Source organism: Halobacillus sp. A5 (assembly GCF_024189315.1).
In the GTDB taxonomy this organism is placed as follows: Bacteria; Bacillota; Bacilli; order Bacillales; family Halobacillaceae; genus Halobacillus_A.
The window spans coordinates 173,015-230,685 of sequence record NZ_JAIZEO010000004.1 but is presented as its reverse complement, the minus strand read 5'-3'; the positions used below and the strand labels follow the sequence as shown (position 1 = coordinate 230,685).

Here is a 57,671-nt window from a genome sequence, read left to right as displayed (position 1 = left end):
TGTACGTCCTCAGGCTGTAACACATGCTGCTTCTCTCCCAGGTGCCCAACGAGAAGCTCCATGTCTCTATGGTTTAAGTAATCTAGTATCTCTTTAATCGATTCATCCATTTCTCTGCAGTGGATCGTAACACTTGTGGCTTCATAGTCTCGATCAACATCCAATAACACCTTCATTCTCCCACCCCTTTTCAACGCTTCATTGATTATAAAATTAGTATAGTCCTGCGGTTGCTTATTGTCATCATGATCCAGGTGAAACGTCGTTCGTAGATTATGAGCTACGATTTCAATCGTCCAACCTGCAGGTGCACAAGTTACTCTTTTTGTAGAAAAGTGTTAGGATTGAAGAAACAAAAGGAAAGAGGTGCTTATGTTGAAGAAAATCAAGTTAGGCCGCAGTGATTTAGAAGCAGGTGAAATCTCTTTGGGCTGCATGCGCATGAGTGAGCTCAGTCAGAAGGATGCGGCTGAAGTTATTGAGAATGCGATGGAGCTTGGTGTTGATCTGTTCGACCATGCAGATATTTATGGCAAAGGAAAATCGGAAGAAGTTTTTGCCAAGGCCATCAAAATGAATGACGACGTCCGTGAACAAATCAAGCTGCAGACCAAGTGCGGAATCCACGATGGATATTTTGATTTTTCCAAGGAACATATCCTCGAATCGGTTGAAGGCAGTCTGAGCCGGTTGAAAACCGACTACATTGACAGCTACCTGCTTCACCGCCCGGATGTGCTGATGGAGCCTGAAGAAGTTGCCGAAGCTTTTGCAACACTGAAAGAAAGCGGGAAAGTACGTTACTTCGGGGTCAGTAACCAGAATCCGATGCAGATGGAACTTTTGAAAAAGTACTTAAAGGATGACTTAATCGTCAATCAGCTCCAATTAAGTGTCGTACATACACCGGTAATCGATGCCGGCTTTAACGTTAACATGATGAATGACCCGGCCATCGTCCGTGACAGCAGCGTTCTTGAGTACTGCCGCTTAAATGACATTACGATTCAAGCTTGGTCTCCTTACCAGCACGGGATGATTGAAGGACCATTTATCGGAAATGACGCCTTCCCTGAAGTAAATGCCAAGCTGCAGGAGCTCGCTGAGAAAAAAGGAGTCACAGATACAGCAATTGCAACTGCCTGGATTCTGCGCCACCCGGCAGATATTCAACCAGTGGTCGGTACTATGAATCCAAAGCGCTTACAAGCCATTGCCGAGGCTTCCCACATTGAACTGACCCGGCAGGAATGGTATGAATTGTATCGAGCTGCTGGCAATGAGCTGCCTTAAAAACGAAGGTTTCTTTTTATATTTTGAAAGAGGATTCGTGTGTCAACGTATCGAAATAGTGAAGGAGAGAAGGAGGAGATCATCTATGAAATACATTCGTTTTCGAAAAGGTGAAGAAATCTATTATGGAGTGGTCAAAGGAAATTCCATCACCCAGCTTGATGGTGACTACATAACCGGTGATACGCGCCCGCTGGCCAATGAATTCGCACTGGAGGAAGTAGAGGTGCTTACACCCGTGGACCCGGGACAGGTGCTCTGCATCGGTTTAAACTACGAGGCGCACGCTGAAGAGACAGGCAAGCCGATCCCGGAAGAGCCGATGATGTTCATGGCTTCTCCAAGCGCTGTCACAGCCCCTGCTGCGGATATCGTACTGCCAAACCTTGAGCATCGTATCGATTATGAAGCCGAGCTCGTGATCGTGATTGGAAAAGAAGCAAAGGATGTGAAAAAGGAAGAAGCGTTATCCTGCATCTTCGGGTATACCGTCGGAAATGACGTCTCAAACCGCAACCTGCAGAAAAAAGACGGCCAATTTACGAGAGCTAAATCGTTCGGCACCTTTAAGCCGCTCGGTCCGGTTATCGAAACGGAGCTTGATCCGAATAATGTACCGATAAAGCTGAAGCTAAACGGTGAAGTAAAGCAGGAGTCAAATACAAATGACTTGATTCATACGATTGAAGATCTGGTCGTAAAAATCACAGAAGTCATGACCCTGAGCCCGGGAGACGTCATTTACACAGGTACGCCATCCGGAGTAGGCCCGCTGTCGCCCGGCGATGTGGTTGAAGCGGAAGTGAGCGGCATTGGTGTGCTGCGTAATCAAGTGATCTCTAAATAAACTTAAGGTTCCCGATAAGGGAGCCTTTTTTTTGTCAGTCCTCTTTCCTTTTGCTGAAATCATCCGATGTTATAGGTAAAGAAGACAATGGGGGATAAAATGAATATTATACAAAAGCTGTTTCGCAAAAAAGAAGAAACAATTCGGTCCGCAGCTAAAACACCTAAAAAAGATAAGCCTAAAACAAAAGTTGCTGCTGAAAGAATAGGAGAACTGGGAGAATATAAGGTTAATATTCAACTAGATCAGTTTCCAGCTAACTATAAGCACTTAAGTGATCTTATGCTGGAAAATAAGAAAACCCGGTCCGGTTATTCCCAGATTGATCACGTGCTGCTGACCCCATATGGACTATTTGTCATAGAAACGAAGAATTATGCGGGAGAAATTAAAGGAGATAAGCAGGATAAGCAGTGGACTGTTAATAAGCGATATAAAATGAGGAATCCATTTCATCAGAACTATGCTCATGTTGAAGCAATTAAATCAAATATAAACAGCGACAGTCCCCATTCATTTATATCCGTGATTTCTTTTACCAGGAGAGCTATATTCAGTATAAATCCGGAACTTAGAAAAATGCAGTCTAATAACTTATGTGTATATGATACAGAACTTACGGAATTTATTACTCGAAAAATTCAAGTTACTAAGATTCAGAATGAGCGCCCTGCTTATAAGGATGAGGAAATTGAAGAAATATACGCTTCTCTTAAAAAGGCAAATGTTACAGATGACTCAATTAGAGAGAAGCATAAGCAGGCGCTCAAGTCATATTCTTCTACGGAAGCAAAGTGTGAGGTATGTCAAACAAAGGTATCTCAAAAAGTGAAGCAATTTTGTCTTACTAACAAAAAATTTAAAGGGAAAGTCTATTGCTTTGAACATCAGAAAACCTTGTAAAATTTCAATATCTCTAACGATTGGATATTTATGTTAAAATTAAGGAGCATTTAACTTTAAAGAAGGGGGAGGACCTTTGAACAAATACGTAAAATCTTCAATTCTTATTGGGCTGATAACGTTGGTTTCAGCGTTACTCATATTCTTGGTCATTGATTTTCCTTCTCCTTACATTGCTGCTCTAATTATTGCCTTTGTTGTATTTGAAATTAGTTTTTATCATTTGTTTGTTAAAGAGAGACAAAAGAGAAGACCGTTATAAGGGTACAAGCCGTTATTGTATTAAGATATTGCCATTTATGTGAACCAGGTATTGGAGGTCGATATACTTTGCTTCTCTATTTGGGGTCATTTCCATCTAAGATGTCATTAATTATGCAAACCTTAATGGGGTGTTCCGGCCTTGGGCGATTTTTCAGGGTTAATCTCAGAACGTTTATTTGAAAGACGAGGGACAGTTGGACGTATGAAAAAATAAGGGGAAATTAATTATTGCAGGAGTCGTTTCTCTTTGTATTTTGGGAGGAATAACGCTTTGGTTACTGGAACACTCGAAAACTTGGCCAATTCAATATCTTGATTACCGCCCTCCTCTAAATGAAGAGCAGGCTGTTCAAACGGCAACTAAGTCGGCTGAAGGATACTTACCTCAATACCTTCCAGGTAACAACGCTGCCCCATGGGATGTGACACAGGGTATTCGTTCAGCAGACGGTGAGATTGTTGAAGAAATAGAGATAGTTATTGATCAAGGTGATTCTTATCAAGTTGAATTCCGCCATCAAGGAGATTTTTGCCGCCAGCTTTTTATAGAAGTGGATAAGACAAGCGGGCACATTCTAAATAAAGCTCGAGGTACAAGCCAGCAGTGATCATTGTAAATGGAAGGAGTAGGATTTTTCTATGAAGCTTAGAATCATACATACTAACGATGTACATAGTCAGTTTGAGAATTTATCCAAAGCGGTATCGGTAATCGAACCTTTAATCAACGAGAACACGATATTGCTTGAAGCTGGTGATTTTGCAGATTTTAAAAGCATTGAATTACAAGGAACAAAAGGGAAAGCTGCTGTAGAGCTTCTTGAGGCGGTAGGGTATGAAGCGCTCACGATAGGCAATAATGAAATGTTTAACGGAATGGATACACTCGAGTATATGGCTGATGTAAGCTCTGTTCCATTTATCAGTAATAATTTGTTAAAGGCTGATGGAGCCCATATCAACGGGCTGTTTTCAAGTACTATTATACATAAAGAGAGACTTCGAATCCTTGTTACAGGGTCTTCCCCAGATCTTAGGGACTTTAACGAGGGATTGGGGATTCGTGTGAAAGATTACAAAACAGCGCTTAAGCAGGAAATAAGAAGAAATGCTGGTGCCTATGATATTTGTATCGTTTTAAATCACATAGGAACCGAGGCGGATGAAACACTCGCTGAAGAACTACCTGAAATTGATATTATTATTTCTGCCCACGATCACAATTTGTATAAAGAAGCGAAGGTCGTAAATGGAGTCATTATGAACAGCGCTGGTCATTTTGCCGAGCATGTCGGAGTAGTCGACGTTGAAATAAACAACAATGAGGTTCAACTTGTTGATTCTCATAACCTTTCTACGGACAGTGCAAAGAGAAATGAAGAAATTCTTTCTATTTTAAAAGCCAATAAAGAAATAGCCATGGAAAATTTAAGTCATCCGCTTTATTACCTTCATCGGCCATTATGGCATGATGTAATCGAAGAAAATCCACTGACCAATCTTATCGCCGATGGGTTGAAAGAGATCTTGGATTGTGATTTGAGTCTTATGAACAGCGGCATTGTAAATGCGGGGTTGTTTGAGTATGTATCAGAGCAAAAGCTTATTGAAATTTGTCCGTCTCCTCTGAATCCTACGGTGTTCGAAGTAAAAGGAAAGGATCTTTTACAAGCCCTGGAACATTCTCTGGATTCACAAGTATGCCTTTCAGATGGGAAAGGACCGGGATTTCGCGGGAAATATGCTGGACGCCTGCACGTTTCCGGGGCAGTGGTGATCCACAACAATCAGAAAATCTTAGACGTTCAAATAGGGCGAGAGCGGTTAATAGAAGACAGGTGGTATACGGTAGCCAGCTCAGATTATTTGCAGAGGGGTTCGGGTTATTCACCACTTGCATGTAATAGAAATGAGTCTTATACGCCTGGATACATTAGAGATGTGATTAGAACCTATGCTGAGAATGAAGTTTTTCTAGAAAAAGCATTTGAAAACAGATGGGTGAAGAACATTTAATCTAGTGGATCATAATTTTTTAAACAAATAAAAAGGAGGACAAGGCTTTGTTATCAACAGCGGGTATGATGCATTTTGGAGACATAATCTTTCAATTACTTTTCTTTATAGTACTAATAGGCATTATAAGCGGCGTCGTTTCCATTAGGAGAAGAAAAAATAAATAAATAGAATAGAAGATAAATTAAATCGAAAAATTTAATGGTGGGAGCTGAAGAAATGTCACGAGCGATCATCTTTGATATGGATGGGACTTTATTTCAGACTGACACAATACTGGAGTTGTCCTTAGAGGAAACATTTACTCACCTTAGAGAAAGAGGCATATGGAAGGGGGATACCCCGACGGATACGTACCGCGAAATAATGGGAGTGCCGCTTCCGATCGTTTGGAAAACTTTATTACCTAATTATTCAATGGAAATTAGAGAAGAAGTTGATGAATATTTTCTAGAAAAACTTATCGGGAATATTAAAAGTGGAAAAGGAATGTTATATCCTAATGTGGAAAGGGCCTTTAAGTATCTAAAAGAAATGGGATATTCGATTTACATAGCAAGTAACGGTTTAACAGAGTACTTAAATGCAATTGTAGGCTATTATAATTTAGATGTCTGGGTGACTGAAACATACAGCATTCAACAGATCGAATCTTTAAATAAGTCTGATTTAGTCAAAGCTATTATAGAAAAATATAACTTAGAACAGGGCGCCGTCGTAGGTGACCGTCTTTCAGATATCGAGGCGGCCAGGAAGAACGGATTAACCGCAATTGGCTGCCGTTTTGATTTTGCTAAAGAAGATGAACTCAAACAGGCGGATCGGGTAATTGAAGACTTATTGGAGTTAGAAACAATTTTACCTGGCTTAATAAAGCCTCGGGTAAGTTAGACGCTGATCAAAAGAGTCATTTTGAACTTGTCTCCGTTGTTACTTTTTTCTTCACTATTTGTCTTTGTTCCGGAGTGGACTTCTTCTATTTGGGACGTAGATTAGTTTCCGCCACCCATTAAAGGGGGAGATGGTTTGCAGAGAAAAATGAAGCTGTTCATTTTGTTATTTGGGTTTCTCACGGCTTGTTCTCAGGATCGTACCGTCGATTGGTATGAAAGCTTTAGATTTACCGGTACTGTAGAAGATAAAATGACAGAAGAAAGATTGCTCGTTATGAAAGAGTACAAGGAACCGGATGGAAGAAGAAAAGGAAATATTTACAAAATTCCAGTTGAAAACATTAATGAGTATGAAGCAGGCGACAAACTTCAAATCATTGTGGAAAAAAATACGTCAAGTGATGAATGGGACTTAGATCACATGAGGTTTGAGATTGAACATGTGAAGAATTAATATTTATTAACAGCTTAAGGTTTGAAGGAGGAGTTAGAAATAATATGGAGATCTTATTAACTCTCATAATCATTCCAATAATCTGGTTAGTGGTTGTAGGGTGGTTTACAGGTAAGAAAGATTACATATTTAAACGAAACGATGATAAGAACAAGCAGAGAATTAAACAAAAAGCAGTAGTGCAGAGCTGGGCTGTGCTCCTTCTTTTCTTACTGACAAACTTTCTTTTTGATGTATTTAACCTGGGTGACCCTCGTTTGAATGGGGAAGCACTATATCCGGAGCTCTTTTACTTGGTTGTTGTAGTCTTAAGCTATTTCTTTTTCTATTTTCTTAATCTGAAGCGAGCAGGAGCTGTGGAAGGTTGAGAATCTTTGTTCATTGTAAAGTCACGAACTGAAAATGAAGAAGCGTTTGGCCGTCCGGCAGCGTCTCTAGCGAAATAAGAAATGAACTACATAGCAGATGCAGTGAAGGATAAAGGGGGAGTTAATATGAAAAGAGTAGTGATCATTGGCTCAGGCGGTGCAGGAAAATCAACACTGGCCAGAAAGCTTTCCAAATTAATTGATGTCGAAGTCTTCCATCTGGATTCGTATATGTGGAGGCCGGGTTGGGAGCTGGTTTCAAGAGAAGAACAAGCGTCTATACAATCAGAACTGGTGCAGCAAAAAGAATGGATTTGTGACGGTAACTACGGCGCTACGATGGACATTAGGCTTCGGGAAGCCGATACGATAATTTTTCTGGATATGCCCCGTATCTTGTGTTTGTACCGTGCTGTTAAAAGGGTAGTGACATACTGGAAGCAGACGAGGCCGGATATGGCGCCGGGATGTGAAGAAAGATTCTCTTGGGAGTTTCTAAAATGGATATGGAATTACCCTGAAAAGAAGCGTCCCGGTCTCCTCCAACGCTTAAACGAGCATGCTTTGGAAAAAGAGATCGTTCTTCTGTGTTCCTCTCAAGAAGTGGATGATTTCCTGCTCAGCATTAATAGAAAGCGGGAAACGGCATTATGAAGGAAAAGACAGAAACAACGATCTTCATAATTGCCCATAATTTTGTCTATTTGCCCATAAGTTGAAATTATCGCCCGTAAAATCGTGAAATGGCCCATAAACGGCGATAAGCGCCCATAAATCGAGACCAGCTTACCCCACTTGATAATTTCTTCTTCTGAAAGGTTTCTCAACAAAAAAAGTCTTCCCATAATAGGAAGACTTAAATGACTTCTTCTTGTACCTGTTTACCTTGCGGGTGAAATCTGTAGTAAAGAGGATAGGCTCTTAAATAACAGAATTGAATGACCGGTCCAAGGAATAACATCGGTGCTATAGTACCTAATCCGACAGGTCCTCCGATGAGCAAGGCAAGAGATGTCATAATCACTGCCACCACGGTCTGTCCGACCATGATGCTTAAGTTGAAACGGGCACTCACTGCCAGGAATAATTGGTCCACCGGTGCCCGCGGGAATTGCGGCAGAATATAAATCGCTACGCCAAGACCAATAAAAGCGACCCCTGCTAATAAAGTCATTACTTGCAGTACATACGGAGCGGAGGCTAAATCTACATGGCTAAAAACAATTTCCAGCCAAAAGTCCAAAATGATACTTTCCAAAAGTATCGGAACCACAGCCCGGGTCTCGGGCTTCTGCTTCATTAAAGAAGCGTTGACGAAAACAATCAACAGCTGGAAGGCACCATACCAGAATCCAACCGTATAGCCAAGGTGATCAGAAACACCGATAAAGAAAGCCGTCCAAAACCCGGCCCCTAAAGTTGCATTAATTAATAAGGCCACTCCAAAAAAGTTAACCAGCATCCCCGTCAGATAAATCACTGAACGATACAGCATGACATCCTCCTCCTTTCTAAAAAAGTGATCACATCAGAGGGTTTCCTCAGAAATGTGACCACATTTTATTAGCGATTATTTTATGCGTCAATCGAAAATCATTAATGAAACTAAATTGTCAATTTTTAAATACCATCTCACTGGATCCACTGCTGGGATAGGGACACTATATTTTCCAGCTGCAATCCTGGAACCGTTTTACTAAAGGCATTACAGAAATCCAGCAAAAAGGTATTATGGAAATAACGAGAATTAGGGACCCGGGAATTGTCCTGTACAAGGAGCGAAGAAGAATGAAATATAGGTTTATTGATGGCAACGGGCAAGAATACCTGCCAGATGTGGAGCAGTGGAGGCCGGAAGAAGGTATCTTTAATATCAAATCATATGATGTCAGCTTTCCGAAAGAAAAATTGATAAAACGCCAATCAACCATGTGGAGGTACAAGGAAGCTTTACCTTTTGATAATTCAGAAGCCTATTCTCAAGTTACGCTTGGAGAGGGAATGACGCCTCTGGTTCTTCTGGAGCGAGAGCAACCCAATTTTTATGTAAAACTGGATTACCTTATGCCGACCGGTTCTTTTAAGGATCGCGGAGCCGCTGTTCTGATTGCCAAAGCAGTGGAACTAGGAGCAGCTTCAGTGATAGCCGACAGCAGCGGCAATGCAGGGACTGCGGTCGCTGCCTACTGTGCACGTGCAAACTTAGACTGCCGCATTTATGTGCCTTCTTCAACGTCGGAGAAAAAGTTAGCCCAAATCGAGGCTCATGGAGCGAAGATCTTTAAGGTCCAAGGTTCACGGGAAGACACAGCGGAGGCTGCTAAGAAAGCAGTGGAGGAGGAAAAAGCTTTTTACGCCAGTCACGTCTATAATCCTTTTTTCTATGAAGGGACGAAGACATTTGCTTTTGAGATTTGGGAGCAGCTGGATTACGAAGTCCCTGATAAGGTAATTCTTCCTGTAGGCAATGGAACACTTGTATTAGGAGCATATATCGGTTTTCAAAATTTAAAGAGTGCCGGCGTTACAGACAAACTTCCAGAAATTATTGCTGTCCAGTCGGAAGGGTGTGCGCCAATTGCGGATGCCTTTCACAGCAACGAAAAGGTATCACTGGTGGAGACCTCGCATACTCAAGCGGAAGGAATCGCCATCGCTGATCCCCAAAGGGGCGATCAGATTATTGAGGCTGTAAGGGAAACGAAAGGAACAATCATAGTGGCTCCGGAACAGGATATTGTTCTTGCAAGGAAAGAGCTGGCGGGTAAAGGGTTTTATGTAGAACCTACTACAGCTGCGACGTATGCAGCATATCGAACTTATCAACCACAGCTGGTCGATTCAAATGAGCTCGTTGTCCTTTCTTTATGTGGCTCTGGGTTGAAGAAATAGAACTCTTTTTAAGATTCATCCGCTTTGGTTAATCTTGAGGTTTTATGTAAAATATCATGGACAGCAAGCAGGCTTGATAACTTAGGGGGACATTATATTAAACAGTTACTTACCAGCTTATTGACAGTAATGACCTTCGCGGTTTTAGGGAATGCTTTTGTAGGAAATTCCATAATAGAGTGGTATATGGAACTCGAAAAACCGTGGTACCTTGTTCCTCTGTGGGCATTTATAGTGGTAGGAATTCTCTATTACATTATGGCTGGAACCATAGTATACAGGCAGCTTGTAAATTTTACGGAGTCTAAGCGGCGAAAGACAGCCTTTCTATTAACGATAGGGATGCTGGCGGGAAACGAAGTGTGGAATTACTTGTTTTTCGGATTGAAAAGTACGTTTTTAGGTTTTATCAGTTTAATCCCTTTTCTTATGCTCGTCGCAGGATTAGCTTATACGCTGAAAAAAGTGGATCTATTTTCTTTTGTAATCCTGATTCCCTACCTTTTCTGGCTGGGGTATGACTTGATTTGGACATACGGCTTACATATGGAAAACATATAAATAACTAAAGCAGCTTCCTGAAAAGCTGCTTTAGTTATGGTCTATGAAATTATAAATTCCCAGACTGTGGATCTCTTTTTTAAAAGAGTGGCATCCACCTTCAGCCCCTAGAAACTCGCGCTTTGATATTTATATTATTTCAAGTCAGGGTTTTCCTTTTTTGCTTCGTTTACATTTGGTTTGCGGTATCCACCTGCTTTATCCGCCTGTTTAAATTCTTTCGAGTAGCGGACTTCCTGAGCGTCCGATACGTCGATCCCATTTCCTCTTACAGGTTGATACTGTGTGTTTTTTGACATAGTGTTCATCCTTTCTTCTGGAATTGGGTTATATTGAATTTTTCCCGCGTGTAGGAAGTAATAAACATAAGCTGCAGGACAATTATTAATAGTTAAAAGAGGCACGAAGCTCGGGTTCCTTAGCGATATAATTGTGGAAGAAAAATTCTCCAGCTCCTAGAACAATTCCGGCTAAAACGCCTGCTGAAACCGAAAAGGATTGATCTGGATTTCCCAGACTTGAACCTACAATGGCTATAATGATGATGGCTATCCCTGCATCTGCAGTGGATGCGACCCTATTCGTGGTCTTCGGATAGATAAATAAATCATCTAATACGTAAGAAACTGCTCCAAGCACGAAATAATCGCTAAAATAGTGGTAAACGAAACTCCGGCTCTTCTAGACCCACCTTAATCTATTTATTACATAATTCCCACGCACGAACAGACTAAACATTAATCGACTCTGTATTTTATGGAGGGGCATCCTTATATTACTTTTGAGTGCCTATGATACTTTAAAGTGCGTTCTTCTCTAAACAGCCTATAGGTTTCATAATTAATATAGAAGGATAAATAAGTAATGGCTATCCATTAAATAGAAAATGAACTGGAGGTTTATAAAATGAAACATTTAATAGAGGGAAGACTCGGATTTGGTACGGCACCTTTAGGCAATATGTATCGTAATATTCCGGAAGAAGAAGCTATGGCAACCGTGGAGGCTGCCTGGAATCATGGTATCCGTTACTTCGACACCGCTCCGTTTTACGGTGCAGGATTGGCAGAGCTCCGACTTGGAAAAGCCTTATCAAAGCATAATCGTGATGAGTATGTGTTGAGCACGAAAGTAGGCCGGTATATGCTCGATGAGGAGGAGAAGCCGTCGGACGGAGGTTTGTTTGCACACGGGCGAAATAATAAAGTTGTCACTGATTACAGTGGTGATGCTGCTCTTCGTTCCATTGAGCAGAGTCTCGAACGATTGAAAACAGACCGCCTGGATTTCGTTTATGTTCATGATATTGCTCAGGATTTCCATGGGGATGATTGGCTGTCCAAATTTGAAGAAGCGCGTAAAGGGGCTTTTCGTGAGCTGACCCGCCTTCGTGAAGAGGGGGTCATTCAGTCTTGGGGGCTCGGTGTGAACCGCGTCGAACCGATCGAAATTGCAATGGAGCTCGAGGAAGCTAATCCAGATGTAAGCTTAATGGCTGGCCGTTACACGCTGCTTGATCATGACAAAGCCCTGCAGCGAGTACTGCCGAATGCCGTAGAGAAAAATGTAAGTATCGTAGCCGGCGGTCCGTATAACTCGGGTGTGCTCGCAGGAGGTAGTCACTTCGAGTATCAGGAGGCACCTGAAGAGATGATTTCAAGAGTTGAGAAAATCAAAAGTATAGCGGAGCGCAATAACATCAGCGTGAAGGCAGCCGCACTGCAGTTTACGCTGGCTCATCCAGCTATTGCGGCTGCTATCCCCGGTGCCAGCCGTCCTGAGCGGATTGAAGAGGATCAGGCTGCTCTTGAGACTATCATTCCGGCTGAATTCTGGCAGGACATGCGTGAACAAAACTTGATTTCACCAGAGGCACCGGTTCCCGGGAATAAATAAAAAGCAGTATATGAATTGACGCCATTCCGGATAGGGGATGGCGTTTTATTTGTCTGCATATTTTAATTAACCAAACGGTTGAATATAAATGGGTAATCTTATATATTTAACTATATGGTTAACTATAATAACGACGAAGAATTAAATGCGATCTTCCATGCCCTTGCTGATTCAACGAGAAGAGAAATGATTCACATGCTGTCTCAGAAAGAGAGCACGGTATCGGAGCTGGCTGTCCCCTTTGATATGTCGCTCGCTGCAGTGTCCAAGCATATTAAAGTGCTGGAACGAGCGAACCTTGTAGAGAGGAGTGTAAAGGGCAGAGTCCATAGTTGCCGGCTGAATGCCGGCTCTTTAGAGAAAATCACTGCATGGCTGAACATGTACGAAAGGTTTTGGTCGAAGAGGTTTGACGTACTGGAAGAAGAATTACTCAAAGCGAAAAAGAAAGAACATTAACAAAGGAGTGGTACTATGGAGGAATATTCAACAACTTATTTAGTAATGACAAGGACGTTTGAAGCGGCTGCTGAAAGAGTATTTGACGCATGGCTGAATCCTGAAATCATGAGGAAGTGGCTGTTCACCCTGGAAGCAACGAATAAAGTGGCTGAGAACAACCCTGTTGTAGGTGGAACATGGGAAATCGTGGACCACCGCAACGGTGTGGATTACAGAGCTGTAGGAGAGTATATGGAAATCGAACCGCCTCATAAATTAGTGTTTACGTTTAAAATGCCGCAAATGAGTGAGTATGAAGATACGATCACTGTAGAATTAAAAGAAGTTGAGAAAGGCTGTGAAATGAAGTTCACCCACGAAATCAAAGTACCCCATGAAGAAAACTGGACGACCGAAGATATTGAAAAAGCGATTGGCGAGAACCATGATGGCCTGGAGCACGGCTGGAACTTAATGTTTATGGGGCTTAAGGAATTGCTTGAAAAAGGTGAAATTAGTTATAAAGGATGAAAAAAGTCATTTGACACTTTTTCACATATCGTATAAAGTAACGGTAACTAATGAGTGGAAGGGTGACCCAACTAGATGAAGTACTAATCCTATTTTACGAAAGCCATGAATTGAAGAGCATGTAGATTACAGAAGAATGTTTCTGTCTGTTTTATGCTGCCTTCAATCGTAGTTTTCAGAATAGGATTGGGATTTCTATAGTTGAACGAATAAGGGAGCGGTGTCTCCTTTTGATGTCCACCTATATCTATGCCACCTATTCTGAACGCGGATAGGGGGCTTTTTTTGTGCCCCGGATTACGAAAATGGGGGAAGATCGTATGCATTTATTAGAAGCGCTGAACGTAAAACATTATGTGAAAGACCGTTTAATTCTCGATTTCGACCACATCCACATTTACAAAAATGACCGTATCGGACTCGTTGGCCAAAACGGAAGTGGAAAGACGACATTGTTGAACGTGCTTGCAGGAGAAATTACAACTGAAGAAGGACACGTGATCAGGCACGTGGAATTGGGGGTGCTGCCGCAGTTAAAGAGGACGGATGCTGTCAAAAGCGGCGGAGAGGTCACACAGGAGTATATTAATCAAGCACTTATTAAGGCACCTGGAGTTTTACTGGCAGACGAACCGACGACGCATCTTGATACAGAACACATGGAGTGGCTTGAGAAAAAATTGCTTCACTGGAAAGGAGCTTTTGTTATTGTTTCCCATGACCGGGCGTTTCTCGATGCCGTCTGTACAAAGGTATGGGAAATCGAGGAAGGGAAAATCAATGAGTATTCCGGAAACTACAGCGATTATGCAGAACAGAAGGACCTTGAACAACGTCACCAGCAGGCGGCCTATGAAAAATATGAGGCGAAGAAAAAACAGTTAGAAGAAGCATTGAAGCTTAAAGAAGAAAAAGCCGATAGAGCGACGAAAACACCACAAAATGTGAGTCGGTCAGAAGCGAAAATAACCGGAGCGAAGCCTTATTTTGCGAAGAAACAGAAGAAACTTCAGAAGACAGGAAAAGCCATTGAGAAACGTCTGGAGAAGCTGGAGAAGGTTGAAAAAGTAAGAGAAACCCCGCCCGTAAAAATGAATCTGCCGAATAAAAAGACGTTCAAAGGGAAAATAATTCTCCGCGCAGAAGATGTTTCGGGATTTGTCGGGGAACGGCTGCTGTGGGGCCGTACAAGGTTTAATGTGCGCGGTGGCGATAAAATCGCAGTTATCGGCTCAAACGGGTGCGGAAAGACAACGCTTGTGAAGAAGATTATCAATGGAGACGACGGAATCACCAAAACTCCATCCATGAAAATAGGTTATTTTAGTCAAGATTTACACATTTTAAACGTAGATCAGTCCATCCTGGAAAACGTAAGTTCCACCTCCAATCAGGATGAAACTGTGATCAGAACAGTGCTGGCCAGACTTTATTTCTACGGGGATGACGTATATAAGCCAGTCCGCGTATTAAGTGGAGGAGAAAGGGTGAAAGCCGCACTGGCGAAGCTGTTTTTAAGCAATATCAACACGTTGATTTTAGATGAGCCCACGAACTTTCTTGATATCGAAGCTGCCAGTGCTCTCGAATCTCTTTTGCAGGGTTATGAGGGCACGGTGATCTTCGTCTCCCACGACCGTCGGTTTATTGAAAATATTGCTACACGGATCCTGTCCATCCGCCATCAGGCAATCGAAGTTTTTGAAGGAACCTATCATCAATTTAAAAATAAAAAGCAGGAAAAGGAACGGGACCCCGCGGAAGATGAGAAGCTTGTCCTCCAAACGAAAATATCGGAAGTCCTGGGCCGGTTAAGCATTGAACCCTCAGAGGAATTGGAAGAAGAATTTCAGGAGCTTTTAGCAGAGAAGCGCAGGCTGGAGCAGCATCAAAAGTAGTACAGGGGTCGTTGGCTCTGCCTGGAAAAATGAAACCTTTTCATTGTCTCTCACGTAGAAAAGGGAGAAAGCAGGTGACGAATTTGAAGAAAACAATTGTATTGTTCTTTTTCCTCTTTATCTTAATGCCGGCTTCTGTCTTCGCTGTGGATTATGAAATCAATGACACAGAAATCACAGCTGTTTTAAAGACAGACGGCGGGGTTGAAGTTAAAGAAACTCATGAATACAGTTTTGACGGGGAGTTTAATGGCATTACCCGGACCCTTATTCCAAAGGAAAACACTTCCATTTCTAATGTGCGTGCTTCTGAAAATGGAACAAATTTAGATATCGAACAAGAAGATGAGCTGTACAAGGTACACCGCAGCGGCTCCGATGAAACAGTGAGCATCGATTTGTTCTACACGATTGAAAATGGGTTGAATGTCTATGAAGATGTGGCAGATTTTTATTGGCCGTTTTTTGATGACAGCAATGAATCGACGTATGAAAATATGTCCATAACGATTGAACCGCCTGAAGCAGCGGAGGTTAAAGCTGCATATGGTGAGCATGAAGCCTATAATACTGAACGAATACAAGAAGACGGTCGAGTAACGTTTGAGCTTGGAGAGGTTCCAAGTGGAGAGAAAGGAAATGTCCGGGTCGTCTATGATGCTGGTCTTTTCCAGGGTGTTCCTTTAACGAGTGAGACCCAAATGCTGAATGAGATTCAAGCAGAGGAACAAGCTTTAAGAGATCAGGTGATGGCGAGAGAAGCGCAGCAGGACCGCTGGGGAGGGTTAGCTCCATTTATTACAGGCAGTTTAGCGGCAGCGGCGCTGCTACTGATAGTTCATGGTTATAGAAAAAGACAGGAAGTCCTGCGTGAAGCGGAACGGCAGAGCAGCGGAGGCGGCCGGTTCCCGAAAGAATCAATGAGTCTGCCGGCTATGATTGCGTTTATGAAACACGGGCAATTGTCGACTTCAGCGTTGACTGCTGCTTTACTTGATCTGGTACGAAAAGGAAATATAGAGGAAGTGTCAGAGAAAGAATTCAAACTGATTCACCGAAATACGGAATATGAGCATGAAAGTATATTGATCCATTGGCTGTTCGATGAAATTGGTCATGATGGGGAATTCCATGTCGAGGAGATGGAGGCTTATGTAAAAGATGAGGATAACCACGAAAGTTATCAGAGCCAATATAATACCTGGTGCGCTGCAGTAAAAAAAGAGTATAAGCAGTATGATTTATATGTAACCTCCGGAAAACCACGATGGATTTCTGGAATCGCCGCATTGATGACGCTGCCGTTCGTTATTCTGTTTCCTTATTACGGATTCTTTATGTGGATGGCTGCTGCCATTGGTTTGCTCATATTTTTCCTCTTCTTTGCCATTGCTTATCAGCCGTTGACGGTGGAAGGACATAGAATTAAGAAGGACCTTCAGCCGCTTACACAAGGTGAGGAATGGAAAGCGTGGGACAAAGAAGATCAGGTTCCCGCGCTGCTCTACCAAATCGGCTCAGGTAACTGGGACTTATTAACAAAGAACACGCCGGCTTTATCCTCTGCCAGTAACGATTGGATGATCTTCATAATACTTGGAGCCGCATTGCATAACAGCTTCGATTCGGCTGAACAGCATACGGCTGTCACAGCTTCAACGGGGGTTGGAGCTGGCGGTGGCGGAACTGGTGTCGGAGGCGGCGGAGGAGGTTCCGGAGCTTTTTAGAAGGGAGCACTGACCTCAGCGTATCTATTGATTTTGTGATAATGGATACACAGACTGAAAGCGTGAAGGGGTGAAACTATGGATATATCCATAATCGCAGCGATAATTGTAATTTTTTTAGGTGTCTTAGGCGGCCGTCACTATATTAAAAATAATAAATAAAATTATTATTATCCTGGTAAATGGTTTCATTTGTTCTGCGTTCAATTAACTCTATTATCCAAGTCATAAAGAAACAGCCGGCAGTCTGCCGGCTGTTTCTTTATTATGATGCAGTTGGTTGATTTATTGACTGCTGTGGTTTTTTGTCCTGCTCTTTATTTACGGATCCACTGACCTCTTGAAACGATTCAGCTTCATGCAGTAAATTCTCCATGGTGGCGAGTTCATCATCACTAATGTCCGTCAGTTCCTCAAACATTTCTACTGACTCCTGAGAGATGAACGTCACTTGCTCTACAGAAGAAACAATCTGCTGAACACTGGCGGACATTTCAGATGTAGAAACTGATGTATTTTCGTTGTTTTTGGCAATGTGCTGATTTGAAGTTAAAATCTCTTCAAACAGCTGACCCACTTCTTCAATAGAGCGGTTTGTTTCTTCAGATTCGTTTAATCCTTTTTCCATAGATGTTACCGCTGCTTCGGTTTCCTGCTGGGTACCGTCGACGATACTCGTCACCTGATCGGATGAATTCTTCGTTTGTTCAGCAAGCTTTCTTACTTCGTCGGCGACGACTGCGAATCCTTTTCCATGTTCTCCTGCACGGGCAGCTTCAATGGCTGCATTGAGAGCAAGGAGATTGATTTGTCCAGAAATGTCTGTAATGACTTTGGCAATGGAGCCGATCTCCTGGGATTTCACGCCAAGGTTTTTTACAACGTCATACGTAGTAGTGACGGTTTGATTCAAGCTCTCCATTTTTACTACAGAGTCCTGAATTTGCTTATGACCTTTTTGCGTAAGCTCGAGGGCCATTGTGGATTGGTCTGAGATGTCAGATGAGTGATTGGACAACTCGATTATGGCAGAACTCATTTGTTCCAATGCAGCAGAGCTTTCCTCTGTGGCCGTCAGCTGACTCACAAGCCCCTTGCCGACTTCATCCATGGCGGCACGTACGATATCCGCTTTTTCAGAAGCGTCATTCCCTTTTTCTATAAGAGAAGCACCTCTTGCTTCAATCAGCTGCTTCAATTCCTGGAGGTCGTCTTTAACGGTAGTATCGGCAGGATTCTCGTGGAACGGAATCGTGTCTTCTTGTGTTTTATATTCGTCTCTCTGCTTCAGCCTGGTGTAACGGACAGCAAAAAAGGCGGTCGTCAGAAGCAGAATGACGTTTACAGCTAAACTGATATAGAGCATCATTGGCTATTCTCTCCTCCGTGTTAATTACAATTCTTTAATAATAAGTGTCGTTCCTTCTGAAAGGGATGGCGGTATGTCCTTCAGACGTTCATTCCTGCTGTAGTGATGGGTGATGACTTTGTTATCGATCGTTACATATTTTTTGAAACTGTGATACTTTTCCATCACACGAATGGATTTATTATTTGTAGCTTCTCCATAAACGGCTTTGATGCCTTCGCTTTCTGCCTTCTCAAGCAGTGTGTGGACGAGATCTTGAATGATGTCGTGGCGCTCTTCCTCGGCTGTTACACCCAGCATGAACAAATGCAGAAGCTCACGATCTCCTATATCTCGGTTATTACGTTTCTTAAAGTCTTCAATAAACTGCAGATCCACGTCCTCAAGTACACTCAGAATTACATTCATATCCTTGAAGCTTCCCTCAAATACATCCTCGCCAATAATTTCTGGTGCATTTGTATCTCCGGCCAGTACACCGCCGACCTGCCCGTCGTGATCAACTGCGGCGATGCAGTAACCCTGTTCTACGACTGCTTCTATATATTCTTTAGTAAAGGCATAAAAGTCTTCATACTGGATATCTAACAGTCCGACCATTGGCTCCTGCACCCATTTACCTGCGGTCTCCAGACCGATAAATGAACGTGTCAGGCAATCCGCAGCCTGATGAATCAGGTTGTGATCTTCGACTTTTATAATTTGATTGGTATATAGTCTCTGCTTTTGAAGCATGTGTTTTCCCTCCATATGGGTTATTGGCTGACCACGTCACCATGAAACTGAACACGTTCCAGCGCGTTTCGCAATTGGACTTGAGCAATTTTAGACGATGGATAAATCATTTTAATATCTTTAAATCCCAAATTCATATAAAATTGCAGCGTTTGATCAAGCTGGGGTACGACTTTTGATGGGACAGTTGTCTGGTGGGTGCCATCAATAACTAAGGTGTAAGAATTTTTAGGCACTTGACTGACTGTTTCCTGTAAGTCGGCGAGATACTCTTCTGCATCATCCGCACGAATTAAGCCAAATACTTGGACACACAATTCTTTTTCCTGTTCTTGAATCGCCATCTTGTATTTTCTTTTATCGACCACAATACCTCTCATTATTTGCCTGCTCCTCACATTAGTTAATACAAAAGCATTCAAACGATTTATCGACATAATTCGCCTATTGTTAAGGTGGCCTGTGTAAAATTACTTAAAATTTTGGATCTAATGGTAAATTAAACTAAATTTTAGTATAGTAAACGTGAACTACATACATCGACCTACAATCAAATAGGAGGACCACAAATGAAAGGTATTCAAGCCTACTATCCAAGTGAAGATGGGTGCTCTGCAGAAAGAGAAAAGCTGATGAAGCAGATCAATCAGATGTTAATAAACATCGATAATTTGAAGGAGCCAGCAAAATTAACTTTAGGTGAGGCACCTGAATCTATGGATTCATTTTATAATCATCTGAGTCAACAAGCAGTTATTCCAGATGAATCAATGTCCATTGAAAAGGTGATTACGCAGCTTACGGAATTGGCGGAAGGACACCGCTATGTGAACAGCCGTTATGTGGCGAACGCCGCTCCTCTTTCTAACATACCTGGGATTCTTGGGAATCTAATCATGGTCCTGTTAAATGGGAATAACCTTTGGGATGTAGAAGGCTCAGGGGCTGCCATGGCTGAAGTGAAAATAACGAGCATGCTTTCAAAGCTGGCAGGTTATGACGCTGACAATAGCGGAGGCTACACAACGTGGGGAGGGCAGGGAGCTGTCTTCAATTCACTGCGTCTTGCTGTAGCGAAACAGTTCCCAGATTCAAATGAAGAAGGTGTGCCGCGGAACCTGTACTGTTTCTGTTCGGAACTTGCACATTACAGCTTGTATAAATCTATGGAAGCCGTCGGTATTGGGACGAAATACCTTATTCGTGTGAAAGTGAAAGAGGATCATTCGATGGACACCGATGATTTACAGGAGAAGATGGAACAAGTTGTGTTAAAAGGAGGGCATCCTCTTTATATTTTAGCCAGCACAGGAACTACGGACACCTTTGGCATAGATGATGTAAAAGCTATAAAAAAAGCAGCTGAGGACCTGGAGGCTGCGTATGCTCTTGCCCCTGTGTTTATTCACGCAGATGCGGCGATGGGGGGCATGTACACTTTTTTTAATGATTACGATTTTGAGAAGAATCCGCTCGGTTTTAATAGAGAGGTTCTTTATGTGCTGGAAAGCTATCAATCTAAATTAAAAAACATCTGCCTGGCCGATAGTCTTGTGTTTGATTTTCACAAGCTCGGGCAGACTCCTTATACGTCCAGTCTGTTCTTAGTAAAGAATAAAGCAGACTTTTCACACGTTGACCTTGATCATGAAGAGACCCCGTATGTCGGCAATCGGAGCTACGGCAGCTACCATACAAGTTACACTTTGGAATGCTCACGGGCCGGCAGCTCGATCCCGATTTACGCTTAGTTGCTGGCGATGGGAATGGAAGGATATCAAACTCTACTCGCGAACTATATTGAAGTAAACCTTGCCTTTAGAAGACAGCTTCAAGAAAGATTGCCGAATGCATCTGTAACCAATTCGCCTTCTCCCATTACTACATTTCGTTTCTATCCTAAAACCGTATGCTGGCTGGAGGAAAGGGAAGGGCTGCTGACCAAGGATGAGATTGTCGAAATCAATGAATTTAACAGCAGGTTTGCTGAAGTAATTGGTGAGAAACGTGAGACTGTCTATTTCGGTAATACGTCGAAACAGAGGCTGGTGGAAGCAAAAGGTTCTGATGAAAGAATGCCAGTCTATGCTCATAAATTTTTCTCCATTTCCCCTTATACAACCATCGATCAAGTCGAGGGGTATGTGGACTTTCTGGTCGAGAACATGGGAGCTTTTAAACAAGAACTCGCAGGGGTTTAATATGATATAAAGCAGGCCTCATTCCTAATCGTGGAATGTGGCCTGTAAGGATTATTCTGCTGTTACCTGAAAAGCTTTCGAAACGGCACCTTGAAACTCACCGTTGTCGTCGTTCCAATTTACTGTTAAAAAGAACTTCTCATCCCGTGCACCGTGTACCGGGATTTCACCGCCTTCTAATGTATGATCCTCCGAAGTAGTGGAGCCGCCATGTTCGTATTGGACAGAATAACCAACTTGGCTCGGCTCTTCTCCTTCAACTTCGACATTAATTTGACCTTCCTCTTCTACTTGAAAGGGTTCCACGCCATCTGAAAATTCTTCGTGATTGATTTCATCCACATAAGCCGATTCTTCGCTACAATCATTTATAAAACAGCTTTTGATATCTTTTGTGTTAATTTCTTCCCCGTCATAAGTAAGGGATACAGACGGCTCCTCACTGAGAGGCTCCACCTCCTTATTTTCCGGGGTAACGGGTTCGGCTTCGTCCGCCTGACACGCGGCTGATAAAGTTAAAGTGAATATGATTAATAGCTTCCTCAATGATGAAATCTCCTTTTGTAAAATTGTTTATACTGCTTTTTGCTGGGTGTTCGAAATAGCTGCTGTTCTGCGGTGGTTCGTGTACACACTTAATGAGGCAAACGCTAGAATGATAATAATTCCTGCAAGAGAGTGCAGAGAAACTGTAATCCTCGGATCAAGGAATTGAAAAGCAAAAGTAAAAACAGGAATAAAAGAAAGTGACATCATAACAAAAAATGTAGCGGACCGCTTAATTCCCAGCTGCAGGAAATATAACGGGAGGATAACTCCAGTGAAAGTGACTGTAAGCAGCCCTCTCCAATGAGTGAGAACCTGTTCAAATAAACTCGCCTGCTGAAGCGAAAGCATAAGAGAAAGTATGATGATCACATAAAAGCGGTGAGCTAATATTTGAGTGGAACTCCACCGGGCATCGCTTAGTTTCTTTGAATATATAGCTGCCAATGCTGCGAAAAAACCACACATAATCGAAGCGAGAAGACCCGCCGCCGTAAAAGGCATAGGAACAGACCCAAATCCAGACTTTCCTTGTAATGCTGCCATAATTAGAAAAAGACTACCAATAAGTGCACCAGTCCCCGTACTAAGGTCAATCCACTTTACCTGCTGCCGCTGCAGAACTTTCATTAACAGCAGAGAAGAAACCGGAGCCGCACCGATTTCTATAGCGCCTGCGACTGCTGGTTCTATGTACTTCAAAGCAAAGTAGAAGCTCATAAAGGCACCAGCCGTACTAATGTTAATGCCTATTAAGGTTTTCCAGTTTATAAAAGAGCCGCTATGTCTCCTGATTGGTGAATACCATTGCAGAGCGTGAAATAGTATGGCGGTCAATAAAAAACTGATAAACGTGAACGTGAAAGGGCTGATGTTCTGCACCATATTGGAATAATAGACATTACTTCCTGCGGTACAAAGAGCAGAGCTTATCAAGAAAAAAGTTCCCCAGAACGTTTGTTGTTTTGTGTAATCACTCATTTATCTCCCCTCCATAGTTCAACCATTACTAAATATGTAATATTATGCCATTCTATAGAGGAGCTCAAGTAATGTCAACATTTTCTGAAAAAAGGTTGAGACGTATGATGAGATTTGAAATAATTGGTATTACCAACTATCAAAGGGGAGCTGGAGTATGGATATCATCATTTGGCTGGTATTGTTTTTCATCGTTATGCTCTTATCTATCGTCTATCTTTCCCGGGGGATGGCGGCAAGAATGGGAAAGCCAAATAAAGAGCTGGAGGAGAAAGTGGAAAGTTTAGAAAAACAGGTGAAGCAGTTAAAGGGGAAGGATTAAAATTCACTCTATATTGAAATTCATTAAGGTTAAGAGGTGAGTGTATGAAGTGGTTTACCGTTATCCTGTGGCTGTTGCCCGTTCCATTCTTTTTCCATTTGTACGAATATCAAAGCTACATACATAGAGAAGAAGCCATCTTTTTAATGGAAGGGTTTCTGTTAATTACAATCATCGCAGGGGTGTGGCTGATTAAATGGCCTCCTCTCATTGTTTTGATCCTCGGAATTGGAATGACTCTACTTTCCCTGGGGCTGGGCGCAGTTTATATCCCTAATGACACCAGCTGGTTTAAGCCTGTAGGCAGAAATGGAGCGATTATATTTACTGCGGTAATCTATATAGCGGGGATGATGATCATAAAAGGGGTGTGCCAGGGTATTCTGAACTTAAGGTTTCGGCTCTTGAAAAGTTAATCAGGAGAATCTAGTAAAACAAAGAAACAGGAAATTCCGGGGAATCTCCTGTTCGTTTACTATATCCGTTTTTCTACAAATCGTTTAATACGTTCCATGGCTTCGTCCAGCTGTTTCAAAGAGGTTGCGTAGGAGCAGCGGATATATCCTTCGCCGCTTTCTCCGAAGACTTCTCCCGGGACAACCGCTACTTGTTCCTCCTGAAGAAGCTGTTCGGCGAATTCTGCTGAAGATAGGCCGGTTGCTTGTATCGACGGAAAAGCATAGAACGCTCCGCCTGGATTTGGGCAGTCCAGTCCGATTTCGTTTAAGCTGCTTACAATAAAGTTTCTTCTTTGTTTGTAGCTTTCGATCATTTCCTGGACGCTCGGCTTACCATTTTTCATAGCTTCGAGTGCAGCGTGCTGAGCCATGGTTGGAGCACACATCATTGTGTATTGATGAATCTTGACCATACTTGAAATGATTTCCTCCGGCCCTGCGGCATAGCCAAGACGCCAGCCTGTCATGGCAAAAGCCTTGGAGAAACCGCTGATTAAAATGGTTCGTTCTTTCATATCAGGCAGCGAAGCAAAGCTCGTGTAATCTTCATCATATGTCAACTCGGCGTAGATTTCATCTGATAAGACGAGCAGGTCATGCTTTTCAATGACGGCTGAGAGTTGTTCAAGTTCCGGTTTTGATAAAAACGTTCCTGTAGGATTGTTCGGGTTACACAGCATAATAGCCTTTGTTCTTGGAGTGATCACTTCTTCAATTTGTTCAGGCTGGAGCTTGAAATCATTTTCAGGCTTCGTCTGTATCGTTACAGGTGTACCTCCAGCTAAGCTGACGGTCGGTACATAAGCGACAAAGCCTGGTTCGACTACGATCACTTCATCTCCAGGCTCAACAACAGTCCGAAGCGCAAGATCAATCGCCTGACTTGCGCCCACTGTTACAATGACCTGTTGCTCAGGGTTATATGATAATTGAAAATTACTGTTAAGATAACCGCTGATTTCCTGACGCAGTTCAAGCATGCCTGCATTCTCTGTATAGGAGGTGTAGCCTTGCTCTAATGCATGAAAGCTCTGTTCAATAAAATTCCAAGGTGTGACGAAATCAGGTTCACCGACCCCCAGAGAAATGACATCCTCCATCTGAGCGGCTAAATCAAAAAAACGTCGTATGCCGGACGGTTTTAAATCGGCGACTTGTTTTGAGATGTAAGAAGTTTTATTCATGGTGATACCACGATTCTTTTATCATCGTCATCATCGTCGTGCAAAATGATGCCGTCATGCTTGTAACGTTTTAAGACGAAATGCGTGGTCGTTGATAAGACGGAATCAAGCGTAGACAGTTTTTCAGAAATGAAATTCCCGATTTCTGTCATCGTTTTTCCTTTAACGGACACGGACAAGTCGTATGCTCCTGACATTAAATACACAGCTTTCACCTCTGGAAAGCGGTAAATACGCTCGGCCACTTTATCAAAGCCGACGCCGCGGGCAGGAGTTACTTTAACATCAACCATCGCGGTGACTTCTTCAACATCGAGCACCTTAGCCCAATCAATCAGTGTAGAATAACCCAGGATAGCTTTCTTTTCCTCCAGTTCACGCAGAAGTGCGCGAATTTCATCTATACTTTTGCCCATCAGCTTTGCAATTTTCTCAGCTTCTAAATTAGCATCTTTTTCAATTAATTTAAGCAGTTCTACTTCAGTTTCTTTCACTTTGAAAACACCTACTTTTTAAGTTGTACTATGCTCCATTCTACAGGCTTTCGGGGAGAACTAAAACCCTATTTTAGAGTCATTCGGGCGTTAAATATTTTTCTGACGATATCATTACCACTATTTAGAAAAATATAAGTGGATGAAACGAAAACTCTGAGGATTCGTTTAAGAAGCAGAGGAATAATAGAATAGGAGGTGCTTGCTATCTACTTGGAGGGGTCTTTCACTTTGGAGAGACCAATTTTAATTACTTTATTGGCTGCATTAACCATTATATTCATTATCACGTTGTTTCAAAAAAAGCAAAACCTCATAGTAAATGGATTTACAGTTATTGTCTTTTCGTTGACTGCCTCTATCGTGGCAGCTCAATTATTAATATTAAGTGGAATCGTCGCAGATGAAACGAATAGTTCAGGGGATCCTCAATCCTTCTACATTACCTTGATCATAGGTGCCGTTAGTTTGATCAACCCAGCGATTTATTTCTTAAAGACATAATAGACCCTGGATTTCGTATCACTGTTTCACTGAAACACTTATGATGGGAATGAATCAGGTAAAATAATAAGTACAAGCACGGTGGGCTGAATCTCTTAGGTCACGACAGTTCGCTTTTCGTAAATGCCCATAAATTTGTCTATTTGCCCATAAGTTGAAATTATCGCCCGTAAAATATAATTATCGCCCTTAAAATCGTGAAATGACCCATAAACGGCGATAACCGCCCATAAATTGAGAACGTTCACTCCCTCTATGATTTCTTCTCCTGAAAGGTTTCTCAATAAAATAAAAAGTACGCGGCCCGGCGGGCTGCGTACTTAGCGGATCAGGCAATGACCTCATTGTCTGATGGCTCTGTCCAAACTTCAATTTTTCGAATTTGAGCATCATCTTTTTTGATAACTTTGAAGTGGAACGTATCGCCGGTTATTATAGTGCCTTCTCGGGCATCTACATTATTTTTTAAAATCCAGCCTGAAATAGTGTCGACTTCTCCGTTTTTTAAGTCGATATCAAAATAACTATTCACATCTGAAATCGATGTTTTTCCATCTAAGATGTAGGTACCGTCTTCATTTTCCGTAATATCCTGTTCTTCTTCCTGGTCGAACTCGTCACGAATATCACCAACAATTTCTTCGATGATATCTTCTACAGTTACGATGCCTGAAGTTCCGCCGTATTCATCAGTCAGAAGAACGAGGTGCGTATTCTCTTTCTGCATTCTGATCAGCAAATCCTGAATAGGAATGTTCTCGAATACTCTGGTCACAGGATGTACGTAAGCTTCCAATGAGTTGAGGTTCTCTAACCTTTCTTGAAAAAGCTCTTTAATATGAATAATCCCGATGACGTGATCCTTGTCACCTTTAATTACCGGGTATCTAGTATATCTTTCGTTTTTAATATAAGTTAAGGACTCTTTAGGGGAATCTTCAATATCTATAACCGAAATTTCAGTTCTCGGCACCATAATTTCTTTGGCCGTTCTCTTGTCGAATTCAAATATTCGGTCGACGTACTCGTATTCAGACTGGTTGATTTCCCCTTTTTCGTAACTTTCGGTGAGAATGTGACGCAGTTCCTCTTCAGAGTGAACTTCATCAGACTCTTTCGCTGTTTTGTATCCAAGCATGCGGATCAATAAATTTGCTGATCCGTTCAACAGCCAGATTAGTGGATACATCAGCTTACTATAGAGAATTAATGGGGTGGCTAACAGTAATGTAATGGCCTCTGCTTTCTGTATCGCCATTGTCTTCGGTGCCAGTTCTCCCAAAACTACGTGCAAGAAAGTAATAATGAAAAACGCAATAGCAAAGCTGATGGTGTGAGTTAATCCCGCCGGCAGATTAAATTCTGCCAGTAATGGATGTAACAGGACTTCAAGCGTAGGTTCACCCAGCCAGCCTAATCCCAGGGCGGTAATTGTAATTCCTAGTTGACATGCGGACAAATAATAATCCAGGTTATTTGTCAGCTTCAAAGCCTTTTTCGCCTTTTTGTCTCCATCGTTCGCTCTGGCTTCCATTCTTGTCTTCCTTACTTTAACAATCGCAAATTCGCTTGCAACGAAAAAAGCTGTTAAAAGAATTAACAACGCAACCGCTGCAAGCTTCATCGACGTTTCCATAGCATATCCCCTTTAATATAAATGTTCAGTGATTGTCACTTACTATATATATTAACCGAAATCGCTGAATATGACTATTATTTTTATTTTTAGAACAATTACAATTGATTAAAGCAGGGAGGAGATTTTTAATACAGCCTTACATCCGAAATATAGCCCGAGGCCTAATAAGAAAAGACTTGCGGCAGAGGTGATAAGGCGCAAAGCTGCCGGATTCATCAATGTTCTTCCAAAATGAACGGTTAAAGCAAGATTTAAATTCCATAAACCTATACCGATAAAAATAGCACTATTCAACAAAAAAGCTCTGGTAAGATCAGCATCATGAAATGAATCACTCAGTATCGATCCATAAATCCCTACCCAGAATAAAATATTAATCGGATTAAAGGCAGCGATCGAGATACCGGTAAGATAGGACTTCAAAAGCTGAGGACTAATACTCGTCCGGGCTTCACTAAGATTTTCGGCAGAGTGGTCAGGATGTGTGAGCAGACTTTGCACGCCCATTATGGATAAGATGACTGCTCCCATTATTAATAATGAAAACTGGACCCATGGTAAGTTTACATACTCAGCTAATCCTTGATACATAAGATACATGAAGGTGAGGTCTGTAGTCATACCGCCTGCACCGACCAGCAGTGAAGGCCAGAATCCCTGCTGAATGCCTCTTCGAATAATTTCTATATTAATTGGACCAATGGGTGCAGCAAGGGATAGACCAAGTATGATTTGTCTGATTAATAGTAAAAGCATCTCTGACCCTCCATCTTGATAAGGTTGTCCTTATAGTTAATGAGAGAGTTGGAGAAATTAGACCTCAGAAAGCCATCTTCCTATTATTCTGACGGCATTTTTAGAGATTGAAACCATCTCTCCTTGTGAATCGTATATAAAGCTAGGACACAATGGATTCCGGAGGCAGAAGCACAATAAAGTGCTTTTTGAGGGAGGCCATTCACTAGAGGGTGACAAGGGTGCTGAAACTATTAAAATGGTTCAATTTTATAGGAAATTTTATGGTCTTTCATTACATATTAGGAAAAATCTATTTTTACCGTGCATCAGTAGACAGTCCCCTCATCAGCCTGGCAGGGCTGGCACTGACAGCATTACTTTCCTTGCTGACCACCCTTTACACGTTTCATCATGCACAAAAGGTATATACCCGGACATAGTAAACACAAGGGTGGGAATGTGACGGCTGTCAGTCTTCTAAATTTATTTGTTGACATTTATAGATTTCAGGAGCCTTAAAAATGGGGGGGAGGAGGGATATAATGAAGAAAAGCAGACGGATATTTTACTTCCTAATCTTTTTGACTGTATTCGGGTCTCTCTGGTACATGTCTAATCAAGCTTATTATTACGAGGATGGGAACGAAGTGCTTTTACTTAAAGAAGGGCGGCTTGGAGAAGAAGTAACTTATCCGCTTTCTTCAATGGATGATAAATTAGCGGCTGGAGAGGTGAAAAAAGATATATCAGTCCTTCACGACGCATTATCTTTAGGGTTACTTATTTTTGTAATATGCTGCCTTAGCATTTACTATACGTGGTTTACTCAAGGAGCCAGGGCTTCAAAGAAGGTTATGTATCAGTTAATAGGTTTGGAGCTCTTTCTATTGATTATTCCTTTGTATTTGATTATTGATCTGCATAGCACTATTCGGACCGCTGTTACATATTTCTAAAACCAGGTATAGTTAGGAGACAGGTTATGAATGATAATCGATTTTTCAAATTCGCAGCAGGGGCAGTTTTTGGAATTTTCATATACAAGATTTTTGAATTTCTATTCTTGTAATAGCTTCACTTAAGAGAGTGAGTAGAGGGGAGGTCTAAATAATGTCAGAAAACATAAAAGTAGAGTTTGAAGTAAAAGGATTTGGTGAGATCTCTCAACAAGGTTACGAAGATGCATTTACGAGCCATGAAATCCTGCGGACGAAAATTTTACCTAAACACACGACGCTGGAGGAGCTTGAGCAAACAGTTGAAACCTTACTGGAGGAAGTCCGCTCCCATTTTGACCTGCCTGAACAGCTTGCTGCTAAAGTAACGATAAGAGCGAAGCATAAGAATAATCAACTTGTTTATTTAGGGTAGAAGCACTAGTGAACAATTAGGAGGAGGATACCATGAGGCCGCCGGAAAATATTCTTCACACATGGAAGAAATTTGATGACTTTCCAATGGAAACTCTGACTAAGTTATGGGTATTCCAGCAGGAGGGCAGGGGAAAGCAACGCAGTGTTTCTCTTATGAGAGAACATAGACAACGGTATAGTATGTCTGGAAATTGCTTTGATTTAGCCCTTTGGCTGCTGGACGAGTTTAGAAGGGATGGGATTAAGGCTTATCCTATCGGCCATCACATCCTTACAGAGGAGGCACATGTCGCTGTAGTCGCGTTAGATGAAAAAGGCCGGCGCTTTCTGTGTGATTTAGGCGATCAGTGGCTTACTCCCATATTGGTTGATGGAACAAGTGACGAATTTTCCAGCAGGAGGCTGAGCGGTTTCTTTCCTGCGGCGGAAGTTCGAGTAAAGCCGCAGGCGTCTCACGTTGAAGTCTTTTACTATCGTCCAAATAGTAAATTCTCAACGCAGCGTTACGATCTGCAGCCGATTGAGATGGATGAATTCTTGCGTGCTGCCAATTATTCGCAGAATGTTATTCGCCCTTTTCCTTTAGTAGAATGTCGCATTCCTTTTAAAGAGGAGCAGGCTCACTGGGAGTTTGATAATTGGAGCAGCTTTCTAAGCACAAGTGAAGGACTAATTTATGATTTTGAAGTTACAACGGTCGAAGAGTGGGTGAATAGAATTTATGAAAAAACCCGCTATAATAAGGGCATCCTTAAAAAGGTTTTAGAGAAGTATGAAAAACTAAAGTAACCAAGCGCGCTTGATTACTTCTTATGCCTCATTTACTCCTGCTTTACTGCTTCTTCGTTCTAACAGGACGGTATCCCGCCAGACTCCATTCATTTCACCTATACGTTCACGGCGTCCTACTTCTCTAAAGCCGCACTTATAATGTAATTTGAGGCTAGGTATGTTTTCTGGAAATAATCCAGCCTGCAGCGTCCAAAATCCATTCAGTTCACTTTGTTCAATTAGAGCTTCCAAAAGCGAATGACCAATTCCTTTTCCTTTATAATTTTGCCGGACATACACACTGACTTCTGCAACCCCGGCATACACGCACCTGTTGGAGACTGGACTTAAAGCTGCCCATCCAGCTACTTTTTCTCCCATGCGTGCTGCAATACGGCATTGTTTCGTGTGAGATGCATCCCATTCCTCCCAGGAAGGGGTTTTTTTCTCAAATGTAGCATCTCCAGTATCTATTCCCTGCTGATATATTTCTCTTACTTGCTCCCAGTCTTCGGAACCCATTTGTTCTATTATTAAATTTTCATTCATTTTATCACCTTGCCTTTTTCGTTTGTTCATATTAATGGTCTAGTAAAAATTATAAAGCTCCTCTCTGAATTTTTGAATAAGAGAGGGATGTTGAAACAGATTTCTTTTCTTCTGTGAGAAATTTTGAAATAATAATTCTCATCATCAAGGAAAGAGGAGGAACATGATTGAGCCAGACTAATTTATCAACTAAACCCTTGTTTCAACCATTTACAAGTGAAAATATAAATTTACCGAACCTTACGGTGATGGCGCCGATGACCCGGGGATTTTCCCCAGGCGGTGTACCAAATGATGACGTAGTCGCTTATTACCGCCGCCGTGCGGAAAATAATGTCGGCCTGATTGTTACAGAAGGAACGGGTATTAATCACCCCTCTTCTGTGTCTGGAGACAGTATCCCTCTCTTTCATGGGGAAGCGTTGAATGGCTGGTCCCGTGTTGTTGAGGAAGTTCACAACGCAGGAGGTAAAATCGTACCGCAGCTGTGGCATGTAGGAATGACTCGTAAGGAAGGGGAGCTTCCTAATAAAGAGGCTTTGCCGGCCGGTCCATCTGGATTAAGCCTGGACGGGGAGAAGGTAAACGAACCCATGACGGAAGAAGAAGTGGTGAATATGGTTGAGGCCTATGCACAGGCAGCGGCTGATGCTAAACGACTTGGGTTTGATGGTATTGAAATTCACGGAGCTCACGGTTATTTAATTGATCAGTTCTTCTGGGAACAGACGAACAAACGGACTGACCGCTATGGCGGCGACCTTGTTGGACGCACCCAATTTGCTGTTGAGGTAGTGGAAGCATGCCGGTGTGAAGTGGGTCCTGACTTTCCGATTATTTTCCGTTTTTCTCAATGGAAAATGAATGACTATAACGCAAAGCTTGCCAAAAGCCAGGAGGAATTAGAACACTTTCTTCAGCCGTTTGTTGATGCAGGAGTAGACATTTTCCACTGTTCTACACGCCGTTTCTGGGAGCCGGAATTTGAAGGGTCCGACTTGAACCTGGCAGGATGGACGAAGAAGCTGACAGGAAAACCTGTTATTGCTGTTGGTTCTGTAGGATTGAATGGAGAGTTCACCAGCTTCTCCGGTGCTGAAACTACAAGCCTTGATGGCTTAATTGAAAAGCTCGACAGTGGAGAATTTGATTTAGTGGCGATTGGCAGATCATTGTTAATGGACCCTGAGTGGGTGCGGAAAGTAGAAGAAGGCAGAGCTGACGATTTACTGGCTTTTGATAAAGAAGCTCTTCAAAAATTATATTAACTAAAGGCACAGGTGCTCCGTATAATGGGGCACCTGTTTGATTATTCATTAGGTAGCCCCTCCACCTGCGTTACCGGCGTTTGATGAGTTTCTTTTTTCTATGGCATTGACGCCCATGACCACAGCAATTAATTCTTCAGTTTGAAGGGAACTTGAAGAATTACGTAATTCATACGCTGCCGATTGAAAGAAACCACTCACTTTTTTAAAGGTGGCTGCTTCTGTTTTCTGTTCATTAAGAATCGTGTACTCCTTTGAGAAGGCAGGAGATTCAATTTCATAGGTTTCCGAGTCTGTTGTGTAACTGTAACGTTTCGTGAAAAATGAAAAAGAATCCTTCACCCGGCCTAATACCTTTCCTTCAGCATTTGTAACATTCCATTTGCGGGAGAAAAAGGGAAACCCACCCTCTATAATAACATCTCCCTTTTCGTTTTCTACATTTAAACTAGAGGTAAACGCACTCTTTAAATCAAGCTGTCCCACCAGCTCTTGAGCGTCATTATAAATATCTGTTTTGCCTGCGGAGAAGAATTGATCGGAAAAATAAACACACTGCTCCATGTTTCACACTCCTTTCTATCTATACGAACAGCCTTTTATAAATGTTTCAAAAAGTATAAACTTGACTTTATTCGATTTAGATTTGCTCGACGGGTTGCAGATTGATAACAACTAATTATATGATATTTATGGATAAAACTAGAAGGTCAATTATAGGAGGCTGTTATGCCTAAAACGAAGTTTGTTAAAATTTACGAAGACTTAAAGCAAAAAATAGAAAAAAATATTTACGAATATCAGCAATTTATCCCTTCGGAAAATATTTTAGCGAAGGAACACGGCTGTTCACGTAATACGGTGAGAAGAGCAATTGCAGAATTAGTAGGGGAAGGCTACCTGCAAAGTAAACATGGGCAGGGTGTTCGTGTCATTTTTCAAGATTTACAGCAAAATGAATACGTGTATGGAGAGACGGAAACCTTTAAAGAGTTTGCGATTCGAAATAAAAAAGAATACCTTACTAAGGTTGTAACTTTTGAAGAGTTAATTGTAGATGAACGTATACATGAGATTACGTCGATGCCGATTGGTACAGAAGTCTATCATTTAGAGCGCGTCAGGCATCTTGATGGTACCCCGCTGATCATTGATCACAATTATTTTAGAAAAGATGTAGTGAAAGAGTTGACGGTGGAGATTGCTGAAGATTCCATTTATGAATACTTAGAGAAAGAACTAAATCAACGGGTAGTGACGGCAAAAAGGAAAATGGTCGTTGAGAAAACGACACAAAAGGATGAAAGGTACCTTGAACTGGATGGCTACAATTGTGTGGTAGTGGTCACGAGTTATATCTATAACGCTGATGGGGTCATGTTCGAGCGTACTCAATCCAGACATACCCCTGGATATTTTGTGTTTTTTGACCAGACACAGAAAAGAATATAACGTGTACGAGTCCACGCTGTTTGTGGAAGCTCGTACACGTTTATTTTATTTATTCCTCATCCTTAAGCTGTGACGCCAGATGAATGAAGACGCTGGATGTCCATGTATGAGCTAAATCTCTTAAACCTTCTCCTGTTTCAGCGTTAAAGTTTTCAGCAAACCCACTCTGTTTGCACAATTCCAGGAACTTTTCTGTTACTTCCTGTACTAATTCATGCTCCCCGCATTCCTGAAAAGCATCAATGAAAAGGAGTGTAGTGGGTGCCCAGATTGGTCCTCTCCAGTAAGCGTCTTCCTCGTAGTATGAACTGTCAAGAGCCTCGGAGGCAATTCCCCAGTCAGTCAAAAATTTTTCACTTCGGAGTAAATTAATTATATTGTCTCTCGCTGCTTCTGGCAGTTTATTTCCAAGGATAATTGAAACGAGGGGGAGGATACTTTCACTTTCGATAATCTCTCCGGTTCTTGTGAATCTTGCTGTCGGAAGGTTATCGACCAGGAAGTACTCGCAAAATTCAGCTGACATCTGTTCGGATTTTTTCTCCCAGAAAATTTTATCCTGTGGTCTATCCAGTTTGTCTGAAGTGACAGCAAGCATATCCATCGATTTAATTAAGAATGCTGTTAAATCTGGAGAATCAATAATAGCTGCATTTCTAAATACTGTACTGTTATCCTGGCCGGAGTCATTCCCGTGATGATATTCGCAAATCCCATCCTTGTTAAAGTCTTTATAATTAAAATAGTATTCTACGTGGTTTTTGATTTGAGTATAAATCGTTTCTAATTGAGGTTTAGACAAATCCATTTTCTCAAGCATTTTTATAATGAATAATCCCTGGACTGGAGGCTTGGAGAAATTCCAGCGTATGGTAGAATCACTGACGGATCCGGGGATCTGTCCCTTTTCATCTTGATGATCAAACAATACTTGTATTTGATCCCATGCCAGTTGATTATCTACACCGGCGAGGGCCAGCGCGTTAAATGCATTATCCCAACTCCATACCCCTGGGAAATTGCTGTTTGACATGTAAATTGCTTTTCGTTTTAGTAGTCCTTCTGGGTTAACCGTACATGTCCAATTCAAGTATGCCGCCTCTTCTAAGGTTCGCTGGTACTCTTTTGGAACCGCGGGCTGCTTTGATAAAAACCTGTTGAAGTGCTGTTTACTTTTTAACAATGCTTGTTCAAAGCTATATTCACGGTCTTCAGGCACAGCACCATTTTTAGGAATATCTTCGATGATACATAAGAAGCTGTCGCTGTTTTCTTCTGAATTAACTTGAATGCTTGATAAATTATCCGCTTTATTTGTACTGCCTGTAGTATCCATATAGACATTTTGCTGTAAGGAAACAGACCCTTCAGCAGCAAAAATTAAATATTTCGTTAAGTTTTTATAGCTGTTAACGATACAGTACTCTTCTCCCGCATTTCCTAGGAGGTAGTTGTACTCAAAGTTATAGACAGGCTGTGAATCTAAGGTGAGCCCGACATTATCACCAGTTCCTTTTACATAGATTCGGGACTCATCCTCGAAGCACACCTGAATATTTCCCCCTTCAAAAAAAAGAGAAAGCTGAAATCCATCGGCTTTATATGAGTAGCCTACGGGGGTCCCTTTTACAGTAGGTATAATTTTTAATGCGTTTTGATTGTGCTTCGATTTTCCTCTGACAGCGTTGACGTATAAGCCATTTTTTTCATCTTCCATACTTTCTTGATAAGTCAGCGCCATGTAGGAGCCAAAATGGCTCATTGGGGTTTTCTTAATATCCAAAATACGACACTCCTCTCAAATTTTCTTGACAACAAGTAATACTGTACTATAATGAACTTGTTTAAACAAGTTATAAAAATAAATTTTGAAAGCGATTTAAATAATAATAAGGGAGGTCTTTTTTATGGGGTTTAAAGAAAACGTTACCAAAATGATAGAGCAGGTCGGCGGCGCTGGTAATGTGCAAAGTGTAACCCATTGTGTGACCAGACTACGGCTGATGCTGGAAGATGAAAGTGCAGTCGATCAAAAGAAGTTAGAAGAAAATGATTTAGTCAAAGGAGTCTTTTCTGCGGGCGGTCAATTTCAAATTATTATAGGACCTGGAACCGTAGAAAAGGTGTACGAGGAGTTTGTGAAGCAGACAAATGCAGATGAAGTAAGTAAAGATGAGATGAAGAAGAAAAATGCCGAAAAGGGGAATTTCATTCAGAAGGGCGTACGTATTCTAGCGGATATTTTTATACCTATACTGCCTGCAATCGTAGCTGCAGGGCTGCTATTAGGGTTGAATAACCTGCTGTCTAATCCCGGCATCTTCTTTGAAGATCAATCCTTATTAGATGTTTATACTGGATGGACAGGGTTTGCAGAATTCATTGCCGTAGTAGCCAATACGGCCTTTACTTTTCTCCCCGTATTAATTACGTGGTCAGCAGCAAAAAAGTTCGGTGGAAGTCCATTACTTGGTATTGTGCTGGGACTGCTGCTCGTGCATCCAGATTTGATGTCGGCTTATGAATATGCTGAGAACCCGGAGGATGTAGGTTATTGGAACATGTTCGGATGGGAAGTTGCTAAGGTAGGTTATCAAGGGCAGGTACTGCCGGTAATATTTGCAACATGGATCTTAGTTTGGTCTGAGAGACACTTGAAAAGCTTTATTCCTGGGAATTTGCAAATGCTGTTTGTTGCTCCTTCAGCTCTTATATTTGCAGGTTTATTAACATTTGTCGTTATCGGCCCTATAACTATGACAGGGTCCAATTGGATTACTGATGGAATACTATTTCTATTCGAAGTCTCTCCGGCTATAGCAGGTGGAGTCTATGGATTTATATCGGCCCCGCTGGTTATTACAGGAATGCACCATATTTTCTTAGGAGTTAATCTCCAGATGGCAGGGAGTCTTGGATATGTAACGCTGTGGCCGGTAAGTGAAACAGTTACACTGGCCCAAGGGGCAGCTACACTTACCATGTTCTTTATCCTTAAACATAACAAAAAGTTGAGAGGGGTATCGTTAACAGCCACTATTTCTGCCTGGCTCGGGGTAACGGAGCCTGCTATATACGGGATTAACCTGCGCTTCCGCTATCCTTTTATTGCCGTAATGATAGGTAGTGCTGTAGGGAGTGCTTTTATCGCCTACCAACAAGTTAAAGCAACTTCTGTAGGTGTAGGAGGAGTCTTGTCTTTCCTTTCTGTTTATCCTGAACATTGGGGTTTTTATTTTACCGGCATGGTCATATCCTTTGCCATTACTGTAGGATTAACGTTGTTCTTTTACAAAAGCAAGTTGTTTAAAACGAGTAATGAGTAAATATAAATGAACGCACACCACATGGGCTGTGCGTTCATTTACATTAGTTACGAGGATCCACATAATCAGGGTAATCCGTAATAATTCCATCTGCTCCGGATTCCAATAAGTAATCAGCAGACTCTTGGTCGCGGACCGTCCATGGATGGGTTTCCATACCATATTCATGAATGCGCTCCACGAGTTCTGTATCGATCATTGCCATATTTGGATTCACGTATTCTGCATAGGAAGCAAATTCCATGAGCTGCTCATTCGAAATGCCGTCGGCGCTGTAGCTCAATAAGACTCCTACTGGCACATCCGGCAGAATAGAGTGAAAAGCTTGAACGGCATCATGCTCAAAGGATTGAACAATAATTTTGTCGTTGTTCGGCTTGTCGAGGTTACGTTTCTTAAGTTCCTCAGCAATTTTTTCTTCAATACCTGGATAAAGGGAAGGGGATTTCATTTCAATGAGGATGCCGCTTTTTCCTCTATATTCATCCAGTACTTCACCGAGTGTAGGGATTTTTTCGCCGGCAAATTCTTCTCCAAAAAAGCTGCCGGCGTCAAGCTCCTGCAGTTCGTCGTATGTAAGGTCACCTACGTTTCCCGTTCCATCTGTGGTACGGTCAACAGTTGTGTCATGAATGACTACGAGTTCCCCATCCTTACTCATTTGTACATCGAGCTCAAACATATCAGCTTTCATATCAACGGCTTTATCGAACGCGGCCATCGTGTTTTCTGGAGCATAGCCTGAGGCTCCACGGTGGGCGATATTGAGTACCTGATTTTCATTTTTTAAATTACTTTGCTCTGCCAGTACTTCTCCTTCTGTGCCGATCCAAGACATTACAAACACTCCCATCATCATTAAAATAACAACCAGCTGCTTCATGTTGATCTCTCCCTTCCATCTATTCACTATCTACGATAATGGAGGGATATTATGGAAGTTTTAATCTGGTGTTTAGATTTTATTGAAAAATATTACAGGATCAAGAGCTTTAAGCCTATGAATCTTAATAATCTAAATGATAAATAAACCCTATTGAAGTTCTGATTCAATAGGGCATTGCTGTATTTATTCATTGATTGACCGTAAGTGTTTAATTTCTACATTCTCAAATACTGCTGTACCACCTTCAGAGAAAAGAGTGATCCCTTCGTCCTCGAGTGGAGGAAAGACTTGATTCGAGTGAACTGTTTTCCCATCGTCGATAAAGACTTCCACACTCGTCTTATCCACCAATACTTTTAAGTGGACTTTCTTTTGTTCTGAATCAAAAGGAGACTGACTTTTCAAGAGCTCTTGATTTTCATCCGGCTGTGCAGTATAGCTGCGGTCAACATAAGAGTATTGACCTTCAGGTGAAATGCCTACGTCGACGTGCCGGGATTGATCGTCTGATTCTCTAAGACGCAGCCCTGCATTTTTAAGGTCTGACCAGGAAATATCTGCTTCAAGCTGATAAGTCGTTCCGGTGGCATCCAGTGTTTCTGAACCTTCAACTTCTATACTTTCATAAGAATCAGAAGAGCTTGTTAATTGCTCCAGTTCTTCTTTTGGCTGAGAAGCTAAGTAATATGAGTCGTCATCACTTTGCTTCAGTTCTATCTTTCGGACAATGGAGTCTAATCCGTTAAACCCTTCTGTTGTTGTTGGTGTTTCATCTGCATACGCCCAGTTGTTCATCCAGGCTAACGCATAGCGGTGATTCAGCTGATCCTCGTTTTTTCCGTCTGCAAAGGTTACGCCGCCGTACCAGTCGAATCCGTAATCAAGCCACTCTGGGTCCTCCTGGTCGGGGGTGAATTCGTCTCCGTTGAAATCACCGGACCAGTAGGCATACGTATTTGGCTTGTCAATATCCTTGCCATTTGCACTAACACCTAGTACCCATTTCACTGACCCATCATCTGCACGCATCCTATATAGATCCGGGCATTCAATTAATCCGATGTCTTTGGTTTGAAATTCTCCCGTATAGCTCCAGTCTTTCAAGTTATCTGATTCATAGAAGCCGACTTTTGTTTCCTCTGCCATAAGCATGACCCATTTCTTACTTTGGTCGTCCCAAATAATTTTAGGATCTCTAAACGCTTCTGTTCCAGGATTCTCTAACACCGGCTCCTCACTATAGGATTCGAAGGTCTCTCCATTATCAGTACTATACCATAAGTATTGCTCCTGATCTCCATCGGCAGAAGGCTGGGTAACAACAGCTGCTACGGTATCTTTGCCAAAACCAGCCGTGTTTTCCTTATCGACAACGACGGATCCTGACCAAGGGTCCCCATTTTTGTTGGTGTATTTAGGAATGGCTACTCCTTTGTCTTCCCAGTGTACTAAATCTCGTGAAGTTGCATGTCTCCATTCCGTACCATTGCCGTCAGGGTAGTCTCCGTTGTAAAGGTAATAGTAATGGTATTCTCCGTTAAAATAAATAGGCCGCTGAGGATCATTTTTCCAATGATCGGGTGAAGTGAAATGGTAGTCGGCACGATAGGAATCATCAGTAATTTCTGGTTCCGGCTCTTCCTCTGGAGCTTCGTCAGGTGTTAGAAGCAGCACGATCCCCCCGGTGATTACCATAAGAATGAGGAGGGTAGAGGCTGCTATAATTCTTGGATAGCGAGTCAAAGCTTTCTTCATGATGTTATTCACCGCTTTCTTTGCTGGATGAAAAAGAAAATGCCAATCGAACATTGGCATTTTCCCTAGTCATTATTCGTCTACTGTAATCTGTCCTTGTTCAAGAATGCTGTCTTCCACAACGGAAGATTTCTTTCCTTTAAGGTCTAACTTAAAGCTTGGTGAGAAAGTTGATTTCTCCTCTTCAAAGTATCCTCTGTTCGTCATGTAGCTCGTTATTACGACTTCGTCACTATTTTCCTGTGGGATCGCATAGTGTGCATAGTTCCAGGTTACATCATATGGATCAAGGTCCTGATGAAGGACGATTCCTGTTTTGTTCATTGGTTTAAATTCGCCGTCTAATGAGTCTGACACATAGCCGAGCATGTAGATGTCTTCATCATCAATGCCGTCAATAGTCATTTTAGATCCGCGGGCACTTGTGAATAAGTACCACTTGCCGTCTTTCTTGAAAATGTTTGGACGTTCGATTTCATCGGTTACCGTATTAGAAGCAATTAGTGGATCTTTTACTTCTTTAAGTGTGTAGTCATCGTTAATTTCGATGATACCGATTGCGCCATTGGCAAGCTCAGCGATGTCTTTCTGGTCGCTTTCAAGAAGCTTGTCTTTTTCATCCTGAAAATATTTGTTGCTGTTGCTGTAGTATTCGCGGTTGTAAAGAGAATCTTCACCGGAGTAACCGTATTCAGTCCCTGTATTAGCTTCAAATACGAGGTATTTGCTGCCATCTTCCTCAATGTAGTGAGGGTCCCTAAACGTGTGGTTCTCATTCCAATCAATTTCTCCATCACCGAAGGCTTGCTCTACGTTTTGATAAACGGAACCGTCTCCGCCTTCAAATATGGATTTATGGTCTTCTACACCGTCAACGTTAAGTGTTCCGGATTCCGGCTCAGATACGTTTACTTGTGCTGTTGTCAGGGTTTGTTTTCCGTAAAGCTCTTCGCTTTCATTAAATTCTGTACGGTTCGTGTAGAATAAGCGGACTTCTCCGTCAGAAGTAAAGGTTGCAGAGCCGGACCATTCTTCTGATTGATCTTTTAAGTATTCATCATCTGCTAAGTATTTATCTTCGTCGTCAAATACGCGTCCTGCATTTTTCCAGGAATCAATGGATTTGTCCTCTGCGTCTTTATAAAACATGTAAATGAATGTGTCATTCGGATCCTCTGGGTCTCCGGCTAATCCGAATAGAATGTGATAGCCGTTATATTCTGCTACTGTTCCATCCGCGTTTTGAAGCGGCCACGTATCCCATACATCCATTTTGATTTCATTACCATTCTCGTCCGTTTTCGTTGCTGAAGGAATGTTTTCAATCGTAGATTCATCGAATTCAGGGACCGTATAGTTTGAGTTACCGTGCTGATTGATCATACCCGAAACATCAGAGCGGGTAATATGAGAGATTCCGTAGTCCTCCTTGTGGTCCTTAGAATCCTTCGGTGCCGCCTCTGCCAATAATGCGTCACCTCCTGCCAGAATTGCTGTACTGAGCGTGACTAATGTTGCTTGTTTTGCCAGCCTTTTTAAATTCATGTATCTTCCTCCTCCTCGATGTCAGCGAAGCCTTCTCCGCCTTACCTTAGTACAATTAAAAGTATAGGGCAGGGGAAGCGGGTCTGGATATGGAGGATATTGATTCGTATTTCGTCTTGAATTGATATCGCAGTATGGAAAGGGAGAAAGTATAAAAAAGCCCTGGGAAAGCTTACTCGGATTGAGAGCTTTCCCAGGACTGCTGGTATTCATATAATAGTTGATCACGGTTTATGTCTTGCTTAATGTACTGCTGGGTAGCGGCTCCAAAATCTTCACGTACCCCAATGGGGAAATCAAACCAGTTCGAAGACATTGTTTGATCGTCTCTATAGTAGTTCCACGTTTCCTTTGCCAGGGGGCCTGATGAATCTGGTTCGATATGCTTAAAGGCCGGCAGGAATTTTAAATGCTCCGTCATATGCATTTGTCCTTCTTTTGAGGAAACCATCCAGTTTAAAAATTTCTTAGCTTCTTTCTTATTCTGGGAGCTCGTTTGTTTGTTAACGACCCAATAATTTGGTGTATTTACAACCAGTGAATCATTTTCCGCTTCGTCATTAATAGGAATCGGCATAATGCCAATATTCATGTCAGGCGCCTGCTGATCAATTACTGGCTGAATCCAATTTCCCTGCAGAATCATCGCGGCTTCCTCCTCCGCGAAAGATTGAACCTCCATGCTGTAATCCGTATCCAACGGATCGTCGCTGCCATAAGCTAGTGTAACATCGAGGAAGGTGACCAGCTCTTTAAACCTTGAATTATTTGAAATAGTTTCTGTTCCTTGATTAAGGTCAGTGATGAAGGCTCCAGGGTTGTCCTGTTGAGCGAAAGCTGTGTTCATTAAGTGGTCTCCCAGCTTCCACTTTTCATAATAACCGGTTGCGAATGGTGTAATCCCAGCATCCTCCAACTGCTTGGCTGCTGACTTTAACTCCCTCAGCGTCTCTGGCAGTGAATCGATTCCTGCCTGCTCAAATAAATCCTTATTGTAAATAAAACCATAGCCTTCTAAATTCATTGGCATGCCGTAGACCTTATCGTCAAATGTCATTGCAGAAAGTGTATCGTCATAGGCTTGGTCCACCCAGGGTTCATCAGAAAGATCCTCTAAATAGTCATTCCATAATTGAGCGTGGTCATATCCTGGATTCGTAAAGATATCCGGTCCGTCTCCTGCGGCCATCTGTGCTTTAAGATCAGAGTAGTCATCCATGGCCCCGCCGACAGTATGCACTTCTATAGTAACATTCGGATTTTCCTTTTCATAAGCGGTAACCATTTGTTCGAATTGGGAAGCTATTTCTACTTTCGGATTTCTAATTTCGAGGGTTACTTCCTTCTTTTCTGAGGGAGTCTCTTCTGCGTTCTGGTTTCCCGTGCAGGCAGAAAGCGATAAACTCAAGGTCCCTGCGATACACAGCTGCCAAAATTCTCGTTTCATTCTGTCACCTCTGTCTTAATCCCCCTTAAAGACTACCTGCTTGCGATTTGAGGATTCATTTCATTTCTATAGTCGAAAGGCGTCTGACCGACTTCTTTTTTAAAAAGTTTTGAAAAATACTTCTCATCCTTATAACCGAGCATTAAGGAGATTGAATAAATGGATTCTTCAGATTGTCTTAACCAGTGTTTTGCCTGATTAATTCTTAATTTTGTAACATATTTGGAAAGAGAAATTCCGCTTTCCTGCTTGAATTTTCTTGAAATATGTTCCCGGCTGAAGAAGAACAAGTTTGACAATCTCTCTAAGCTTAGTTCTTCCATGTAATACGTATCGACGTAAGAGACGATATCCTTTATCCTTCGTGCCGCATCAAGGTCATTTAATTTGTGAATCGTCCGGTAGCGGTGAGTCTCAAGAGCTGCCTGCAGGTGCTGAAAAGCCTTAGGAATCTCATGTAAGGAGGAAATGACTTTTTCACTTACGAGACGTACAGGAATATCAAGCTGCTTACTCATCCATTCTTCTGCTGTTAACCATTCATCGCAGATCGTAAGAACTAAATATAAATTATGATCATGGTGAAGCTTGAACACTCGGCCTAATGCTTGCTGAATAAGCTGCTTGGACAGAGCTTCCATGTATGAATCTGGCTGATGCATGTGATAAAACGAGAGCAGCGTCATTTCATACTGTTCTGCTAAAGGAAGGGAGGATTCGATAAGCTCATAGGAGAAGTCTTCTCCCATACACGCTGCTGTTAAAGTCTGATCGATCCGCAGCTTTTGTACGTCTTCACCCTCTTTAGTGCAGCGGACCGCCTCATCCTGCTTCCAGCTTTCAACAGCTTCACTCAGCACGTGATTAAACGGTTCTTCTTCAATCGGCTTCAGCAAATAATCAAAGCTGCTGTATTTAATCGCTTTTCGCATAAATGAGTAGTCGTTGTACCCTGTAATGAAGATGACTTTTCCTGGATAAGAAATTGAATCCAACCACTCGATCATTTCCATACCACTCGTGCCAGGCATTTTTATATCAGTAAAAATGATCTCCGGCTCTTCTTTTTCAATGATCGTCTTTGCTTCCTGTCCATTACTGGCTTCTAAAATATTGGTGATCCCGTGTTTCTCCCACTGACCCAAAAAACGTATAACATCCCGGACATTAATTTCATCATCGACAATTAAAGATTTCATCATTTTTCCTCCTTATTACGATGGTTGTTGAGTAAGTCGGGCTTCCATAGGTATAACAAGCTTGACTAGAAATCCATTCCCTCCACTGGTATCTACCGTAAGTCCTGCTTTTTCACCATAATTGAGTGCGAGACGTTCATGTATATTCTTTAACCCGATGTGGTCATTGTGCTCTTCGTGCCGAGGGGTATAGATGTTATCTCTTAAGTTGTAGAGCTCATTATCCGTTAAGCTTGGTCCGTCATTCTCTACAACCAGTATGATAGAACCTTGTTGGATTTCTCCATAAATTTGTAAATTAGCCTCATGGAAGCCTTCTTCATAGCTGTGTTTAAAGAAGTTCTCTACAAGCGGCTGCAGGATCATGCTCGGTATTTTTTTCGAAAGGATGGACTCACTTATGTCGATTGAGTAATTTACCTGATTGCGAAAACGTTCCATCTGCAGGATGAGATAAGCTTCAACATAATTTACTTCATCACGAACAAATACCCATTCGTTCGCTTGAATAGAATAACGCATCATTCTCGATAAAGAGGTGATTAATTGATAGACATCCGGCGCTTTCGACCGTATGGCTACAGCTCCGATCGACTGTAAGGCATTGAATAGAAAGTGGGGGTTTACCTGCGATTTTAAAGCACGGAATTGATTCTCCTTATTTTCGATTTCGAGCTTATATTCACGATCGATATGCGAGTTGATACGATCCATCATATCCTTCATATGTTTCTCTAAATAACCAATCTCGTCCTGCCGGTTTTCGTCAAAAGGAGGTGTCATATTTCCCCCTTCAATCGTCTGCACCTTATTCGTCAGGCGTTTGATCGGATCAGTTATTCTGTAAGTAATCATACTGATCATGATCAACCCTAATACTCCAACGCCCAACCCTACGAAAATACTGGTGTAAGCTGTTCTTCTTACATCCTGGAAAAGCACTTCACTTGGCGTGATTTTCACTAACTTCCAATCCTCAAGGGGCCCAGATAAGGTTGAAGATAAAAGAATATCTTCATCAGATCCGCCGTCTGTTGAATTCATTTGCTTTTCAATATCTGAAGGAACCGGCTTTCCAATCAGCTGAGAATCATTCGCATACATCACTTGATTATTTTCATTCACAATCAGAATGGACTCGTTATTGAACTGAGTTAAACTGTTACCAATCTGAGCAAACGCATCTAAATCCACATCCATGGTGATGATCCCCAGAAATTCGTTGGATAGAACATCAGTAACTTTATGATGAAATGTAATTACCATAGTGTCGTCAGACTCGGGAACAGTGGCGGCGTCGTTGTAATTCTCTATTTGATGAGGCGGCTCGATTACATATTTTTCGTTGGATTGATCAAGCTGCCGGATTCCTTCCTGCTCAAGGAAATCAGGGTTTGCTTTCCGAGCGCTCACCATCGCATTGTATACAGTGAACGATTCTTGCTGCTGATCCATATAAAACCTGACCTGTCTCATTTCGTCACGCATTAAGTAGTAATTCTCAAGACTTTTCTCCAAGTAGCTGGAGTTATCTAGATCATCAGTGAAAATACGAAACAATTCTGGATCGCGGTAAAGAATATAGGGGAGATTTACCATTTCATCTACGTATTGTTCAAGCTCTCTTGAGTTCTTAGCAATTTGTTCACGACTATTTTCAAGCTCATGCTGTTCTACGCTGTTCTTCGTATATCCATAAATAATGAAAACTGATAGAAAGTAGGGAAGAATGATGAAAATGAGTAGCAAGAGCAGTAAGCGGCGCTGGATGCTTTTCACGGACAAGTGCCCCTTTCACTAAAAGGACCAATCAATGGTACACGGGCTTTGTAATTCTCTAAACTATAACAAATAAGCTTTTAACGTCAATAATCCATTAGCAGGCGGACGATAGTGGTGGTTTCTGTGAAGAGTCTTTTATAACACAATTTGCAATCGCTAACATATGAGAGGGATGACGATCAACCTATTACAAAATAAAACTATACTACTAGAAAAAGAGGAGGGTGCATAGCGCACGCTCCTCTTTTATGGCTTTACGATATGTACGTTAACCTCATAACGATTCATTTCTTCTTCAAAATGAGCAGGGATATCATCGTCTACAATACAGAAGTCAATTTCCGTAAGGTCAGCTACTTTAGCGAAATTCACCTTTCCGATCTTACTATGATCACTCATGAGGATGGTGTGTCTGGCATTCGTGATCATCATTCGCTTAATCCTTGATTCGGTAAGGTTAGGGGTTGTGATAATACCTTCTCTAAGGTCAATGCCGTTCGTACCGATAAATGCTTTATCAATCCGGATCATATTAAGTGACTGTTCAGCAAAAGGACCAACGAGCGCAGACGTTTCTCTGCGCAAATTGCCGCCGAGCAGCATGACGTCTAAACCGGGGTTATCGGCCAGCTCCTGCATAATAATGATTGAGTTTGTCACAATGGAAAGATTGGAGAACGTTTTTAACTCTTTGACTAGTTCATAGGTGGTGGTGCCGGAATCCAGTAAAATTGCGTCCCCGGGGTTGATAAATTCTGAAGCTTTCTTAGCGATTGCCTGTTTTTCTTTAATATAGTCCTTCTTTCTGTCGCCAATTGATGCTTCGAAACTAACCGGCTGCAGGAGGATGGCACCGCCATGAGTGCGTTTGATGTTATCTGTCTCCTCTAATTCCTTAAGATCCCTTCGGATTGTAGAATCGGATACGTTAAATTGGACACTTAAGTCATGAACAGAAGCCCTTGACATATGCCGCAGGTACTCTAATATCTGAGCTTTCCTTTCTTCCATAAACATGAGAGCCAGCTCTCCTTTCTGCGAACTTCATCCTTCTTTCATTATAATCGATTCACGCCCATTAAAGAAAAACTACGTTTGTTGGTTTGTTCTTATATCTGATAGTGTGGACCAAGTTTTATTCGGAGTAGTCATAAATAGTCATAAATGAGTATTTTTAACCCTTAACAGTACCAACAATAAGGTGGAGGTTAATTGCTGTAATAATAGTCATTAAATACTATTTTTATAATTTTCTGAAAACTTATTGACATTTATTGTATACGCATATATAGTCATTAATAAGCAAAAACAGTCATAAATAAGAATATTTATCAAAGATTCTTATTTATGTAGTTAAAAGGAAAGGAGGGACTGACTGGCCATTAATGTAAGCGTATTCAAGTATATTTGTAAGAAAAAGTAAGGGGGAGAACGTATGATGAAACGATTGGCCCAAAGCACACCTCTAATCTTCATTACGCTATTTATTTTATTTTTGGCTGCTTGCAGTGGAAATAATGAAACATCCGGGAAGGAAAATGAAAGCGCTAACAATAATGGTGGGAAGGAACAAGAAGATTTGAAAATAGGCTTAACGTTGAACAATTTAGCTAATCCATTTTTCGTTTCCATGAGTGATGCGGCTGAGGAGTACGCAGATGAACTTGGAGCGGAAATGATTGTTCAGGCCGCCGATGCGGACTTGGCGAAGCAGACTTCTCAAATCGAAGACTTTATTACGCAGGGGGTGGACTTAATTCTACTTAATGCGGTTGATTCAGAAGGGATCGCAGGAGCTGTTGCCCAAGCAGACGCTGCAGGAATTCCAGTCATTTCAGTAGATGTAGGGGCAGATGGCGGGATTGATGGAACGGTGACTTCTGATAACTATCAGGCGGGTGTGCTTGCAGCTGAATATATGATTGATGATTTAGATGGAAAAGGGAAAGTAGTGATTATCGATGGTCCTCCTGTTACAGCAGTGAAAGATCGTATTGCAGGATTTGAAGACACAATCGAAGGTACAGACATTGAAGTTATTGCCAAGCAGAATGGAGAAGGTAATCGTGAGAAAGGTCTGCAGGTGATGGAGAGTATTTTGCAGGCCAATGAAGAAGGTACCATTGATGCGGTCTTTGCTAATAACGACCCAGTAGCAATAGGTGCGGAAATTGCTCAGCATCAGGCAGATCGGGAGGATGAATTTTATATCGTCGGGGTGGATGGTTCTCCCGATGTTATTGAAGCAATGAGTAAGGAGGGAAGCTCGATTGCGGGTACGTCTGCGCAGCACCCGGATAAAATGTTGAAAGAAGCTATGGATGTCGGTCTGCAGGTGCTTGACGGTGAAGAGGTAGAGGAAATAGTGAAGATTCCGGTGGATTTAGTTACACAGGATAACCTGGATTCCTATGAGGGCTGGTAACTCTCTGACAATTAGACGGTCCTTGCTGTGACAGCGGGGACCTTTCTTAAATCAAAGGAAGGTGGAAAATAAACTTATGGTTACTTTTGAAAAAGTAAGGCCAGTTCCAGTCTCGTTGCAGCCCGTTCTAAGTATGAAAGGGATCAGCAAAACATTCACAGGTACTACTGTATTGAAAAACGTAAACATCGATCTCTATCCAGGAGAAGTCCATGCTTTGATGGGAGAAAATGGAGCAGGGAAGTCAACATTGATGAAAATTTTGTCTGGTGTTTATGCACCGGATCAGGAGGGCGGCACGATCCGTTACAAAGGAGAACACGTTCAGTGGAAAGATCCGCTTTTAGCTAGAAAGGCAGGAATAGGTGTTATTCACCAGGAATTGAATCTCTCTCCTAACTTATCTATCAGCGAAAACATTCTAATGGGCACGAAATACCCGCGGAACAAATTAGGAGGAGTAAGGTGGGACGAGGTACATAGGATGGCTGAGGAAGTCCTTGTTTCAATGGGTTCCGACCTGCAGCCTGAACAGCTTGTCTCCACGTTAAGTGTAGCTCAGCAGCAAATGGTGGAGATTGCGAGGGCGCTTTCTTATAAAGCGGAAGTTCTAATTATGGATGAACCTACAGCTTCCCTGACAGATAAAGAGATTGATGGGTTATTTTCTATCATTAATGATTTGCGAAAGCACGGCGTGGCGATTGTCTATATTTCCCACCGAATGGAAGAAATATTTAAGATTGCTGACCGTTACACAGTACTGCGGGATGGGGAATGGATACGGAGCGGTCCAATCCAGGAAACGAATCCTGAGCACTTAGTCAGCTTAATGGTAGGGCGTGACTTAAAAGACCTATTTAAAAGAAAGGGCAGTTTGTATAAAAGAGAGGATGATCATCCGGCTCTCGAGGTTAAAGGACTGAGTGACAGTACGTTTGTAGAGGACTTATCCTTCAGTATTTACCCAGGAGAAATTGTTGGATTTGCAGGACTGGTAGGTGCCGGCCGTACGGAATTGGTCCGCTCCTTATTTGGTGTTTCAAGCATGACCAAAGGAGAGGTATGGGTTCAAGGAGAAAAGGTCGATATCCGCTCTCCGATAGATGCTATTAAATATGGGGTTGCTCTTGTTCCTGAAAGCCGCAAAGATCAGGGGCTCTTCCTTGATATGTCTGTGAAGGAAAATATTTTACTGGCAGAGATGAAAGCGTTTAAAAAGATAATGAAGCTTAATTGGAAAGAATTTAATCGTTCAGCGGATAACTATATTAGGGATTTGAGAATCAAAACGGCTTCACCTGCCCAGCCTATCTCAGGGCTTAGCGGAGGGAACCAGCAGAAAGCTGTCATTGCCCGATGGCTTTCGACTAATCCGAAGGTACTGCTTCTTGACGAGCCGACGAGGGGAGTAGACATCGGTGCCAAATCAGAAATTCATAAAATTATTTCAGAGCTGGCGGACGCTGGTCTTGCGGTATTAATGATTTCCTCTGAACTGCCGGAAGTGCTGGGAGTAAGTGATCGGATTTTTGTAATGCATGAAGGGCGGATCACAGGGCATTTACAGAGAGAAGAAGCCAGTCAGGAAAAAATTATGCATTATGCTACGGGAGGGAATTAATCATGAAATCAGCTTTGTCACCAAATCACCAGCCAAATTCTCAGCCAACGCCGCCGCAGGGGATGAAGTTCGGGCAGAACGTAACGCTGGTATGGAATCAGCTTGGTATGATTCTCATTTTAATCCTGCTGTGTATTGTTATGAGTTTCGTCGCTCCCAATTTCTTAGATGGCTCCAACCTCACAAATATTTTAAAACAGGTTTCCGTCACAGCTATATTAGCAGCTGGGATGACGATCGTTATATTAACGGGAGGGATTGATTTATCGGTAGGGTCCATCGTGGCACTCTCCGGCGTTGTTTCTGTGATGGCATCTCAAGCGGGAGTTCATCCGGTGTTGGCTATGCTGGCAGGGGTTGGAGCCGGTTATCTCGTTGGTTTTATTAATGGAGTATTTACTGCGAAGGCAGGGCTTCCTGCATTTATTGTGACTCTGGCAAGTATGACTTACGTACGCGGACTTGCATATGTAAGCAGTGGAGGCTATCCGGTTGTTCTCGAATCAAATACGTTTCGCTTTATCGGATCAGGATCCATTCTAGGCATCCCTACCCCCATTTATCTTATGGCGCTCGTATACTTGGTCATGTTTTATGTATTAAAGTACACCATGTTTGGCCGTCACATTTACGCGATTGGAGGCAACGCAGAAGCGGCTCGACTTACAGGGATCAAAGTGAAGAAAACCTTAGTTAATGTTTATTCAATCAGCGGCTTGCTTGCCGGGCTTGGGGGAGTGGTTTTAGCGGGGCGGCTTTACTCTGGTCAGCCGACAGCAGGAAATATGTATGAATTAGATGCGATCGCAGCAGTTATTTTAGGCGGTTCGAAACTTACGGGCGGGGTTGGTAAAATTCAGGGAACCATTATCGGGGTTTTAATCATGGGAGTCATAACGAATGGATTAACCTTAATGGACGTCAGCTATTATTCGCAGCTCGTCGTTAAAGGCGGGGTTATTCTTGCAGCTGTATTAATCGACCGGGTGCGTTCTTAATAACCAGGAATTGATAGATTACTAAAAAGGAGGTAGTAAACGTTGAGAACAAAATGGATGTTTCTTTCCTTCATCTGTTTTCTTTTAATCCTTTCGCCGTGCCCGGTATCAGCTGATGATTCCAGCTATTACGAAGAACCTTACCGAAACCAAGTTCACTTTTCGCCTGAAGCCAATTGGATGAATGACCCAAATGGTATGGTTTATTACGAAGGCGAGTATCACTTATTCTATCAATATCATCCTTATGGTACGACGTGGGGGCCGATGCATTGGGGACACGCGGTGAGTGAGGATCTCGTAAATTGGGAACACTTACCGATTGCACTATCGCCTGATGAACAAGGGCAGATTTTTTCAGGAAGTGCAGTGATTGACTGGGACAATACGGCAGGGTTTGGGGAAGAAGCAATGGTAGCTGTCTTTACCCATTCCGGGCCTGAAGGTCAGGTTCAGAGTCTGGCCTACAGCGTGGATAAAGGCAGGACGTGGGAGAAGTATGAAGGCAACCCGGTGATGCCAGATCCTCCAGTGGCCGATTGGCGCGACCCAAAGGTTTTCTGGCATAAGGACTCAGATCAGTGGGTGATGTCGCTGGCGGCTAAGGATCGTATTATGTTTTATACCTCCCCGGATTTGAAAGATTGGGAGTTTACCAGCGAATTTGGTCCTGACGGAGGTATCCAGTCTAATAGTCTTGATCAAGTATCTTACGCTATGTAAGATCATTCGGGCAGCTCCTTCCATTATAGCGGTGATGTTACCCTTCACGAGAAAAACGGCAGAGAAGGGGCAGGAGGTTTAGTTTTTCGCTCAGACAAAGAAGGGACTAATGGCTATGTTGCAGAAGTCGATGCGAGGCAGAGTGAGGTGACATTAAGTAAAAATATTGATGGACAAAAGGAAGAGATCGAGTCTGCATCGCTGAAAATTGATTCTTCGTCTACCTATGAGGTGGAAGCTGTAACAGACGAAGATCAGATTCAGGTTTATGTTGATGAGGAGCTAATGATTGACGTGCAGGACAGTACGTTTGAACACGGATACTATGGATTGGCATCAGACACATCAACCTCTTCATTTCGGAACGTTGAATTTGAAAATATGACCAATTTTGTATCTAATCTATCAGGATGGAGTGCTGTAAACGGAGAATGGGATAATTCACTAACAGGTAAAGCAGGCGTTTCACAAGAAGATGCTTTTATCCTTAGTGACGTAGAAGTGGATAACTTCTTGTACGAAGCGGACATTGAAATAGTAGGTGGCGAAGAAGGAGGGGGAGCAGGAGCGCTTGTTTTCAGAGCAGATGATCAGGCGGAGAACGGTTACTTTGCCAACATTGATGCCATGCATGATGTCGTGAAGCTGATGAAAATCGAAGATGGCAGTATATCCGTTTTAGGCGAAACGTCTATGGACATTGACACGGATCAAACGTATGAGCTGAAAGTTGATGCTTATGATAATAATCTTAAAGTATCCATAAATGATGAACTCGTACATGAAATTAGTGACGATTCTTTTGCGAGCGGCCAGCTTGGATTAAATGTATGGAACTCCACTGCAGTCTTTCAAAATGTCAATCAAGGGAAGAATATACGAACATCTGCAAGAGAAATTGACAATCATGATTTTGAAACAGGGGATCTTTCAGGATGGAATGTTGTTAAAGGAAATGCGTTTACAAATGATCATGTCACAGATGAAACGGAGTATTGGGGAGGTCCATTTAATCCTCAAGGCACGCATCACTTATGGGGGTTTTCTGATTTACATGATGGCGATCAGGCAACAGGTGAGCTGCATTCTTCTTACTTCAAACTGGATGGAAACGGTGAAATCAACTTTCTTTTAGGTGCAGGTAATGACATTAGTAATCGCTACGTCTCCCTCATGAGAGCTTCGGATGACAGAGAATTGATCCGCCAGACCAATACGAAGTTCCAGGAGGATGAAACTTATAAAAGATATATTTGGGACGCCTCAAAATACCTTGGGGAAGTGCTATATATTAAAGCTGTAGATCAGGCGTCAGATGGATGGGGACATATTAACTTAGATGATTTCAACGTCTATAATGAAGGATCGCTGCCTGAGGAAATAGACGCAACAGCAGAAGAACCTGAGGAAGAAGACATTGAGCAGAGTGGAACGATAGATGAGTGGACATCAGTGCAGGGGGATTGGGTGAATTCGACACATGGAAGCAATGGCGGCATCTGGGAATGTCCGACGCTCGTTGAATTGCCGATTGATGGCGATCCGAATAATACGAAATGGGTTCTTCAAGTCAGTATTAACGATGGCGCCCCCGCTGGCGGTTCAGGTATGCAGTACTTTGTCGGCGATTTTGACGGAGAAACGTTTACAAATGAGAATTCATCTGAAGAAATATTATGGACGGATTACGGAGCGGACTATTATGCGGCGGTCGAGTGGAGTGGAATTGAAGGTGACCAAGGACAAAAATACTGGCTCGGCTGGATGAGCAACTGGCAGTATGCGAATGAGACTCCGACTACTACGTGGCGGAGCTCTATGAGCCTGCCTAGGACTATGGAATTGACCGATACAGAAGCCGGGACACGTTTAAAGCAAACTCCAGTTTCGCTTAACAGCATCCGCGATAAAAAGCAGAAGGATTCTTATAGTAACGAAGTGATTTCTGGCAACAGCAGTCTGCTCTCTGAATTTTCAGGCGATACCTATGAATTGGTGGCTGAATTCGATGTTTCGAATTCCAGTGCTGAAGAATTTGGGTTCCGTATCCGTAAAGGAGAGGAGGAAGAATACACCACGGTCGGGTACCATGCAGCAGCTGAAGAATTATTCGTCGATCGCACCAGCAGTGATGAGTTTGATTATGGAAATAATGTTGCCGATCGACATGAGGGTAATTTACCTGTTTCAGACGGTAAGGTGAAAATGCGCATATTTGTTGACCGTTCAGCAGTGGAGGTGTTCGGGAACAACGGGGAGACAGTTATAACTGACCAGTTGTTTCCTGACCCATCCAGTAAAGGGTTAGACATTTACAGCAAAGGAGGAGAAGTCCATTTAAAATCGCTCGAAATCTACCCTTTAAAGAGTATATGGAAAGACCAAAATCAATTTAAATCAAATCTTACAGGATGGGAGTCGATTTCAGGAAGATGGGCTGAGACACAGCAAGGCCTGCAGGGCCAGGGCGATGGAGATAATTTTACACTAGCAAGCGAGCAGGGACAGAACTTCCATTATAAGGCTGACATTAAAGTACTGGATTCAGACTCTCATCCCGGGGATTCTGAACAGGATCTCGTCAATAACTCCGTTGGCTCAGGAGCTCTAGTATTCCGTTCAGATCCTTCTGCGAAAAATGCCTATGCAGCTAATATTGATGTAAAAAACAATCAAGTAAAGCTGATTAAATTTGAAGACGGGAAGGGGAGTGACTTAAAGACGTCAGAAGAAGATTTGGATTTGAAAGCGAACCAAAACTATCAGCTCAAGGTGGAGGCTGAGGGAGAGGATCTGCGAGTTTATTTAGATAAGGAATTAGTAATTGAGACGAAGGATTCAGCGTTTCAAGAAGGATATTTTGGATTGAATGTGTGGGATTCAACTGTGTTTTTTAATAAAGTGAAAGCAAAGGTTAATAAAGGTGAACAATAGTGCCTGAAAGGTACTATATGGTCCTGGTTATTTTAGAAAAAGTACAGCATTTTGAAAAGACTGCTGTACTTTTTTCTGTACTTATGAGCCTATCTTTCTGTAATCCTCTGCTATCGGCATCTCTTTAACTTGAGTAAAAGAACTAACGATAATGACGATTAGGACGTTGCAGATTAATCCTAATATCCCAGCGTCTATATCAAGGGGACGCGTTTCAGCGACGAGCTGGAAATAATAGTTGACGACTGTTCCAATGATTAATCCTGTTATGACAGCCGGGGCAGTCACTCTTTTCGAGTACAGCGCTGCGTATACCCCTGGCGCGAATTGAACGATTGATCCGTAAGCTCCCAGCAATAAAGCGATGAGTCCCTGACCGCCGAAGACAGTTATAAAGTAAGCTAAAGCACCAATAATAAAAACGCCGATTCTCATAATGAGAAGAGTGGTTTTTGATGATAGATCTTTTTTGACATTGCGGACGAATCCATCTGTAAATTCTAAGGAAGCACTGTGGGTGATAGCGTCAGCCGTTGACATCGCCGCAGCTAATGCTCCGGCTCCTACAAGGCCGTATACCCATCCGGGTAAGTTGAGTGCTGTGGTAATTAAGAATGGCAATATTTCATCTGGTGACCCGACTTGAGAGGGGTCAATCACGTTGACAGCAGAGAAGCCGACAAATAGAAGCGGTATTAAGAAAAGAGCAAAGACGGGGTAGACGAGTACCGTCTTCTTAATGGTTCGTGCATTAGTTGCATATGATTTGGAGAATAGGTGCGGCCACATCAGGAATCCGATTGTAGAAACCAAAATGGTTGTTGTATAGGCCATTGGAGACATTGTAGAACCCTCTGCTCCGATTTCAAGAAAGCCCGGGTTGGAGTCGGTCAAATTCATAAACATTTCAGAGACACTTCCATGCAGTTGGTTGACAATGGTTAACCCTACGGTCCATGAGATCACGATCATAAGAATACCTTGGAAAACATCGGACCAGGCCGCTGCGCGTAAACCGCCGGTGGCTACATATACGACCACTATTCCATAAGACAATAGAGCACCGAGCCAGAAAGGAATGCGTCCTTCAGTCATAATATTGAAGATGTAGGCCATTCCTTTCATTTGGGTAGCGAGGTATTGGATAGAAGCAAGAAGTGTAATAATCCCAATTAACATAGCCAGACCTTTACTTGTGTATCTCTTCTGTAAAAAACCCGACACTGTATAAATGTTATGCTTTCGTCCAATCTTTCCGATTTTAGGACCGATTATATACCAGGGCAGAATGGCGAAGGCGGTGTATGTAATGATGTATAATGCTGGAGCACCACGTGAAAAAGCCCAGCCAGGTGCACCGAGGAACGAAAAGGCGCTGAATACGGCTCCTCCCATTAAGAACCACATGACGAATAACCCTAAATTTCCGCCTGCTACTGTAAATTCTTCTAAAGAAGCTTTATCTTGTTTTCGACCTGCCATTACACCGATAAGCAGGGCGACCAGGAGATAGCCGATCATCATGATCATTGCGATTTGCCATTGTGCCATTTAGTTGACCTCCTTTTCGTCTTTGTCTGGATCAATTCGGTAGAGTAATAAAACGATAATAAAGGTGATGATAATCCAGAAAATGACCCAGAATACAGAGAAAGGCAGTCCTAAAATGAAGGGGGTTTCTCGATTTCCAAAAGAAAATAAGGGGTAAATCATGAGTAGAAACGGAACTAGTAAGGATAGACTGTAAATCTTTGCGAACTTCTGCTTACTCAATGAACACCCTCCTTTTGTTTCTGATAAACAATTTCTCCATTTAGTACTGTCATGTCGACTGTTATGTTCGTGAGTCTGTCGGAGGGACAATCTAGGATGGAGCGGTCCAGTACTACGAGATCTGCCAGTTTTCCAGATTCAATTGTGCCTTTTATATCTTCTTCAAAACTCGCGTAGGCCCCCGCCCAAGTATAAGCTCGAATCGCTTCTTCGATAGATATGGCCTGGGCTTGTCCGATAAGTTTTCCTGATTTACTTTTACGTGTAACAGCTGAGTAAATTCCCTGCAAGGGGTCAGCGCTTGTGATCGGACTATCTGAACCGAGCGCAAAAGGGATTTGCTGCTCAATAAAGCTTTTTAAAGGAAACATGTCATTTACTCTGCTTCCGTAGTCTCTAAGGTATCCAACACCAAATTCATACAGAAAAGCCGGGTTAGGAATAGGTATAGCTCTTAAGGATTTCAATTTGTCTAAAAGGTCTTCTGGTGTAATTCCTGAATGTTCAATTCGATGTCTATGATTCATTCTATAATTGAAGTGCAGAGTGCTTTCGAATGTATGAAGCAGCATTTCAATAGCTTGATCACCCATTGCGTGAGCGGTGATTTGCCAGCCATTTTCGTGAGCCTCACCTAAACTCTTATCTAATGCTTCCTGATTCAGATATAAAATGCCAGAATCATCCGGGTCGCTCGTATAAGGCTCTCTTGTTTTGCAAGTAGGTCCGCTGCTGCTTCCATCGATGAATACTTTAGCTGGGCAAATTTTAAAGTTCTGATCTCCAAGTCCGGTAATGATGCCGCTATCTATCCCGGTCTTAACCATCTCTGGAGATTCGTGCAGGGAACCATATAACGCATATACACGCTGTTTAATTTTCTTCTCGTTAACTGCTTGTTGAAGGTAACGGATGTGTTTCGTTCCGTATCCACCGGCATCATGCACGCTCGTTATGCCCAGCTTAAGATAATCGTCAGAAGCTATTTGAAGCCCTTTCATCACTTCCTCCGCCGAATAGTCAGCGAGCTGAAACATATTCATGTGGGCGGCCTCAAAGAGTAGTCCTGTCAACTCGCCGTTTTGTTTGTGATATGACCCTCCGGGAGGGTCAGGTGAAGTGAAGGAAAGTCCGGCTAGTTCGAGCGCTTTACTATTGGCGCAGGAAATATGTCCACACGTTCGCACTACTATGATAGGGTGAGTTAAAGAAACCCTGTCTAAATCCCATTTGGTCAAGTGCCTTCCTTCTTTTAAATAATTTTGATTGTATCCCCAGCCTCTAATCCATTCCCCATCAGGCACAGCATTGGCAGTTATCATTAATTTCTGCTGAAGTTCTTCTATGCTGTTCACCGTTTTACAGTTCACCCCAAGCTGGTTGGTTCCGTACAATTCAAGGTGAGCATGGGCATCAATAAAGCCTGGTAATAAACTGCGGCCTTGTAAATCGATGATCTCTGTCTGCTCGCTGACTGTCTCCGATACTTCTTCGTTAGTGCCAGTTTGTAGAATAGTGTTACCATGAATCGCTGCGGCTTCACATACGGAGTAATTCGAATCTGCGATAAAAACTTGACCGTTAATAAAAACTTTAGTTGCTGTCAATTCCATCACTCCCTCCAATTAAGACTCTGAAAGCCGGGCTGCGGTCTGGTAAAGTAGTTCTACCCCTTTCTCAATGTCC

General features: G+C 42.3%; 58 protein-coding genes and 2 pseudogenes (2 of these 60 running past the window's edge). 33 read left to right on the top strand and 27 right to left on the bottom strand.

Annotated elements, in window-relative coordinates:
- A protein-coding gene (locus LF822_RS16410) for a LytTR family DNA-binding domain-containing protein (protein ID WP_253925161.1) crosses the window boundary here: on the bottom strand, nucleotides 1-176 show its 5' portion. The gene continues 283 nt to the left of window position 1, outside the view; 176 of the gene's 459 nt are visible here — the first part of the coding sequence; its start codon is at nucleotides 174-176; its stop codon lies off the left edge, out of view.
- Nucleotides 177-375: 199 nt separating this feature from the next.
- Between LF822_RS16410 and LF822_RS16405 the strand changes: the two genes are divergently transcribed.
- The 10 genes from LF822_RS16405 (at nucleotide 376) to LF822_RS16360 (ending at nucleotide 7,692) form a co-directional block, all read left to right on the top strand.
- Nucleotides 376-1,293: an aldo/keto reductase gene (locus LF822_RS16405; RefSeq protein WP_253925459.1), complete on the top strand. Its 918-nt coding sequence runs from the start codon at nucleotides 376-378 to the stop codon at nucleotides 1,291-1,293.
- A gap of 85 nt (nucleotides 1,294-1,378) precedes the next feature.
- Entirely contained in the window at nucleotides 1,379-2,140 is a 762-nt protein-coding gene (locus tag LF822_RS16400) for a fumarylacetoacetate hydrolase family protein (RefSeq protein ID WP_253925160.1), read from the top strand.
- Nucleotides 2,141-2,239: 99 nt separating this feature from the next.
- The gene (locus LF822_RS16395; RefSeq protein WP_253925159.1) at nucleotides 2,240-3,043 is read left to right on the top strand and encodes a nuclease-related domain-containing protein; all 804 of its coding nucleotides are present in this window, start codon (nucleotides 2,240-2,242) and stop codon (nucleotides 3,041-3,043) included.
- A 76-nt stretch (nucleotides 3,044-3,119) separates the two neighbouring features.
- Entirely contained in the window at nucleotides 3,120-3,305 is a 186-nt protein-coding gene (locus LF822_RS16390) for a hypothetical protein (RefSeq protein ID WP_253925158.1), read from the top strand.
- 256 nt (nucleotides 3,306-3,561) lie between these two features.
- Nucleotides 3,562-3,915, top strand: coding sequence for a hypothetical protein (locus LF822_RS16385; protein WP_253925157.1), 354 nt, complete (start codon nucleotides 3,562-3,564; stop codon nucleotides 3,913-3,915).
- Between the two features lie 31 nt (nucleotides 3,916-3,946).
- A complete protein-coding gene (locus LF822_RS16380; protein ID WP_253925156.1) occupies nucleotides 3,947-5,323 on the top strand; it encodes a bifunctional metallophosphatase/5'-nucleotidase in 1,377 nt (458 codons plus the stop codon).
- Nucleotides 5,324-5,542: 219 nt separating this feature from the next.
- Nucleotides 5,543-6,214 (top strand): HAD family hydrolase, encoded by a 672-nt coding sequence (locus LF822_RS16375; protein WP_253925155.1) that lies wholly within the window; start codon nucleotides 5,543-5,545, stop codon nucleotides 6,212-6,214.
- A 135-nt stretch (nucleotides 6,215-6,349) separates the two neighbouring features.
- Nucleotides 6,350-6,670, top strand: coding sequence for a hypothetical protein (locus LF822_RS16370; protein WP_253925154.1), 321 nt, complete (start codon nucleotides 6,350-6,352; stop codon nucleotides 6,668-6,670).
- 44 nt (nucleotides 6,671-6,714) lie between these two features.
- Complete coding sequence (locus tag LF822_RS16365; protein WP_253925153.1) at nucleotides 6,715-7,038, top strand: hypothetical protein; 324 nt, start codon at nucleotides 6,715-6,717, stop codon at nucleotides 7,036-7,038.
- 126 nt (nucleotides 7,039-7,164) lie between these two features.
- Nucleotides 7,165-7,692, top strand: a complete 528-nt coding sequence (locus LF822_RS16360) for a DNA topology modulation protein (protein WP_253925152.1) — start codon at nucleotides 7,165-7,167, stop codon at nucleotides 7,690-7,692.
- Nucleotides 7,693-7,894: 202 nt separating this feature from the next.
- On the opposite strand, the gene LF822_RS16355 is transcribed toward LF822_RS16360, so the two are convergent.
- Nucleotides 7,895-8,533 (bottom strand): YczE/YyaS/YitT family protein, encoded by a 639-nt coding sequence (locus LF822_RS16355; RefSeq protein WP_253925151.1) that lies wholly within the window; start codon nucleotides 8,531-8,533, stop codon nucleotides 7,895-7,897.
- 293 nt (nucleotides 8,534-8,826) lie between these two features.
- On the opposite strand from LF822_RS16355, the gene thrC reads away from it, so the two are divergent.
- Nucleotides 8,827-9,930 carry a threonine synthase gene (gene thrC, locus LF822_RS16350; protein WP_253925150.1) on the top strand — a complete coding sequence of 368 codons (1,104 nt, stop codon included), beginning with the start codon at nucleotides 8,827-8,829 and terminating at the stop codon, nucleotides 9,928-9,930.
- Nucleotides 9,931-9,954: 24 nt separating this feature from the next.
- Nucleotides 9,955-10,491, top strand: a complete 537-nt coding sequence (locus LF822_RS16345) for a TspO/MBR family protein (protein ID WP_253925149.1) — start codon at nucleotides 9,955-9,957, stop codon at nucleotides 10,489-10,491.
- Nucleotides 10,492-10,625: 134 nt separating this feature from the next.
- Here LF822_RS16345 and LF822_RS16340 read toward each other — a convergent pair whose 3' ends face one another.
- Entirely contained in the window at nucleotides 10,626-10,790 is a 165-nt protein-coding gene (locus tag LF822_RS16340) for a YfhE family protein (RefSeq protein WP_253925148.1), read from the bottom strand.
- Nucleotides 10,791-10,875: 85 nt separating this feature from the next.
- The gene (locus LF822_RS16335) at nucleotides 10,876-11,130 is read right to left on the bottom strand and encodes a DUF2512 family protein (RefSeq protein WP_253925147.1); all 255 of its coding nucleotides are present in this window, start codon (nucleotides 11,128-11,130) and stop codon (nucleotides 10,876-10,878) included.
- A 267-nt stretch (nucleotides 11,131-11,397) separates the two neighbouring features.
- Here LF822_RS16335 and LF822_RS16330 point away from each other — a divergent pair, with 267 nt between their 5' ends.
- The 5 genes from LF822_RS16330 to LF822_RS16310 all read left to right on the top strand — a co-directional run bounded on the left by LF822_RS16330 (nucleotide 11,398) and on the right by LF822_RS16310 (nucleotide 16,984).
- Complete coding sequence (locus LF822_RS16330) at nucleotides 11,398-12,387, top strand: aldo/keto reductase (protein WP_253925146.1); 990 nt, start codon at nucleotides 11,398-11,400, stop codon at nucleotides 12,385-12,387.
- 114 nt (nucleotides 12,388-12,501) lie between these two features.
- Nucleotides 12,502-12,846, top strand: coding sequence for an ArsR/SmtB family transcription factor (locus tag LF822_RS16325; protein WP_253925145.1), 345 nt, complete (start codon nucleotides 12,502-12,504; stop codon nucleotides 12,844-12,846).
- A 15-nt stretch (nucleotides 12,847-12,861) separates the two neighbouring features.
- Complete coding sequence (locus LF822_RS16320) at nucleotides 12,862-13,359, top strand: SRPBCC family protein (RefSeq protein WP_253925144.1); 498 nt, start codon at nucleotides 12,862-12,864, stop codon at nucleotides 13,357-13,359.
- A 320-nt stretch (nucleotides 13,360-13,679) separates the two neighbouring features.
- Complete coding sequence (locus LF822_RS16315; RefSeq protein WP_253925458.1) at nucleotides 13,680-15,257, top strand: Vga family ABC-F type ribosomal protection protein; 1,578 nt, start codon at nucleotides 13,680-13,682, stop codon at nucleotides 15,255-15,257.
- 74 nt (nucleotides 15,258-15,331) lie between these two features.
- Complete coding sequence (locus LF822_RS16310; protein ID WP_253925143.1) at nucleotides 15,332-16,984, top strand: DUF2207 domain-containing protein; 1,653 nt, start codon at nucleotides 15,332-15,334, stop codon at nucleotides 16,982-16,984.
- Nucleotides 16,985-17,249: 265 nt separating this feature from the next.
- On the opposite strand, the gene LF822_RS16305 is transcribed toward LF822_RS16310, so the two are convergent.
- From LF822_RS16305 to LF822_RS16295, 3 genes are read right to left on the bottom strand one after another with little or no spacing between them, the layout of a single operon-like run.
- A complete protein-coding gene (locus LF822_RS16305; RefSeq protein WP_253925142.1) occupies nucleotides 17,250-18,353 on the bottom strand; it encodes a methyl-accepting chemotaxis protein in 1,104 nt (367 codons plus the stop codon).
- Nucleotides 18,354-18,377: 24 nt separating this feature from the next.
- Nucleotides 18,378-19,088, bottom strand: a complete 711-nt coding sequence (locus LF822_RS16300) for a hypothetical protein (RefSeq protein ID WP_253925141.1) — start codon at nucleotides 19,086-19,088, stop codon at nucleotides 18,378-18,380.
- A 20-nt stretch (nucleotides 19,089-19,108) separates the two neighbouring features.
- The gene (locus tag LF822_RS16295; protein WP_253925140.1) at nucleotides 19,109-19,468 is read right to left on the bottom strand and encodes a hypothetical protein; all 360 of its coding nucleotides are present in this window, start codon (nucleotides 19,466-19,468) and stop codon (nucleotides 19,109-19,111) included.
- 189 nt (nucleotides 19,469-19,657) lie between these two features.
- Here LF822_RS16295 and LF822_RS16290 point away from each other — a divergent pair.
- A pseudogene (locus LF822_RS16290) lies at nucleotides 19,658-21,289 on the top strand (pyridoxal phosphate-dependent decarboxylase family protein).
- 51 nt (nucleotides 21,290-21,340) lie between these two features.
- Here the strand turns inward: LF822_RS16290 and LF822_RS16285 are convergent.
- Nucleotides 21,341-21,835, bottom strand: a complete 495-nt coding sequence (locus tag LF822_RS16285; protein WP_253925139.1) for a hypothetical protein — start codon at nucleotides 21,833-21,835, stop codon at nucleotides 21,341-21,343.
- A 27-nt stretch (nucleotides 21,836-21,862) separates the two neighbouring features.
- Nucleotides 21,863-22,816, bottom strand: coding sequence for a DMT family transporter (locus tag LF822_RS16280; protein WP_253925138.1), 954 nt, complete (start codon nucleotides 22,814-22,816; stop codon nucleotides 21,863-21,865).
- Nucleotides 22,817-22,973: 157 nt separating this feature from the next.
- Here LF822_RS16280 and LF822_RS16275 point away from each other — a divergent pair, with 157 nt between their 5' ends.
- Nucleotides 22,974-23,138: a hypothetical protein gene (locus LF822_RS16275; protein WP_253925137.1), complete on the top strand. Its 165-nt coding sequence runs from the start codon at nucleotides 22,974-22,976 to the stop codon at nucleotides 23,136-23,138.
- Between the two features lie 44 nt (nucleotides 23,139-23,182).
- On the top strand, nucleotides 23,183-23,554 hold the full coding sequence (locus tag LF822_RS16270) for a hypothetical protein (RefSeq protein ID WP_253925136.1): 372 nt from the start codon (nucleotides 23,183-23,185) through the stop codon (nucleotides 23,552-23,554).
- A 59-nt stretch (nucleotides 23,555-23,613) separates the two neighbouring features.
- Here the strand turns inward: LF822_RS16270 and LF822_RS16265 are convergent, their stop codons facing one another.
- Both LF822_RS16265 and LF822_RS16260 read right to left on the bottom strand, forming a co-directional pair.
- On the bottom strand, nucleotides 23,614-24,780 hold the full coding sequence (locus LF822_RS16265; protein ID WP_253925135.1) for an aminotransferase: 1,167 nt from the start codon (nucleotides 24,778-24,780) through the stop codon (nucleotides 23,614-23,616).
- Nucleotides 24,777-25,274 carry an Lrp/AsnC family transcriptional regulator gene (locus tag LF822_RS16260; protein WP_253925134.1) on the bottom strand — a complete coding sequence of 166 codons (498 nt, stop codon included), beginning with the start codon at nucleotides 25,272-25,274 and terminating at the stop codon, nucleotides 24,777-24,779. The genes LF822_RS16265 and LF822_RS16260 overlap by 4 nt, the downstream gene beginning before the upstream one ends.
- A gap of 231 nt (nucleotides 25,275-25,505) precedes the next feature.
- On the opposite strand from LF822_RS16260, the gene LF822_RS16255 reads away from it, so the two are divergent.
- Nucleotides 25,506-25,778 (top strand): hypothetical protein, encoded by a 273-nt coding sequence (locus tag LF822_RS16255; protein WP_253925133.1) that lies wholly within the window; start codon nucleotides 25,506-25,508, stop codon nucleotides 25,776-25,778.
- Between the two features lie 328 nt (nucleotides 25,779-26,106).
- Here the strand turns inward: LF822_RS16255 and LF822_RS16250 are convergent, their stop codons facing one another.
- On the bottom strand, nucleotides 26,107-27,414 hold the full coding sequence (locus LF822_RS16250; protein ID WP_253925132.1) for a hemolysin family protein: 1,308 nt from the start codon (nucleotides 27,412-27,414) through the stop codon (nucleotides 26,107-26,109).
- A 108-nt stretch (nucleotides 27,415-27,522) separates the two neighbouring features.
- Entirely contained in the window at nucleotides 27,523-28,173 is a 651-nt protein-coding gene (locus LF822_RS16245; RefSeq protein WP_253925131.1) for a LysE family translocator, read from the bottom strand.
- A gap of 221 nt (nucleotides 28,174-28,394) precedes the next feature.
- Here LF822_RS16245 and LF822_RS16240 point away from each other — a divergent pair, with 221 nt between their 5' ends.
- The 4 genes from LF822_RS16240 (at nucleotide 28,395) to LF822_RS16225 (ending at nucleotide 30,317) form a co-directional block, all read left to right on the top strand.
- Nucleotides 28,395-28,595 (top strand): hypothetical protein, encoded by a 201-nt coding sequence (locus LF822_RS16240; protein WP_253925130.1) that lies wholly within the window; start codon nucleotides 28,395-28,397, stop codon nucleotides 28,593-28,595.
- 102 nt (nucleotides 28,596-28,697) lie between these two features.
- The gene (locus LF822_RS16235; protein ID WP_253925129.1) at nucleotides 28,698-29,111 is read left to right on the top strand and encodes a hypothetical protein; all 414 of its coding nucleotides are present in this window, start codon (nucleotides 28,698-28,700) and stop codon (nucleotides 29,109-29,111) included.
- Between the two features lie 154 nt (nucleotides 29,112-29,265).
- The gene (locus tag LF822_RS16230; RefSeq protein WP_253925128.1) at nucleotides 29,266-29,526 is read left to right on the top strand and encodes a hypothetical protein; all 261 of its coding nucleotides are present in this window, start codon (nucleotides 29,266-29,268) and stop codon (nucleotides 29,524-29,526) included.
- Between the two features lie 32 nt (nucleotides 29,527-29,558).
- On the top strand, nucleotides 29,559-30,317 hold the full coding sequence (locus LF822_RS16225; protein ID WP_253925127.1) for a hypothetical protein: 759 nt from the start codon (nucleotides 29,559-29,561) through the stop codon (nucleotides 30,315-30,317).
- 21 nt (nucleotides 30,318-30,338) lie between these two features.
- Here LF822_RS16225 and LF822_RS16220 read toward each other — a convergent pair whose 3' ends face one another.
- The gene (locus LF822_RS16220) at nucleotides 30,339-30,848 is read right to left on the bottom strand and encodes a GNAT family N-acetyltransferase (protein WP_253925126.1); all 510 of its coding nucleotides are present in this window, start codon (nucleotides 30,846-30,848) and stop codon (nucleotides 30,339-30,341) included.
- A gap of 167 nt (nucleotides 30,849-31,015) precedes the next feature.
- Here LF822_RS16220 and LF822_RS16215 point away from each other — a divergent pair, with 167 nt between their 5' ends.
- A complete protein-coding gene (locus tag LF822_RS16215) occupies nucleotides 31,016-32,116 on the top strand; it encodes an NADH:flavin oxidoreductase (RefSeq protein WP_253925125.1) in 1,101 nt (366 codons plus the stop codon).
- 48 nt (nucleotides 32,117-32,164) lie between these two features.
- Here LF822_RS16215 and LF822_RS16210 read toward each other — a convergent pair whose 3' ends face one another.
- Entirely contained in the window at nucleotides 32,165-32,680 is a 516-nt protein-coding gene (locus tag LF822_RS16210) for an LURP-one-related family protein (RefSeq protein WP_253925124.1), read from the bottom strand.
- Between the two features lie 165 nt (nucleotides 32,681-32,845).
- Between LF822_RS16210 and LF822_RS16205 the strand changes: the two genes are divergently transcribed.
- Nucleotides 32,846-33,568 (top strand): UTRA domain-containing protein, encoded by a 723-nt coding sequence (locus LF822_RS16205; RefSeq protein WP_253925123.1) that lies wholly within the window; start codon nucleotides 32,846-32,848, stop codon nucleotides 33,566-33,568.
- Nucleotides 33,569-33,617: 49 nt separating this feature from the next.
- Here LF822_RS16205 and LF822_RS16200 read toward each other — a convergent pair whose 3' ends face one another.
- Complete coding sequence (locus LF822_RS16200; protein WP_253925122.1) at nucleotides 33,618-35,351, bottom strand: amylo-alpha-1,6-glucosidase; 1,734 nt, start codon at nucleotides 35,349-35,351, stop codon at nucleotides 33,618-33,620.
- Nucleotides 35,352-35,475: 124 nt separating this feature from the next.
- On the opposite strand from LF822_RS16200, the gene treB reads away from it, so the two are divergent.
- A complete protein-coding gene (treB, locus tag LF822_RS16195; RefSeq protein WP_253925121.1) occupies nucleotides 35,476-36,894 on the top strand; it encodes a PTS trehalose transporter subunit IIBC in 1,419 nt (472 codons plus the stop codon).
- Nucleotides 36,895-36,937: 43 nt separating this feature from the next.
- On the opposite strand, the gene LF822_RS16190 is transcribed toward treB, so the two are convergent.
- From LF822_RS16190 to LF822_RS16160, 7 genes are all read right to left on the bottom strand, one after another.
- The gene (locus tag LF822_RS16190; RefSeq protein ID WP_253925120.1) at nucleotides 36,938-37,777 is read right to left on the bottom strand and encodes a glycerophosphodiester phosphodiesterase; all 840 of its coding nucleotides are present in this window, start codon (nucleotides 37,775-37,777) and stop codon (nucleotides 36,938-36,940) included.
- A gap of 186 nt (nucleotides 37,778-37,963) precedes the next feature.
- Nucleotides 37,964-39,535 (bottom strand): glycoside hydrolase family 32 protein, encoded by a 1,572-nt coding sequence (locus LF822_RS16185; RefSeq protein ID WP_305881983.1) that lies wholly within the window; start codon nucleotides 39,533-39,535, stop codon nucleotides 37,964-37,966.
- Nucleotides 39,536-39,607: 72 nt separating this feature from the next.
- A complete protein-coding gene (locus LF822_RS16180; protein WP_253925119.1) occupies nucleotides 39,608-41,080 on the bottom strand; it encodes a glycoside hydrolase family 68 protein in 1,473 nt (490 codons plus the stop codon).
- A 172-nt stretch (nucleotides 41,081-41,252) separates the two neighbouring features.
- Nucleotides 41,253-42,527 carry an ABC transporter substrate-binding protein gene (locus tag LF822_RS16175; protein ID WP_253925118.1) on the bottom strand — a complete coding sequence of 425 codons (1,275 nt, stop codon included), beginning with the start codon at nucleotides 42,525-42,527 and terminating at the stop codon, nucleotides 41,253-41,255.
- A 32-nt stretch (nucleotides 42,528-42,559) separates the two neighbouring features.
- Nucleotides 42,560-43,729, bottom strand: a complete 1,170-nt coding sequence (locus LF822_RS16170; RefSeq protein WP_253925117.1) for a response regulator — start codon at nucleotides 43,727-43,729, stop codon at nucleotides 42,560-42,562.
- 12 nt (nucleotides 43,730-43,741) lie between these two features.
- Complete coding sequence (locus LF822_RS16165) at nucleotides 43,742-45,505, bottom strand: cache domain-containing sensor histidine kinase (RefSeq protein ID WP_253925116.1); 1,764 nt, start codon at nucleotides 45,503-45,505, stop codon at nucleotides 43,742-43,744.
- 249 nt (nucleotides 45,506-45,754) lie between these two features.
- Nucleotides 45,755-46,525 carry a DeoR/GlpR family DNA-binding transcription regulator gene (locus LF822_RS16160; RefSeq protein ID WP_253925115.1) on the bottom strand — a complete coding sequence of 257 codons (771 nt, stop codon included), beginning with the start codon at nucleotides 46,523-46,525 and terminating at the stop codon, nucleotides 45,755-45,757.
- A 418-nt stretch (nucleotides 46,526-46,943) separates the two neighbouring features.
- Between LF822_RS16160 and LF822_RS16155 the strand changes: the two genes are divergently transcribed.
- From LF822_RS16155 to LF822_RS23135, 5 genes and pseudogenes are all read left to right on the top strand, one after another.
- On the top strand, nucleotides 46,944-47,933 hold the full coding sequence (locus tag LF822_RS16155) for a substrate-binding domain-containing protein (protein ID WP_253925114.1): 990 nt from the start codon (nucleotides 46,944-46,946) through the stop codon (nucleotides 47,931-47,933).
- A 76-nt stretch (nucleotides 47,934-48,009) separates the two neighbouring features.
- On the top strand, nucleotides 48,010-49,557 hold the full coding sequence (locus tag LF822_RS16150) for a sugar ABC transporter ATP-binding protein (protein WP_253925113.1): 1,548 nt from the start codon (nucleotides 48,010-48,012) through the stop codon (nucleotides 49,555-49,557).
- Between the two features lie 2 nt (nucleotides 49,558-49,559).
- The gene (locus tag LF822_RS16145; protein ID WP_305881982.1) at nucleotides 49,560-50,555 is read left to right on the top strand and encodes an ABC transporter permease; all 996 of its coding nucleotides are present in this window, start codon (nucleotides 49,560-49,562) and stop codon (nucleotides 50,553-50,555) included.
- Between the two features lie 57 nt (nucleotides 50,556-50,612).
- Nucleotides 50,613-51,236, top strand: a pseudogene (locus LF822_RS16140) (glycoside hydrolase family 32 protein); the annotation flags it as partial.
- A gap of 189 nt (nucleotides 51,237-51,425) precedes the next feature.
- Nucleotides 51,426-54,212 carry a glycoside hydrolase family 32 protein gene (locus LF822_RS23135; RefSeq protein WP_253925112.1) on the top strand — a complete coding sequence of 929 codons (2,787 nt, stop codon included), beginning with the start codon at nucleotides 51,426-51,428 and terminating at the stop codon, nucleotides 54,210-54,212.
- An 81-nt stretch (nucleotides 54,213-54,293) separates the two neighbouring features.
- On the opposite strand, the gene LF822_RS16130 is transcribed toward LF822_RS23135, so the two are convergent.
- The 4 genes in view from LF822_RS16130 to LF822_RS16115 are tightly spaced (at most 18 nt apart) and all read right to left on the bottom strand, a layout consistent with a single transcriptional unit that may run on beyond the window.
- Nucleotides 54,294-55,763: a sodium:solute symporter family protein gene (locus LF822_RS16130; RefSeq protein WP_253925111.1), complete on the bottom strand. Its 1,470-nt coding sequence runs from the start codon at nucleotides 55,761-55,763 to the stop codon at nucleotides 54,294-54,296.
- Nucleotides 55,764-55,985 carry a DUF3311 domain-containing protein gene (locus LF822_RS16125; protein WP_253925110.1) on the bottom strand — a complete coding sequence of 74 codons (222 nt, stop codon included), beginning with the start codon at nucleotides 55,983-55,985 and terminating at the stop codon, nucleotides 55,764-55,766.
- Nucleotides 55,982-57,592 carry an amidohydrolase gene (locus LF822_RS16120; protein WP_253925109.1) on the bottom strand — a complete coding sequence of 537 codons (1,611 nt, stop codon included), beginning with the start codon at nucleotides 57,590-57,592 and terminating at the stop codon, nucleotides 55,982-55,984. Before LF822_RS16120 ends, LF822_RS16125 begins: the two co-directional genes overlap by 4 nt.
- Before the next feature lie 18 nt (nucleotides 57,593-57,610).
- Nucleotides 57,611-57,671, bottom strand: partial view of a M20 family metallo-hydrolase gene (locus tag LF822_RS16115; RefSeq protein ID WP_253925108.1) — the 3' end only. The gene runs 1,175 nt beyond the window's last position; only the last 61 of its 1,236 coding nucleotides appear in the window; the start codon falls outside the window, past its right edge; the stop codon is at nucleotides 57,611-57,613.

Excerpts from the sequence above, each read along its gene's own strand:
- LF822_RS16400 (WP_253925160.1), top strand. The coding sequence starts at position 1,379 with ATGAAATACATTCGTTTTCGAAAAGGTGAAGAAATCTATTATGGAGTG.
- LF822_RS16395 (WP_253925159.1), top strand. The coding sequence starts at position 2,240 with ATGAATATTATACAAAAGCTGTTTCGCAAAAAAGAAGAAACAATTCGG.
- LF822_RS16380 (WP_253925156.1), top strand. The coding sequence starts at position 3,947 with ATGAAGCTTAGAATCATACATACTAACGATGTACATAGTCAGTTTGAG.
- LF822_RS16375 (WP_253925155.1), top strand. The coding sequence starts at position 5,543 with ATGTCACGAGCGATCATCTTTGATATGGATGGGACTTTATTTCAGACT.
- LF822_RS16365 (WP_253925153.1), top strand. The coding sequence starts at position 6,715 with ATGGAGATCTTATTAACTCTCATAATCATTCCAATAATCTGGTTAGTG.
- LF822_RS16360 (WP_253925152.1), top strand. The coding sequence starts at position 7,165 with ATGAAAAGAGTAGTGATCATTGGCTCAGGCGGTGCAGGAAAATCAACA.
- LF822_RS16355 (WP_253925151.1), bottom strand. The coding sequence starts at position 8,533 with ATGCTGTATCGTTCAGTGATTTATCTGACGGGGATGCTGGTTAACTTT.
- thrC (WP_253925150.1), top strand. The coding sequence starts at position 8,827 with ATGAAATATAGGTTTATTGATGGCAACGGGCAAGAATACCTGCCAGAT.
- LF822_RS16340 (WP_253925148.1), bottom strand. The coding sequence starts at position 10,790 with ATGTCAAAAAACACACAGTATCAACCTGTAAGAGGAAATGGGATCGAC.
- LF822_RS16330 (WP_253925146.1), top strand. The coding sequence starts at position 11,398 with ATGAAACATTTAATAGAGGGAAGACTCGGATTTGGTACGGCACCTTTA.
- LF822_RS16325 (WP_253925145.1), top strand. The coding sequence starts at position 12,502 with ATGGTTAACTATAATAACGACGAAGAATTAAATGCGATCTTCCATGCC.
- LF822_RS16320 (WP_253925144.1), top strand. The coding sequence starts at position 12,862 with ATGGAGGAATATTCAACAACTTATTTAGTAATGACAAGGACGTTTGAA.
- LF822_RS16315 (WP_253925458.1), top strand. The coding sequence starts at position 13,680 with ATGCATTTATTAGAAGCGCTGAACGTAAAACATTATGTGAAAGACCGT.
- LF822_RS16305 (WP_253925142.1), bottom strand. The coding sequence starts at position 18,353 with ATGATGCTCTATATCAGTTTAGCTGTAAACGTCATTCTGCTTCTGACG.
- LF822_RS16300 (WP_253925141.1), bottom strand. The coding sequence starts at position 19,088 with ATGCTTCAAAAGCAGAGACTATATACCAATCAAATTATAAAAGTCGAA.
- LF822_RS16295 (WP_253925140.1), bottom strand. The coding sequence starts at position 19,468 with ATGAGAGGTATTGTGGTCGATAAAAGAAAATACAAGATGGCGATTCAA.
- LF822_RS16280 (WP_253925138.1), bottom strand. The coding sequence starts at position 22,816 with ATGAGTGATTACACAAAACAACAAACGTTCTGGGGAACTTTTTTCTTG.
- LF822_RS16275 (WP_253925137.1), top strand. The coding sequence starts at position 22,974 with ATGGATATCATCATTTGGCTGGTATTGTTTTTCATCGTTATGCTCTTA.
- LF822_RS16270 (WP_253925136.1), top strand. The coding sequence starts at position 23,183 with ATGAAGTGGTTTACCGTTATCCTGTGGCTGTTGCCCGTTCCATTCTTT.
- LF822_RS16265 (WP_253925135.1), bottom strand. The coding sequence starts at position 24,780 with ATGAATAAAACTTCTTACATCTCAAAACAAGTCGCCGATTTAAAACCG.
- LF822_RS16250 (WP_253925132.1), bottom strand. The coding sequence starts at position 27,414 with ATGGAAACGTCGATGAAGCTTGCAGCGGTTGCGTTGTTAATTCTTTTA.
- LF822_RS16245 (WP_253925131.1), bottom strand. The coding sequence starts at position 28,173 with ATGCTTTTACTATTAATCAGACAAATCATACTTGGTCTATCCCTTGCT.
- LF822_RS16235 (WP_253925129.1), top strand. The coding sequence starts at position 28,698 with ATGAAGAAAAGCAGACGGATATTTTACTTCCTAATCTTTTTGACTGTA.
- LF822_RS16230 (WP_253925128.1), top strand. The coding sequence starts at position 29,266 with ATGTCAGAAAACATAAAAGTAGAGTTTGAAGTAAAAGGATTTGGTGAG.
- LF822_RS16225 (WP_253925127.1), top strand. The coding sequence starts at position 29,559 with ATGAGGCCGCCGGAAAATATTCTTCACACATGGAAGAAATTTGATGAC.
- LF822_RS16220 (WP_253925126.1), bottom strand. The coding sequence starts at position 30,848 with ATGAATGAAAATTTAATAATAGAACAAATGGGTTCCGAAGACTGGGAG.
- LF822_RS16210 (WP_253925124.1), bottom strand. The coding sequence starts at position 32,680 with ATGGAGCAGTGTGTTTATTTTTCCGATCAATTCTTCTCCGCAGGCAAA.
- LF822_RS16205 (WP_253925123.1), top strand. The coding sequence starts at position 32,846 with ATGCCTAAAACGAAGTTTGTTAAAATTTACGAAGACTTAAAGCAAAAA.
- treB (WP_253925121.1), top strand. The coding sequence starts at position 35,476 with ATGGGGTTTAAAGAAAACGTTACCAAAATGATAGAGCAGGTCGGCGGC.
- LF822_RS16190 (WP_253925120.1), bottom strand. The coding sequence starts at position 37,777 with ATGAAGCAGCTGGTTGTTATTTTAATGATGATGGGAGTGTTTGTAATG.
- LF822_RS16185 (WP_305881983.1), bottom strand. The coding sequence starts at position 39,535 with ATGAAGAAAGCTTTGACTCGCTATCCAAGAATTATAGCAGCCTCTACC.
- LF822_RS16180 (WP_253925119.1), bottom strand. The coding sequence starts at position 41,080 with ATGAATTTAAAAAGGCTGGCAAAACAAGCAACATTAGTCACGCTCAGT.
- LF822_RS16175 (WP_253925118.1), bottom strand. The coding sequence starts at position 42,527 with ATGAAACGAGAATTTTGGCAGCTGTGTATCGCAGGGACCTTGAGTTTA.
- LF822_RS16170 (WP_253925117.1), bottom strand. The coding sequence starts at position 43,729 with ATGATGAAATCTTTAATTGTCGATGATGAAATTAATGTCCGGGATGTT.
- LF822_RS16160 (WP_253925115.1), bottom strand. The coding sequence starts at position 46,525 with ATGTTTATGGAAGAAAGGAAAGCTCAGATATTAGAGTACCTGCGGCAT.
- LF822_RS16155 (WP_253925114.1), top strand. The coding sequence starts at position 46,944 with ATGATGAAACGATTGGCCCAAAGCACACCTCTAATCTTCATTACGCTA.
- LF822_RS16150 (WP_253925113.1), top strand. The coding sequence starts at position 48,010 with ATGGTTACTTTTGAAAAAGTAAGGCCAGTTCCAGTCTCGTTGCAGCCC.
- LF822_RS16145 (WP_305881982.1), top strand. The coding sequence starts at position 49,560 with ATGAAATCAGCTTTGTCACCAAATCACCAGCCAAATTCTCAGCCAACG.
- LF822_RS16130 (WP_253925111.1), bottom strand. The coding sequence starts at position 55,763 with ATGGCACAATGGCAAATCGCAATGATCATGATGATCGGCTATCTCCTG.